Here is a 55,639-nt window from a genome sequence, read left to right as displayed (position 1 = left end):
GTGCCGACGACGGCGACGCGCTTGCCGCGCAGCGAGTGGTCGTGGTCCCAGCGGGCCGAGTGGAAGACGTGCCCGGGGAACTGGTCGAGGCCGGGGATGTCCGGGAGCCTGGGGTCGGACAGCGGCCCGGTGGCGGAGACGACCACGTCGGCGGTCCAGGTGCCGTTGGTCGTCTCGACGACCCAGCGCAGTTCCTCGTTGTCCCAGCGGGCCGACTCCACCTCGGCGTTGAACCGGATGTGCGGGCGGAGCCCGAAGGTGTCGGTCACCCACTCCAGGTACTCGCGGATGTGCGGCTGGCCGGAGAAGTTGCGCGGCCAGCGCGGGTTGGGCGCGAAGGAGAACGAGTACAGGTGGGACGGCACGTCGCAGGCGCAGCCCGGATACGTGTTGTCCCGCCACGCGCCGCCGACCGAGTCGGCTCTCTCCAGGACGACGAAATCCGTGATCCCCATGCGGCGCAACCGCACGGCGGCGCCGAGCCCGCCGAATCCCGCGCCGATCACCGCCACTCTCACATGCATGCCAGCCTCCAGAAACCGACCCGACCCGAAGCGGTAAATCGTGCCAGCGTTCACTGGCATGGTTGGAGGGTAGAGGAGAAGCCTACTCATGGGTAGGGGGTAGGCACTCCTAAACTGACCGGTGTGGGAATACAGGCAGAGGACTCGGGCAGATCCGCCGGCCGGCCGCGCGAGTACCGCGCCGCGGAGCTGGCCGAGGCGGCTGGGATCACCGTCCGGACCCTGCGCTTCTACCAGGAGCGCAAGCTCTTCTCGCCACCGCGCCGCGAGGGCCGGATCGCGTGGTACGACGAGCACCACCTGGCGCGCATCCGCACCATCACCGAACTGCTGGCGCGCGGCCACACCCTGGGCGGCATCGCCGAGCTGATCTCGGCGTTCTCGGCCGGCCGGGACGCGGGGCAGACCGCCGAGCTGCTGGGCCTGTCGGAGCCGCACCCCTGGGCGGAGGAGGAGCCGGTCCGGCTGACGCCCGAGGGCCTGGCGGCGTACTACGGCAACGAGGCGGACGCGGACAACCTGGCCGCCGCGCTGGACATCGGCTACATCGCGGTGGACGGCGACGAGATCGTGCACATCAGCCGCGACCTGCTGGAGTCGTCCTCGGGCATGGTCCGCGAGGGCATCCCGCTGTCGGCCGTGCTCGGGGTCGGCCGCGAGATGCGCGAGCACGTGGACGCGGCGGCGGAGGCGTTCACCGAGCTGATGCGGCGCCATGTGCTGCCGGAGGTGCTCGGGCCGGCCGCCGGGACGGACGAGCCGGTCTCCGACGAGGACATGAAACGGCTCGGCGAGGTCCTCGGGCGGCTGCGTCCGCTGGTGAAGAAGGCGGTGTACGCGGAGGTCTCGCTCGCCTTCGACCGGAAGCTGCGCGCGGAGCTGCACCTGACGGAGGCCCAGGCGGCGCGGCGGGCGGAGGCGGAGCCGGGGGCCTCCTGACCGGCCGCCGGTCCGACCCGGCCAGCCGTCCGTCCGTCCGGAAAGCCAGAGGGGTCAGGAGGCGTCCGCGCCGGGCTCCTCCTCCGGGGGGCGCCGCAGCCCCATGGACATCAGGCCGCGCAGACCGTCGCTCATCACCTGGACCTCCAGCGGGCCGAGCAGGGCGCGCTGGACCAGGAACCCCTGGGCGCAGGCCAGCAGCACCCGGGCCACGTGCGCGGGCGGCACGTCGGCACTCATCAGGCCGTTCTCCTGGTAGGACGCCACGACCTTGGCCCACGCGTCGGCCATGCCGATCAGGGCGCCGTGCAGGATGCCGGCGAGCCGGGGGTCGCGGAACGTCTCGGACCAGACCTGGATCACCAGGGCCGGCGGGAAGAGCAGGACGTCGTCCACGCGGCGCAGCGCCTCGGCGATGATCTCGTCCGGCCACGCCGGGCGCGGTCCGGCGAGGGCGTCGTCGAACGCGCCCCGGACGGCCGTCAGCACCTCGTTCGCCAGGGCGGCGATGATCGCCTCCTTGCCCGGGAAGTACCGGTAGACGGCGCCAGCGGACAGCCCCGTCTCCCGGAAGATGTCCTGCATCGACGTGCCGTGGAACCCGTCGCGGGAGAAGCAGCGAGCGGCGCCCTGGATGATCTGGCGCCTTCGGGCCTCGAGGTGTTCCTGGGAAACGCGTGCCATGAGGCGGAGCGTAAAACGAACGTTCTCTCTTGACAAGAGCCCGGTCGGAGGAGCACGGTGTCCTCAGCTAAAACGAACGATCCTTCTCTTTGGTCCCGTCTTTCTGGTCATCGCCGATCACCGGAGGTCATGTCCCGTCATGTCCATTCTTCGCCACTCGCCCGCCCGCACGGCGGAGCCGAAGCCCGCTCCGGCGCCCGAGTCCGGGGCTTCCGCGCCTCCGCGGGGGCGGCCCGCGGGGCTGCCGCCGGCCCGCGGCATGGCCATCGTGATCCTGGCGATCCCGGCGTTCGTGGCGTTCGCCCTGTGGGCCTTCGCCTGGCCGGCCGCCAGGAGCGCCCCCAACGACCTGCCGGTCGGCGTCGCGGGACCGGCCGCCGCCGCCGAGCAGGTCGCCGAAGGGCTGCGCGCGCAGGACGGCGCGTTCGACGTGCACCTGTACCCCGACGCGGCGGCGGCGCGGGAGGCGATCGAGGACCGCGACGTCTACGGCGTGTTCGTCGTCGGCGACTCCGGCACCGAGCTGCTGACCGCCCGTGCGGCGAGCGCGGCGGTGGCCGACCTGCTGACGCACGTCGCCGAGGACGCCGCGCCCGAGGGCGCCACCGTCCCCGTGACGGACGTGGTCCCGCCCTCGGCGGGCGACCCGCGCGGCTCGGTGTTCAACACGAGCATGCTGCCCATGGCCCTGGCCGGGATCGCCGTCGGCGCGGTGGTCACCCTGACCGGGCTGCGCGGCGGCCGGGCGGTGGGCGCCGTCCTGGGGGCCGCCGTCCTGGCCGGCGTCGGGGGCGCCCTCATCGGGCACACCTGGCTCGACGTCTTCGCCGGGTCGTGGTGGGAGGTGGCCGGGACCCTCGGGCTGGTCGCCCTGGCCGGCAGCGCCACGGTCGCCGGTCTCGCCGCCCTGATCGGCCCGCCCGGCATCGGGCTCGGCGCCCTGTTCGTGATGCTGCTGGGCAACCCCTGGTCGGGCGCGGGCTCCGCCCCCGAGATGCTGCCCGACCCGGTGGGCACGCTCGGCCAGTTCCTGCCGACCGGCGCCGGGGCGACGGCGCTGCGCTCGGTGGCGTACTTCGACGGGGCGGGCGCCGCCTCCGCGTTCACCGTCCTCGCGGCCTGGACCCTGCTGGGGCTCGGCGCCCTGGCCCTGGTCCCCGCCCTGCGCCGGCGCCGCGCGGCGGCGGGCTGATCAGAGGGGCTCAGAGGGGCTTGGTGTAGCAGCGGCTGCTGGCGGTGTGGCGGTAGAGGCCGAACTTCCCGTCCGCCGGGACGGGAAGGTAGCCGCTGCTCTCGTAGAGGGCTATCGCCTCCGGCTGCATGGTGCCGGTCTCCAGCACCATGCGGGTCCGGCCGGCCTCGCGGGCCGTCTCCTCCAGCCGGGCCAGAATCCGGCGGGCCAGCCCCTGACCGCGCGCCTCCCGCACCACGAACATCCGCTTCAGCTCGGCGTCGCCGTCCGCGTACCCCTCGCCCGTCGCGCTCTGGGCACGCCAGCCCCCGGTCGCCACCGGACGCCCCCGCCCGTCGTACGCCAGCAGATACAGCCCGCGCGGCGGCGCGAACATCGCCGGGTCGAGCGGCGTGACATCACCGTCGCCGTAGCGCTCCACGTACTCCGCCTGCACCAGATCGTTGAGCTTGACGGCATCCGGATGGTCGAAGGGCACGGTCACGAGCGTGGCGACGAGATCCATGCGCCCATCGTAGGAAAGGGTGGCAAACCGTTTTTCCCGGCACTCGATCCGCGCCGCGCGTCCCCGGCCCGGAGCGCGGAACCTAGCCCAGCGCGGCACACACGTCCGCGGAGCTGGGGCGGTCCGCCGGCCCGGGGCTGAGCATGGCTTCGATGATCTTGCCAAGTCGGCCGGGGATGGTGACGGGCCGGATCCGGCCCCGGGCGATGACCCGCCGCTGCTCCGCGCGCTCCGCGTCGGCCGGGAAGTCGATGGCCCGCAGGCCGGTCGCGCTGAGGAACAGGCCGGCGCCGAGCCCGAACACGTCGGATGCCGAGGTGGGCACCGCGGTCCCCGTCGTCAGCACGCTGCGCGACATCTCCGGGCTCTCGTAGTGGACGAGACAGCCGCGATGGGGGAAGTCGTAGATCGCCGGAACCTCGCCACCCCGGGCCAGTCCCAGGTCGATCAGCCGTGTTCCGTGCCGCCCGAGGAGGAAGTGCGCGGGCTGCACGTCCCCGTGCACCCATCCCTCGGCGTGGAGCCCGGCCAGCGCCCGGGCGCAACTCAGCGCGTCTGTTTCGAGATTCCGCCGTTCCTTGCCTGTCCTGTGAGGTTCCCAGAGGTCCCAGACACTTTTTCCGTCGTACCAGGGCTGGACACTCCAGGTCCCGCGTGCCCATTCCCCCCAGTACACGCCGTCTTGGCCGAGTTGCCGCAGGATCGTCGCCTCGCGGGCGGGGGCGAGCGCGGTGTACTGGTGCGTGGGGGCCGCGGGGTACCCCAGCTTCACCGCGTGGTCTCCTCGGTCACCGGTGACCTGCCACACGGTCGACCCACGCCGGTTGAGCACCAGGCGGCGAGACGTGGGGGCGAGCAAGGTCACCATCTCGCCGGTCAGTTCGTAGGGTCCGTCAGTCACGAGGGGTCCGTTTGTCCCGGGTCGGGCCGCCCCCGCTCCGGGAGACGGCCCCTGGCTCATGTGCCGTGCGAGCCTACTTGAGGTAGGGGCGGCCGTCGTCGCTGTCCCCCGGGGTCTTGCCCGGTTCGGTGGGCTCGTCGTCGTCCGGGTCGCCATTGCGGGCTGTGATCATCGCTTTACTCCTTTCGCCGGGTCCAGCGGATGACTGCCCGGCATCCAGGCGAGCGAAGCAACTCGCGTGCGTGAATGCCGGATTGCTTCGCCCTCAACGCCGTCAACACCGTCACGTTCCCCCTGCGCCGGGGGCACCCGGCTCGCGGTGCGGGTCCCGCGACGTCCGGTCCGTCTGGGCCCCGGGCGGCCGTCGTGGGAAAGGGTGGCAAACCGTTTTCCGCCCTGGGGTACGGTCGTGCGGTGCTGACCGTGACAAGTGTGAATGTCAACGGCCTTCGGGCCGCCGCCAGGAAGGGCTATCTGGAGTGGCTGGCCGGTTCTCCGGCCGATGTCGTGTGTCTTCAGGAGGTGCGGGCCGAGGCCGAGCAGCTTCCGGACGAGGTCCGCGTTCCGGCCGGACTGCACGCCGTGTACGCCCCGGCCGCCGCGCGGGGGCGGGCCGGGGGGGCGGTGCTGACCCGGCGGGCGCCGGAGGCGGTGCGCACCGGGTTCGGCGCGGCGGAGTTCGACGGCTCGGGCCGTTACCTGGAGGTGGACCTGCCCGGCGTGACCGTGGCCAGCCTCTACCTCCCGTCCGGCGAGGTCGGCACGGAGCGGCAGGCGGAGAAGGAACGGTTCATGGCCGCCTTCCTGCCCTACCTGCGGGACCTGCGCGGGCGTGCCGCCGCGGACGGCCGCGAGGTGCTGGTCTGCGGCGACTGGAACATCGCCCACCGCGAGGCCGACCTGAAGAACTGGCGCGCCAACCGCGCCGCGTCCGGGTTCCTCCCGGAGGAACGGGCCTGGATGACCCGGGTGTTCGACCCGGCGGACGGCGGCTACACCGATGTGGTCCGCGCCCTGCACCCGGCCGAGGAGTACGGCCCGTACACCTGGTGGTCCTACCGGGGCCGCGCGTTTGATGCCGACACGGGCTGGCGCATTGACTACCACGTGGCGACGCCCCGACTCGCGGAGCGCGCGCTGAAGACCGAGGTCGAACGGGCGCCCAGCCACGCCGAACGCTGGTCGGACCACGCCCCGGTGACGGTGGTCTACGACCTCTGACCGGGGGGCCGCGTTGTCGGACTCGCCCGCTAGGGTGCCCGCATGAGCGAGAACATCCACGCCCGCGGCACCTTCGAGATCGTCTCCTGGGAGCAGGCGCCGCTGGCGACCTCCGGCCCGGCCGAGGGCTTGCAGCTTCAGCGGGCGGAGATCAGCCGCACGTTCGCCGGGGACTTCACCGGGACCAGCGCGGCGGTCCTGCTGATGTGCCAGTCCGACGACGAGAACATGGGGTATGTCGGTTCGGACCACCTCACCGGCACCCTCGACGGCCGCGCCGGCAGCTTCGTCGTCCACCACGGCGGCGTGGTGGACGAAGGGACCCCGAGGGTCGTCCTCGGCTCCATCGTCCCCGGCTCCGGGCGCGGTGAACTGGCCGGCATCCGCGGCGACTTCGTGCTGACCCGCGAGGACAGCGGGCAGCACGTCTTCACCCTGGACTACACGCTGCCCGAGTCCGCGGGGAACCCGTAGGCGTCCGCGATCAGTTCGAAGCTGCGCAGCCGCGCCGCCGGGCTGTGCACGCTGGTGGTGATCATCAGCTCGTCGGCGCCGGTCCGCCGGACCAGGCCGTCCAGCCCGTCGCGGACCGCGTCGGGCGTGCCGTGGACGACGTCCGCGAGCCGCCCGTCCAGGATGTCCTTCTCCGCCGCGCCGAAGGTGTGGGCCTCGGCCTCCTCCGGGGTCGGGACCAGGCCGGGGCGGCCGGTGCGCAGGCGGACCAGCGCCAGGGCGCCGGTGAGGACCTGCCGGTACGCCTCCCGCGCGTCGTCGGCGGCGAGCGCCGAGACCCCGATCAGCGCGTAGGGGGCGTCGAGCACGGCGGACGGCCGGAAGGCGCGGCGGTACAGCTCCAGGGCCGGGACGGTGTGGGCCCCGGCGAAGTGGTGGGCGAAGGCGAACGGCAGACCGAGGCGGCCCGCCAGCTCCGCGCTGAAGCCGGACGAGCCCAGCAGCCACACCGGGGGCCGCGCGGGCGTCTGGACGCCGCCGGGCACGCTGCCCTGCACCGGGCCTGGCACCGCGTGGATGCCCGCGTAGGGGTGCCCGTCGGGAAAGTCGTCGTCGAGGAAGCGGACCAGCTCCGCCACCTGCTGGGGGAACTCGTCGGCGCCGTCCGACCGGCCCCGCCGCAGGGCCGCCGCCGTGGCGCCGTCCGTGCCGGGGGCGCGGCCGAGGCCCAGGTCCACCCGGCCGGGCGCGAGCGCCTCCAGCGTGCCGAACTGCTCGGCCACGACCAGCGGCGGATGGTTCGGCAGCATGACGCCGCCGGCCCCGAGCCGGATCCGCTCGGTCCGGCCCGCCAGGTGGCCGAGGATCACGGCGGGGGCCGAGCTGGCGACGCCGGGCATCGAGTGGTGCTCGGCGACCCAGAACCGGTGGTAGCCGCGCCGCTCGGCGAGGCGCGCGATCTCCGCCGCGGTGCGGAGCGCCTCGGTGGCCGTCAGGCCGCTGCCCACGGTCGCCAGGTCCAGCACGGACAACGGGACCGGCGCCGATCCCCGGCGCACTCCCCTGATCCCGTCGGTCTGCTCGCTCCCCCGGCCGCCTCCCTGTCCGCGCTCCCGCACCTGACTGCGTGGAGCACAACGAGGAGGCCCGCCGGATCATTCCGCCCGGCGGCGCCGCCCGGCGGTCAGGGCAGATAGCGCTCCACGGCGGACGCGCCCTCCTTCCCCAGCGGGCGGCGGGCCTCCTCGACGCGCTCGGGAGTCGGCTCACGGCCGCTGAGCCGGACCAGATCCTCGGGGTCGATCGGGCGGCCCCCGCCGCTGTGCAGCAGCCGGTCGGGGGTCGGGCGATCGGTGGAGCGCTGCTCGTCTGATTCAAACGATTCGGACATTGCGACACCTCCAGAACGCCAGCCTAGGCGCTGCCGGGCACCCGCGCGATCGGGCGCGGATCTCCCCGGCCGTGCCCCGGGCTACGCCGCCGGGCCACGGGCCCGCGCCAGCAGCACGTACCGCTCGTCGTCCACCGGGCCGCCCCACAGCTCCGGGTCCCCGGCGAGCGACTCGACCCGGACCTCCCGGGCCAGCGGCCCGACCGCCGCCGCCAGCTCCGCCGCGCCCACGCCCCCGTGCCACGGCAGGGTGTCCGGTCCCGCCGCGTACGGCTCCGCGCCGCCCGTCTGCCGCCAGCGGCCCTCGACCAGCACCAGCCGGCCGCCGGGCCGCAGCCGTATCACCCACTGCCGGAGCGCGGCCACCGGGTCCGGCAGCGTCCACAGCAGGTGCCGCGCCAGCACCACGTCGAACCGCTGCCCGCCCGTCGGCGGCTCCTCCGCCGCCCCGACGGCGAACTCCGCCACCACCCCGGCCCGCAGCGCCTTCCCGCGCGCCGCCGCCACCATCCGCGGCGACAGATCCACCCCCGTCACCCGGTGCCCCGCGCCGGCCAGCAGCACCGCCAACGACCCGGTGCCGCAGCCGGCGTCCAGCACCTCGGCGCCCGTGCCGGGCACCCACTCCGCCAGCCGCCGCGCCCACGCGGCCCGGACCGGCTCCGCCCGCAGCCCGTGGTCCGGCTCCTCGTCGAACGCCGCCGCGGCGGCGTCCCAGTACGCCGCGATGGCACTGCCGTGCTGTTCGCTCATGACGGCCATGCTCGCACCCGCCACTGACAGTCACCGCTGGTGCGGCCCGCCGGTACACCGCGGCGCCGCCCGAGGCACCGTCCGGTGGCTCAAACGGCGCTCGGCGCCCGTCGCGTCCCGTGCGTCAGGCGTGCGGCCCCGTCAGATGCCGCCGAGGCCCTCACGGCTCACCGCGCCGAGGAACGCCGTCCACGAGCCGGCCGGGAAGCCGAGGAGCGGCCCGGTGGGGTTCTTGGAGTCGCGCACGGCCAGCAGACGCGGCGCCGACGACCTCACCTCCACACAGGCCCCGTTCCCCCCCGAATGAGACGACTTCGTCCACACGTACGTGCTGACTTGCCCAACTGCCATGGTCGCTCCGGAACTTGTCGGTCGGGTGTGATTGCCGTGACCGTACTAGTCCGGATCGCCATATGATGTCCCGCTTCACTCGACCGGATGGACCGCCGTCCACTTCCCTTCCCACCACCGTCACAGCGGTGTATATTCCGCGATCTTCAACTTGTCAGGGGCCTGTCACATCCGGGTGCGGTACTCCTCGGCCAGGCCGATCATGAAGCGGCGCGTCGCCTCCGGGCTGAGCGCCTGCGCCCGCAGGTGCTCGTACATGACGCTGTAGTACTGGACGTCGTGGGGCTTCTCCAGATAGAGATCACTCGTCCCGCCCTCCAGGTAGATCACCGTGGAGTCGGTCGCCTCGGGGAACTCCAGAATCGCGTACTGCCCGTTCACGCCGGGGTGCGCCCCCGCCGAGAACGGCATCACCTGGAGCGTGACGTGCGGCAGTCGCGAGCACTCCACCAGCCGGTGAAGCTGCTCCACCATCGTGGGTATGCCGCCGACCGCGCGGCGCAGGGCCGCCTCGTCCACCACGGCCCACATCCGCAGGGGGTTCTTCTCGTCCCAGACGCGCTGCTGACGGCGCAGCCGCACCTGGACCCGGCTGTTGACCTCGTCGTGGCCCACCTCGGGCAGGGCGCCCGATATGACGGCCGCCGCGTACGCCTGGGTCTGGAGCAGCCCCGGAACGACCTGGGGCTCGTAGACACGTAACGAGGACGCGTCGGTCTCCAGGCCGATGTAGACGCTGTAACTGGGCGACAGCTCGGCGAAGGCGTGCCACCAGCCCTGCTGGCGGGACTCCCTGGCCATCTGCATCAGCGACTCGACGAGCCGGGAGTCCTCGACCTCGTACACACCGCACAGGTCCCGGACGTCCCGCGGGCTGATGCTGCGGCGGCCGTTCTCCAGCCTGCTGATCTTCGACTGCGAGACCAGCAGTCTGTCCGCGACCTCCTCCGCGGTCATGCCGCGTTCCTCACGGAGCCGCCTGAGCTCCTGGCCGAGCCTGCGTCGCCGGACAGTGGGATTGACGTTTCCCGCCACGGACTTGTGCACCTCCGTCGATCTGGAAAGACCGCTGCTGCTGTGAGCAGAGTGCCACTTGGCACGGGGCGCCCGCTGGGAATTCGTGCGAGAGAGCGGCTGATCACAAGCACGGGGTGCGGCGGCGGACCGTTTCCGGCCGTCACCACACCCCCTGCTCGCATGCGGCTCCCGGTTGGCTCAAAGTGCCGTCGTGTCCCTGTGCCGTACGCCTAGTGCGACAGCGAGGGACGGACCACGGCTCTCGTCACTCCTCTCCGCCGAGACGTTTCGGCGACTTGATGGGACTGTCCGACCACAGCCATGGCCGCGGGCACCGGCGTGTGTCCCGTCTTGCGCGTCGCGGTCTGCTGCTGCGGACGTCGCGCCGCCGCCGCCTGGCCGGCCACACCGTTCTGGACGTCCATCACGGCGTGGGCCACCAGGCCGCCCATCGGGTCGTGCCTGATCAGATCCCGCAGCCGGGAGCGGGAGGACCGCCCCTCGTTGCCGGGATACAGATGCTTGCCCAGGCCCACGGCGTGAGCCAGTGCCGCCAGCGCCGCGGTCCGCGCGTCCGGTGGCGTACCGGTACGGATCGCGGTGTCCAGCCGAGCCCGGATCTGCCTGCTGACCGCGGTGTCCGTCGCCTGGTACCGGGTCGTCGGCAGAACTCCGCACATCTGGTTGTCCACCGCGTGCACCATGCCGCAGCGTTCCAGATGCGAGAGATACGTCTGGCGGAGCCCGAGTCTGGGCCCGCCGATCCAGTGGACGGCCCGCACCGGGCTGCCGCGCCTGCGCAACAGCTCCAGAGCGGAGTCCAGCGTCGGATCTCCGGTCGGCCGTGGCAGCACCACGGCTATTCGGTCCCCATCTGGGGCTATCCGTCCCGCCAGTGCCAGCTCGACGAGCTGTGCCCCGGCAAGGCCGAGGTCGAGCGACTGTGGCTGCGCTGTGGTGCCCGTGGCCGGGTCCAGAGCGAGCAGCAGCAGCTCTTCCGGAATGGTTCTACGACTCCTGCCCATCCATGCCTCCCCGCGTGGATGAAAGACAGGGTGACGCCTCTCACATGTTCTGTCGAGAGCGCGTGGTGGATTTGGGAGGGAACCCGTAGATATGTCGTTGTCGTCCTTGTGCGTGGGCAGCAGGTTTTCGCTACCACCGGCATGGCGTACCGAGGTGCACAGGACCCGGCAAACTGGTAGGGCCAGCGGCCAGTTCTGGAACGAGGAACAGGGAGGTACGGGTGTCGGGCGAGTCCCCGGACATTTCGGATCGGGATCGGGAGCAGGAGTCATCGGAGAAGACGTCCGGGAGGCCCGGAAGGGTTCCCCGGGGCGCGGAGGTTCCCGGGGACACGGACACGGACACGGAAACGGCGGCCGGCGAGGACACGGAGGGCGCGGCGGAGGTGCCGGAGGAGGCTCCGCGGCCGATAGATCCCAGAACCATGGCGATGCGGCGCGTCCCGGAGCAGGGGGAGCGGGCTCCGGTTCCGGAGGCGAAGGCGGAAGCGGCTTCGAAGGCGGACGAGCCCGACGACGGGCCGGGGGACGATCACGCCACCAGCGTGCTGCGACTGCCCGAGACGGACGACAAGACCGGCGACCGCGAGACCACCTCCCTGCGCGTACCCGACGACGACGAACCCGAGGACGAACCCGAGGACCAGCCCGAGGACGGACCGGGGGACGAGCCCGAGGACGACCACGCGACCAGCGTCCTGCGACTGCCCGAGACGGACGACAAAACGGGCGACCGCAAGACCACCTCCCTGCGCGTACCCGACGACGACGAACCCGAGGACCAGCCGGAGGACGAACCCGAGGACGACCACGCCACCAGCGTCCTGCGGCTGCCGGAGGCCGAGCCCGAAGACGGCGACGGCGACCGGACCAGCGTCCTCCCGCTGCCGGCCGAGCCGGCGGAGGCGCCGGAACCGCCCGCCGCCGCCCCGCCCCGCCAAGAGACGTGTGCGTCGGGAACCGGCCGCTCCGCCGAAGCCCGCCGCCGAGCCGCCCGTTCCCGACGCACAGCGCGATCCGCTGGATCTGCTGGCCGAGTTGACCAACCGCCCGGCGCCGCCGCCGACTCCGCTGCGGACAGTCGCGCGCCGTGTGAAAATCTGGACGCCGCTGCTCGTCCTGCTGGCGATCGCGTTCGTCATCGCCCAGTCGCTGCGCCCGCTGCCCGAACCGACGCTGGAGATGACGGCGGCCCGGACCCACACCTTCGACGGGACGTCACCGACCGCGCCCTGGCCGGACCAGGGCCAGGCCGTGCTCGACGTCGAGGGGCTGGGGACGTTCGGCTCGTCCGGCGAGCAGGAGCCGGTGCCCATCGCGTCCGTGGCGAAGGTGATGACGGCCTACGTCGTCCTGGAGAACCACCCCATGGCCGAGGACGGCGACGGCGAGATGATCCCCGTCGACCAACAGGCCGAGGACGACGCGGCGCTGAGCAACGACGGCGAGTCGACCGTCGAGGTGGAGGCGGGGTCCTCGATCACCCAGCGGGAGGCCCTCCAGGCGATATTGATCGCTTCCGCGAACAACGTGGCCCGGCTGCTGGCCCGTTGGGACGCGGGCTCGGAGGAGGAGTTCGTCGCCGAGATGAACGAGACCGCCGCCGAGCTGGGCATGGAGAACACCACCTACACCGACCCCAGCGGCCTGAGCGACGACACGGTCTCCACCGCCGAGGACCAGGTGATCCTGGCCAAGGCGGCGATGGACGACCCGGTGTTCCGCGCGATCGTGGCCATGCCGAGCTACGAGGACAGCCTGGGCGCGACGCACACCAACTGGAACCACCTGGTCCCGGTGAACGGCGTCATCGGCATCAAGACCGGCACCACCACGGCCGCGGGCGGCAATTTGCTGTTCGCCGCCGAGCAGGAGATCGGCGGTACCCGGCAGCTCATCGTCGGCGCCGTGCTGGCGCAGCCGCCGCACCCGTCCGACAACTCCATCCTCACCGGGGCGTTGACGGCCGGGGACACGCTGATCCGGTTCGCGCAGGAGGAGTTGCGCGCGGAGACCGTGCTGAACGAGGGAGACGTCGTCGGGTATGTGGACGACGGACTCGGCGGGCGGACACCGGTCGTGGCCGCCGAGGACGTGCAGGCGGTCGGCTGGGCCGGTCTTGAGGTCGAACTGGAGCTGTCGGCGGGCGAGGAGGGCGTTCCCGGCTCGGGCGACGCGGGCACCCGGGTCGGCGTGCTCACCGTGGGTGGCGGTCCGGACCGGGTGACCGTGCCGGTCGCGGCGGGCGGGGGGCTCGGGCGAACCGGGTTCTCCGAACGCCCCCCGCCGGTGGGGGGGTGCCCGGCCGCTATCACGTACAAGCTTAAGCTTTCTGTAAAAACTTCTCATAGTTTTTTTTTTTCTCGAGCAGAATCCGCAATACGAGTTTTCTGCCTTCCTCGTGGCCTCGGAGTGGTGTATAAGAGACGGGCGCTTCACGGCGATCCTCGACAAGGCGGAGAACTACCGCCCGCCCCACTACTGACCGGCCCGCCCCTCTGCTGACGCCGGCCACTGGCCTCCGGTGCCCCCGCCGGTCCTTCCGGGGAGCGGAACGCGGCGATCCGTCCTAGTCTCGACGCGTCGGTCCGTTCTCCCGCAGGGTGGCGATCCCATGGCACCTCCGCACGGCCGTCACGACCCGAGCACGGCCCGGTTCCCCGAGGGGTTCGTGTGGGGGACGGCGACCTCCAGCTATCAGATCGAGGGCGCCGTGCGCGCGGACGGCCGACTGCCCTCGATCTGGGACACCTTCACGCACACCCCGGGCCGCGTCCACCGTAACCAGACCGGTGACCTGGCCGACGACCACTACCACCGCTACCCCGAGGACGTGTCCCTGCTGGCCGACCTCGGGGTGACGCACTACCGCTTCTCCCTCGCCTGGCCGCGTCTCCAGCCCGAGGGGTACGGGCCGCTGAACGGCGCCGGCCTGGACTTCTACAGCCGCCTGCTGGACAGCCTGCTCGACCACGGCATCAGCCCCTGGGTGACGCTCTACCACTGGGACCTGCCCCAGACCCTGGAGGACTCCGGCGGCTGGCCGCGCCGCGAGACGGCCGAGCACTTCGCGGCGTACGCGGCGCTCGTCCACCAGCGGCTGGGCGACCGGGTGGAGCACTGGACGACGCTGAACGAGCCGTGGTGCTCCGCGTTCCTCGGTTACGCGGCCGGGGTTCACGCGCCCGGCAGGACCGACGGCGCGGCGGCGCTGCGCGCGGCCCACCATCTGCTCCTGGGGCACGGCCTGGCCGTCCGGGCGCTGCGGGAGCAGGGTGCGGGCGCGATCGGCGTGACGCTGAACCTGGCGCCGGTGGAGGCGGCTTCGCCGGAGCGCGCGGCCGACCGGGACGCGGCCCGCCGGGTGGACGGGCTGGTGAACCGGTTCTTCCTGGACCCACTGCTGCGCGGCGCGTATCCGGCCGACGTGCTGGCGGACGTGGCGGACGTGACCGGGACGGAGCATGTGCGCGACGGTGATCTGGCGCTGATCGGCGCCCCGTTGGACTTCCTCGGCGTCAACTACTACACGCCTCTGGTGGTGCGGCGGCGCGACGCCCCGACGCCGGGCGGGCCGACGCCGTGGGGGGGCGCGGCGGACGTGGAAACGGTCAAACGAGGTCTGCCCGAGACGGCGATGGGCTGGGAGATCGCGCCGGACGGCCTGTACCGGACGCTGACGCGGGTGTGGCGCGAGTACGGGCCGCCGCCGTTGTACGTGACGGAGAACGGCGCGGCGTTCGACGACCGCGTCACCCCGGAGGGGCGGGTGTGCGACGAGGAGCGGCGTGGGTTCCTGGAGAGCCATATCGCCGCCGCGCACCGGGCGTTGGCGGCAGGGGCGGATGTGCGCGGCTTCTTCGTGTGGTCGCTGCTGGACAACTTCGAGTGGGCGGAGGGCTATGCCAAGCGGTTCGGCCTGGTCCACGTGGACTTCGAGACGCAGCGGCGGACGATGAAGGACAGCGGACGCTGGTTCGCGGAGATCACCCGGGCCAACGCCCTGTAGCCGCGCGGGCCTTCACCCGGCTGTGGCGGAGGGCCAGGCGGCCAGGGCGAGTTCGGCGACGCGGGTCAGTTCGGCCTGGGTGGCGCCGTCCCTGGCCTGCTGGGACATGCCCTGGATCACCGTCGCGAAGTACCGGGCGGGGGCGTGGGGGTCGGTGTCGGCGGGGAGTTCGCCCGTCGCGCGGGCGGTGCGCAGGCGGTCCTCGAAACGTGCCAGGTTCCGGTTGCGCAGGTCGCGCAGGAAGGCCAGGATTCCGGCGTCCTGCGGGGTGACGTTGGTGGCGGCCGAGATGGTGAGGCAGCCCGCCGGGTGCGCGGGGTCCGCGTAGACGAGGGCGGCCTCGTGGAGAACGCGGGAGAACGCGCCGCGCGCGGTGGGCTCCTCGGCGAACGCGATGTCCAGGAAGGCGCCCGGCGGCGTGCGGCCGTACGCGGCCACCGCTTCCTCGAAGAGGCTCTTCTTGTCGCCGAAGGCCGCGTAGAGGCTGGCGGGCCGCACACCCATCGCCCGGGTCAACTCGCCGATGGACGTGGCCTCGTAGCCGCGCTCCCAGAACAACCGGATGGCCTGGACGAGCGCGGCGTCCCGGTCGAATCCGCGCGGGCGGCCACGCCCGGTGGCGCCATCCCCTGCGGCGGTGCTGTTCATGCCCACCATTCTAGAGCGTTCGCTCAAAAAGCGTGCTACGGTCTTTCTTGAACGATCGCTCAAGAAATCGGAAGGCGGGTCGGGACCATGGCCGGAGCAGGGACGACGGACAGGACGGCGGACAGGACGACGGACACGACGGCGGGCAGGCTCGGGGGCAAGGTCGCCCTGGTCACCGGCGGCAGCCGGGGCATCGGCCGGGCCATCGCGGAGCGGCTGGGCCGGGAGGGCGCGATCGTGGCCGTCGCCTACGCCCGGGACGACGCGGCGGCGGCCGGGGTCGTCGAGCGGATCGGGGCGAACGGCGGCCGGGCGTTCGCGATCCGCGCGGAGCTGGGCAGCCATGGCGACGCGGCGGCGCTGTGGGCCGCGTTCGACCGGCACCGGCCGGACGGTGCCGTGGACATCATCGTCAACAACGCCGCGATAGCCCGCAGTTCGGATCTGGCGACATTGACCGAGGAGGAGTTCGACCAGGTCTTCGCGGTGAACGTGCGCGCGCCGTTCTTCCTCGTCCGCGAGGCGCTGGGGCGGCTGCGCGACGGTGGCCGGATCATCAACGTCTCCAGCGGCGTCACCCGGATCGCGCACCCCGAGATCATCGCCTACAGCTCCACCAAGGGCGCGCTGGACACCTTCACGCTCAACCTCGCCAAGCAGCTCGGCCCGCGCGGCATCACGGTGAACTCGGTGGCCCCCGGCATCATCGACACGGACGTCAACGCCGAGTGGCTGCGCACCGATCCGGAAGCGGCGGCCTGGGCCGTCTCGATCTCGGCGCTGGGCCGGGTCGGCCGGCCCGAGGATGTCGCGGACGTGGTCGCCTTCGTGGCGTCGGACGACGCCCGCTGGGTGACGGGCCGGGTGATCGACGTGACGGGCGGCTCCATGCTCTGACCCGCCGGGCGCCGTCAGTCCGGCAGGTCGCGGGCCGACGCCTCCGTCAACAGGCTGTGGAGAAACAGGAGGGACTCGTCCGGGGAGAGCGCCATGTCGCGGAGCAGGTCGAACGACAGCTTCAACTTCTCGACGTCCACCGGGTTTTCGTACAGGTCACCGTTCCTGCTGCTCTCGATGTACGCGATCGACGTGCCGTTCGGCATCCACAGGATGGTCAGGGAGCCGCCGAGCAGGTCGTGCAGGCCCGCCGACAGCGGGAGGCCCTGGATCGTGGTCCGGGGCTGGGTCGCCTGCTCGGCCAGGTGGGCGAGTTGACGGCGCCAGGCCGCCGGGTCCGTGGTCGGCCGGCGCAGCACCGACTCGTCCAGGATGGCGCGGTAGTACGGCGGGTCGTCCTGGCGCAGGATGTCCTGGCGGCTGATCCGGACCGAGACCTTCTCCTCCAGCTCGTGCTCGTCCTCCGGGCGGCCGGACGCCAGGAGTTCGCGGGCGTACTCCTCGGTCTGGAGGAGACCGGGCACGGTGCTGGGGTTGTACTCGTAGCGGACGTTGGCCTGGCCCTCCAGCTCCATGAACCGCTTGTACTTGTCCGCGAACGCGTCCTGCCGGGCCAGAGTCCACAGGAGCTGGAGCAGGTTGCCCGTGCCGTACACCTCGTCCAGCGCCTTGACCGTCGGCAGGTCGCCCAGCCGGGCGCCGGTCTCCAGCTTGTGCAGATAGCTGCGGTCGAACCGCACCTGCTCCGCCAGTTGGGCCAGGGACCAGCCGGCCTCCTCGCGCAGCCGGGCCAGTTCGCGCATCAGCATCTTCCTGGCATTCGGCCTGCGGTCGGGGTCGGACTTGCGTACGGCCATCGACAACTCCTTTGTGGGCGCTGCGGTACGGGACACGCGGGAACACTGGCCAACGTCCGAGCGCCTTCGGATGCTGGTAACCGCCCCCTTACGCAGAGCCTAGAGAGGTCACGCCGGATGACGGCCAGCAGCCAGGAGCCGCACAGTCAGGAGATCGAAATCGGCGCCCTGGCGCGGGACATCGATCTCGACCGGGTGATGTCTGTGTACGGTAGACGGCGGCGGGCCTGCGGTAGATGAGACTGGGCCTCTTCGTGGGCAGCGTCGGGTGTGTATAGGAGACGGGTTACCGGCTCAGGCCGATCAAGGGCGGCCCGGCGTGGGAGGCGGGACCGGAGACGGTCCAGCCGCTGAAGGCGAGCGACCTGCTGCGGGAGAAGGTGCGCCAGGCCAACCGCCGCAGCGCCGGCGGCCTGTTGTGACCACCGGCCGTCGTGGCGCTCCCGTGGGTCAGGCGCAGGTGTCGAGCAGCGCGCCGAGCTGGTCGCGTTCGGCCTCGGTGACGGTCAGTTCGTAGGTGTGCTTCACGGAGGTCCAGGCCAGCGCGTAGGTGCAGTGGAACGCCTCGGCCGGGGGCAGCCATTCGTCCGGGGACTGGTCGCCCTTGTCGCTGTTGACGCGGTCGTTGACCGCGAGGAGCTGCGGGTGGTCGAGGTCGTTGGCGAACGCCTCGCGCTCGTCCTCGGTCCAGGCGTCGGCGCCCGAGCGCCAGGCGTTGGCCAGGGGGACCATGTGGTCGATGTCGATGTCGGCCGGGTCCGTGTACTCCTGCTCCTCGTAGGGGCTGAACCAGGTGCCGGACTCGGGCTGGCAGCCGTCGTCCACCTCGACGTTCTCGCCGTCGCGCTGGAGCACGAGCTGCCGGACGGTGCAGCCGTCCACCTCGGCCCAGTGCGGGAATTCGTCCCGCGAGTACCCGGTCATCGGGCGCGGGTCGGCGACGGTGAGGGCGGCGAGCTGGTCGCGGGCCTCGTCGGGGGTGGGCAGGCCGGGGAGCGTGGATCCCGACTCCGGGTCCGGCTCGGTTCCCGGGTCCGAGCCGGGCGGCGACTCCCCCGTCCCGTCCGGGACTTCGGAGTCGCCGGTCTCCACCGGCGGGTCCGCCACCGTGGACTCCGCGTCACAACTCCCCAGCAGCAGAACCGTCGTTGCCGTCGCGACCGTGGCCGCCATCATCCGAGCGGGAACACCGCGCATGCGCTCCGCCCCTCCTAACGCACCGTAGTACCAGCAGGTGAGACCGTAACCTTTTGGATGCCCGGAGGATTAGCACAACGAACACTCAGCACAGGAAGGGTGCGACCAAATGAAGCGCGCACGGTGGCCGTTCGTTGCGGCAGTGACAGTCGGGATCTCGGCGTTCGCGGGCGGTGTGGCCCAGGCGGACGAGCACTACGCCGGAGAGACCACCATCGGGCCGAGGTTCGGGCTGATCCAGACCGGCCAGATCGACGACCCGCTGGAGGACGTGCTGGAGCACGCCTCGATCCTGGGCGGTGACACGGTCCAGTACGACTGACACAGCCGGACACCGGCAGCCGCCCGGGCCCGCCCTCCAGGCCGGCCCGGCGGTGTCGCCTCACCCGGACGCCGCGCCGGGTGGCGGGAGGGCGCGGGGGCGCCAACCCTGGGCGTACGAGGGAGGTGCGTACGCCGTGGGTATCGGTAGCGGTGTCGGTGCGGACCGGTTCGGCGTGGTGCCGCTCGACGGCGAACCGGCCAGGGACCCGACGCTGGCCGGTGGCAAGGCCGCCGGTCTGGCCCGCGCCCGCGCGGCCGGCCTCCCCGTGCTGCCCGGCTTCGTGATCACGCCCCGGACGGCGGACGGCCCCCACGACGACGCCGGTGAGGCGGCGCTGCGGCGGGCGTGGCGGGAGCTGGCCGCGGACGGCGGGCCGCTGGCCGTACGGTCCTCCTCCGCCGTCGAGGACGCGGCGAACTCCTCCATGGCGGGCCGGTTCGCGACGGTGCTCGACGTGCGCGGCTGGGCGGAGTTCACCGCCGCCGTGCGCACGGTCCTGGCCTCGGCGGCGCACGGCGGCGCCGATCCGGCCGGTATGGCGGTGCTGGTGCAGCCGATGGCGCGGCCGGTGGTGGGCGGCGTGATGTTCGGCGCCGACCCGGTCTCCGGGCGGCGCGACCGGATGCTGGTCAGCGCGGTGCGCGGCGGGCCGGGACGGCTGGTCGACGGGTCGGCGCAGGGCGTCCGCTACCGGCTCACCCGGCTGGGCCGCCTGGTGTCCGTGGAGCCGCCCGAGCCGCACCGGCACCGCCGCCGGGTGCTGAACCGGCGGCGACTGGCCCGGCTGGTGCAGTTGGCGCGGCGGACCGAACGGGCGCTGGGCGCGCCCCAGGACATCGAGTTCGGCTTCGACGGCGACGACCGGCTGTGGCTGTTCCAGGCCAGGCCCATCACGGCGATGGCCGTCCGGGCGCCGCGCGGCGCCCGGCTGCTGGGCCCCGGGCCGGTGGCCGAGACGTTCCCCCGGGTGCTCCAGCCGCTGGAGGAGGATCTGTGGGTGGCGCCGATGGCGCACGGGCTGACGCTCGCGCTGGACATCGCGGGCACCGCGCCGCGCCGCACGCTGCGGGCGTGTCCCCCGGTGACGACGGTCGGCGGGCGGGTCGCGGCGGATCTGCGGCTGCTCGGCGCGATCCCGTCGGCGCATCCGGTGCTCGACTTCGTGAACCCCGTCCCCGGTGCCCGCCGCGCGTCGGCGGCCTGGCGGATCGGGCGGCTGCGGACGGCGCTGCCGCTGCTCGCGCTGGACCTGCTGGCCGACGTGGACCGGGAGCTGGCCGAGCTGCCCGCGCCGGGGGCGATGCTCAGCGGGCAGATGCGGGCGGCGCTGGCGTGGGGCCGTTCCGTGCGGGCGGCCCTGCACGCGCAGGAGTCCCTGGCCGGGGCGCTGCTCGGGCCGGGACCCGGCGCGACGGCCGCCGGCGAGGCACTCGCCGTGCTGGCCGAGGTACGGGCGCTGGCGGGCGGCGCGGTGCCCGGCGACGAGGAGCTGATCGCCCGGCACCCCGTGCTGCTGACGCTGCTGCCGCCGTCGCTGGCCCGGCCCGGCCGGCTGCCGGAGCCGACCGGCTGGACCGGCGCGCCGCGCGGCGTCGCGGCGCTGCCGGTGCGGGAGGGGCTGCGGCTGCGTGTGCGGTGGGTGCAGGAGATGCAGGCGCGGCTGGTGCGGGAGTTCGCGGCCCGGCTGACGGCGGCCGGCCGGACGGGCGCGCCGGGGCGGCTGTCCGTGCTGCGCTGGCACGAGCTGACGGCGGCGCTGGACGACGGCGGTCTGCCGCCGGACCCGCCGCCGGGCCGGGAGCCGCGCCCGCCCGCGCCGGAGCTGCCCGCCGCGTTCCGGCTCGGGGCGGACGGACGGCCGGTGCCGGAACGGCTCGGGCGCGGCACGCCGGAGGGCGGCGGGCAGGCGGCGGGCGGCGGCTTCGGCACCGGGACGGCGTGGCACGGAACGGGCGACCGGCCGCCGGGCGCGGTGCTGGTCGTGCGGTCCCTCGACCCGGCGCTGGCGCCGGGGCTGCCGGGCCTGGCCGGGCTGGTCGCCGAGACCGGCAGCGTGCTGTCGCACCGGGCGGTGCTGGCCCGCGGGTACCGGGTGCCGGCCGTGGTGGGCGTGGCGGGCGCGCTGGGCCGTTTCCCGCCCGGCGCCGAGGTCGCGGTCGACGGCACCACGGGCGCGGTGACCTGAAGCGATGCGGGCCGCGACCTGCCTCGGCTATCTCCTCGGCGCCGTGTCGGCGGGGGGCGCGGCGCTGTACATGGTCGTCTACCTCTACCGGGGGGAGTGGCAGCGCGCGCTGATGTGCGGGGGGCTGCTGCTGGTGCTGGAGGTGCTGCTGGTGGGTTCGGTGCTGCTGTCCCGGATGGGGCGGCTGCGCCAGGAGGTGACCGACGCGGACGCCCGGACGGAGGCGGTACTGCGGCGGCTGGAGCAGTCCCGGGGCCCCGACCCGGCCGGGCACCGTTTCCGCTGGCTGGACGGCGGCGGGAACGGGAGCGGCGGGCGGACGTTCGTCTTCGTACCGGTGCTGATGGCGGCGGGCGCGGCGCTGGCCGGGGTGGCGCTGCTGGGGCAGAAGCTCGCCGCCGCGACGGCCAGGCCCGGCGCGGAACGGCGGCTGGCGGGCCGGCTGGCACGCCTGACCGCGCCGCCGGGCGGGGTCAGGGGGAACGGACCGGCCTCGCTCGGCGACATCCCGCCCGTGCCGCCCGCCCGGCCCCGGCGGGCGGTGGCGGTGGCCGTGCTGGTGGCGGCCGGGGCGGTGGGCGCCTGGCTGGTGGTGGACGCGTTGTCGGACGCCACGCAGACCCGGCCCTCGGCCGCGCCGGACGCGGCGGCGAGCGCGATCGTGTTCCGGGTGGAGCTGCGCGACGGCGGCGACGACGGGGGCGGTGGGGGCGGCGTGGAGCAGGCTGCCCGCGCGCTGTGGGAGGAGTGCCGCCGTTCCACGTCGGTGCCGCTGGACCACGCGCCGCTGACCGCGCTGGAGGCCGGTGTCTTCGCGGGCGTGGCGCGGCCCGCGCTGAGCGCGCACGATCTGCACCGGCTGCGCGGCTGCCTGAGCGACGCGCGGGCGGACCGGGTGCGGGCCGAGGTGCTGGGCGCCGGGCAGGCCGGGACGGACGGGTGAGCCGCTGTCGATCATGCGATGACCAGTTGGATTGGACACATCACTCGACGTCGTGCTGGGCTGCCGGGTTAGCGTGTCCGTTCCGTTCGTCCCCTGATGCCCCGGTGGTGATCTTGTGCCCGTTCTGTCCGCCGCGCCCTCCCCGACCCCGGTGGCGGCCCCCGCGCTCCCCGAGCGCCCGCGGCCGACTCCCCGGCTCGTGGCCCGCCGGGCGGGCAAGGCGGTGGCCGTCTGCGCCCTCGGCTACCTCGCGCTGTGGCTGGTCACCGTCCTCGGCACGCTCGGCGTGTCGTTCCTGGCCCAGCAGCAGTACTCGTCCGGCGAGCGCGTCGGCGGGGTCAACCACTTCCTCCAGGTGGACGACAAGCTGTGGCGCGGCTCGGCCCCCGGCCCGGAAGGGTACGAGGAGCTGGCCGAACGCGGCGTGCGCACCGTGATCGACCTGCGCGCCGAGGATCTGTCCGAGCACCAGCTCTCGCTGCCGGGCGAGGCGGGGCTCGACCTGATCAGCATGCCGATCCGGGACGGGCAGACGCCGACCGGCGAGCAGGTCGACCAGTTCCTGGCGGCGGTCGAGTCCGCCCCGGGCCCGGTCTTCGTGCACTGCGGCGCGGGTGTCGGCCGCACCGGCGCGGTCACGGCCGCGTACCTCGTCGCGACGGAGCAGGCGGACGCGGGCGAGGCGACGCTGCGGAACCGGGCCGGGGGCCCGCCGTCGCTGGAGCAGATCTACTACGCCCTGCCCGCCGACCCCGGCGAAGCGGACCAGCCGCCGCTCGCCGTGCAGGCCGTCAGCCGTCTGATGGACGCGCCCCGCCGGATCAACGCCTCGCTGTCGATCTTCTGACCGGCCCGGCCGCGCCGGGCGGCCGATGCCGCCCGGACGGCCCCGTTTCGCCCGGCCGGTCCCTACCCCGGCCGTGCCGGGGCGGGCGGCGCGGCGGGCGGCGTGGCGGGGATTGTCACCGCTCCGGCTCTCCAGCGACGCCGCGCGGGGGACGAACCCTGGGGCATGCCCGCCCACTTTCACGCCTACCACTGGCAGGGAGAACGCCGCCTGTTCGACCAGGAGGCCGACCGGCGGCCCGGGACGCCGCCCTCGCCCGGCTTCCTCACCAATCCCTGCACGCCGCTGCGGATCAACCACTGGCTGCTGCGCCCCGCCACCGCGATCACCAGGACCTGCGCGGACGCGGCGGAGGCGGCGGCGTGGTTCCGCCGCGAGTCGGAACGGGCCGCCCCCGCGTTCGCCGTGGAAGACGACCGCGCGACGCTCCCCTCCCGCGTCGAGGCCGCCGCCGCGCGCCTGGCCCGGGGCGAGGACGTCCACGCCGGGTGGTACCTGCGCGGCACGGGGTTCCTGACCCTCGACACGATCGGCTGCTCCCCCAACCGGGCCGACCCCGGCCTGCCCTGCCCGCTGGGCCGCGCCCACCCCTGACGGGGCGGGCGCGGGCACCGGCCGGCCGGAACGCCGGGCGGGGCTACTCCTCCTCCAGCCGCGCGAGCCACTCGTGGACGACGAGCGCCGTGGTCTCGGCGTGCTCGTTCATCATCGTCTGGTGGTTGCCGGTCGTCTCCAGCGTCTCGTGCTCTATCTCCCACGCGGTCGTCCAGCGGCGGCCCGCGCCGGCCGTCTCGTCGGCGGACTGCTGCGGCATCCGTTCGTTCGCCCGGATCAGCGCGACCGGCGCGCCGACCGTCTCGGGCTGCCAGCCCTCGAACAGCTCCAGGTACGCGCCCTGCGCCGTCACCTGCGCCTCGGTCATCAGCGCGAACGCCTGGTCGTTGACCGCGATACCGCGCAACTGGCCCTCGATGTGCTCCTCGGGGATCTCGTCCTTGGGGAACCAGGTGTCCAGCAGCACCACGCCCTCCGGCGCCAGGCCGCGCGCCTCCAGCCGGGCGGCGATGGCGTGCGCCAGCCAGCCGCCCGACGAGTACCCGGCGAGCGCCACCGGCCGGCCGGCGAACTCCCTGGCCACGGCGTCGGCGTGCATGTCCACCACCAGATCGCCGGTGGCGGGCAGCAGCTCGCCGTCGCCGAAGCCGGGGTGCGGCAGCGCGTACACGTCGCGCAGCCCGTGCAGGTGGAGGGCGAGCCGGGCGAAGTTGTGCGGGCCGGAGGGGGCGACCATCGACGGCAGGCAGACGAGGGTCGGCGCGGCCGGGCCGGAGGCCAGCTTCACCGGTTCGGCCGGCTTGCCGAACTCGGCGGGCGTGCGGAAAACCGGCCGCAGCTTGGCGGCGGCCTGGAGGACGCCGATGCCCTCGGTGAACTTGCCCATCGCGCACGCCTGCCGGTACAGGTCGCGCACCCCGGCCGGGCCGGTGGCGGCCCGCTCGGGCGCCGCGGTCTCCTGCCCGGCGGGGGCGCCGGTGGTGGCCGGGCGGCGGGCGGCGAGCACCGTGCCGAGGTGGCGGGCCAGCTCGGCGGCGGTCGGGTGCTCGAAGACGACGGGCGTGGCGAGCGTCATGCCGATGGCGGCGACGAGGCGGCGGCGCAGCTCCACGGAGGCGAGGGAGTCGAAGCCGAGTTCGAGGAAGCGGCGCTCGGGGTCCACGTCCCCCGGCGAGGCGTGCCCGAGGACGGCGGCGGCCTCGGCGCGGACCAGTTCGAGCAGCGCGCGGGCGCGGTCGGCCTCCGGCAGCGCCGCGTAGTCCACGGCGCCGGGGGCGGGCTCGTCGGCCGGCTCGCCGGAGGGCCCGGTCCCGGCGGCCTCCGGGCGGCGCAGCGCGTCGAAGAACCGGCCGGGGCGGGCGGAGGTGAGCAGCGGCAGGAAACGGTCCCAGTCGACGTCCGCGACGGTGACGGCCGTCTCGCCGGAGGCGACGGCCCCGGTCAGGGCGGTCACGGCCGCGTCGGGCGCCAGCGGGATCAGGCCGCGGCGCTCCAGGTGGTCGCGGAGCGCGGGCTCGGCGCCCATCCCGGCCTCGGCCCAGGGACCGAAGGCGACGGCGGTGGCGGCCAGGCCGCGCGCGCGGCGGTGGGAGGCGAGGGCGTCGAGGTAGGCGTTGCCCGCGCTGTAGGCGGTCTGGCCGCCGCTGCCCCAGGTCGCGGAGATGGAGGAGAGCAGGACGAACGCCTCCAGCTCGGTGCCGCCCAGATTGTCAAGCAGCGCGTCCAGGTGCGCCGCGCCGGCGACCTTGCCCGCCACCACCTCGGCGAACTCGCCCAGCTCCAGGTCGGCCAGCGGCGCGATCCGGCCGCTGACACCCGCCGCGTGCACCACGGCGGTCAACGGTTCGTCGCCGTCCGACAGCGCGACCAGCAGGCCGGTGAGCTGCCCGGGGTCCGCGATGTCGCACGCCTCGACGGTGGCCTCGGCGCCGAGCGCGGCCAGCTCCTCGACCAGCTCCCGCGCGCCGGGCGCGGCCGGGCCGCGGCGGCTGGTGAGCACGAGGCGGCGCGCGCCGTCGCGGGCGAGGCGGCGCGCGGCCCGCGCGCCGAGGGCGCCGGTGCCGCCGGTGATCAGCACGGTGCCGCGCGGGCGCCACGGCCCGGCGGGCCCGGCGGGCGCGGGGCCGGCCTCGACCAGGCGCGGCCCGAGCAGCCCGCCGGCGCGGGCCGCGAGCTGGTCCTCGCCGCCGGGCGCGGGGAGGGCGGCGCCGAACCAGGCGAGGGTCTGGTCGTCCAGGTCGGCCGGGATGTCCACCAGGCCGCCCCAGGCGCCGGGCCGTTCCAGGGCGAGGGCCCGGCCCAGGCCCCACACCATGGCCTGGGCGGGGTCGGCCACCGGGTCGTCGGCGCCGGTGGCGACCGCCCCGCGGGTGGCGCACCACAGCGGCGCGGTCAGGTCGAGGTCGCCGAGGGCCTGGGCCAGGACACAGGTCAGCGCGAGGCCGTCGTTGAGCGCGGGGTGGTCGCGGTGCGGGGTGGTGTCGAGGGCGAGGAGCGACAGGACGCCGCCCACGGCACGGCCCTCGGCGGTGACGTGCTTCTCCAGCAGCTCGCGGAGGCGGGCGCGGGCGGCCCGGGCGGCGTCGCCGGTCAGCGGCAGGGGGACGACCTCGCCGCCGAGACGTTCCACGATCCAGGAGACGCGGGAGACCAGCTCGTCGTCGGCTCCGGCGGGCGGCGTCAGCAGCGGCCAGACGCCGGTCAGGACGGGGGTGGCGGTGGCGCCCGCGGTGAGGGCGGCGGTGGCGGTGTGGCCGGCGGGCAGCGGCTGCCACGTGGTGCGGTAACGGCCGCTGCCGGAGCCCGCGGCGCGGCGCGCGGCCGGGGCCGAGGCGGCCCGGGGGCCGGGGAGCTGCTCGATCCAGTACCGCCTGCGCTGGAAGGCGTAGGTGGGCAGCTCGGTGTGGGTGGCGCCCCGGTCCTCGTAGACGGCGGGCCAGTCGACGGGCAGGCCCCGCACGTTCAGCTCGGCCAGCGCGGTGAGCAGGGTGACGGCCTCGGGGCGGCCCGCGCGGGAGGCGGCGGCGAGGACGAGGTCCCCGGCGTCGGCCGCGGCGGCGGCCTCCTCCGGCAGGCAGGCGGGGGCGAGCGCGGGGAGGACGGCGTCGGGCCCGATCTCCAGGAACGCGGTGGCGCCCTCGGCGTGCAGGCGGCGCGTGCCGGCGAGGAAACGGACCGGCTCGCGCACGTGGCGGGCCCAGTAGGCGGGCGAGGTCAGCTCGGCGTCGGTGGCGAGGCGGCCGGTGACGTTGGAGACGATCGGCAGGGCCGGGGGGTGGAGCGTGACGCGCTCGGCGACCGTGCGGAACGCGTCGAGCATGTCGTCCATGTGAGGCGAGTGGAAGGCGTGGCTGACGGTGAGCCGTTTGGTCTTCCGGCCGTGCGCGGCCCACTCGGCGGCGATCCGCTCGGCGGCGTCGGCGTCCCCGGCGATCACGGTGGCGGCCGGGCCGTTGACTGCGGCGACGGCGACCCGGCCGGCGGATCCGGCGAGCGAGGCGAGGACTTCCTCCTCGGTGGCCTGGAGCGCGATCATCGCCCCACCGGGGCGGCAGGACTGCATCAACCGGCCCCGGGCGGCGACCAGTTCGCAGGCGTCGTCCAGGGTGAGCACCCCGGCTACGTGGGCGGCGGTCAACTCGCCGATGGAGTGCCCGATGAGGACGCCGGGGGTGACGCCCCAGGACTCCAGGAGCCGGAACAGCGCGGTCTCGAACGCGAACAGCGCGCACTGCGTGTACGCGGTGCGGTCCAGCTCGGCCGCGTCCGGGGTGCCGGGCGGTGCGAACATCACGTCGCGCAGCGGGCGTTCGAGGTGGGGCCGGAAACGGGCGCAGATCTCGTCCAGCGCCCGGGCGAACGCGGGGTAGGCCGCGTACAGTTCGCGTCCCATGCCGGGGCGCTGGCTGCCCTGCCCGGTGAACAGGAAGGCCGTTCTGCTCTGTTCGATCAGCGGCCGGACCGCGCCGCGCACCACGCCGGGGGCGGTCCCGCCCTCGGCCAGCGCGGCGAGCGCCCGGGTCAACTGGGCGCGCCCGTCCTGTCGTTCGTCCCCGTGCGCGCCGGAGGCCGCGCCCGTACGGCCGCTGACGACGGCGACGGCGCGGTGCTCGAAACGGGTGCGCCCGGCGAGTGAGAAGCCCGTGTCGAGGGGCGTCAGGTCCGGGTGCTCCGCGAGGTGCGCGCCGAGCCGGGCGGCCTGGGCGCGGAGCGCGCCCTCGGTGCGGGCGGTCAGCACGACGGGCAGCGGCGCGGGCTCGGTGCGCGGCTCCTCGGCCGGTGCCTCCTCGATCAGCGCGTGGGCGTTGGTGCCGCTGACGCCGAACGCGGAGACCGCCGCGCGGCGCGGCCGTCCGTCGCCGCGCCAGGGGGTGTCCTCGGTGAGCAGGACGACGTCGCCGGCCGACCAGTCCACGTACGGGGACGCGTCGGTGACGTGCAGGGTCCTGGGCAGCACGCCGTGCCGCATGGCCTGCACCATCTTGATGACCCCGGCGACGCCCGCGGCGGCCTGGGTGTGGCCGATGTTGGACTTCAGCGAGCCGAGGTAGAGGGGCCGGCCGGCGGGCCGGTCCTGGCCGTAGGTGGCGATCAGGGCCTGGGCCTCGATGGGGTCGCCGAGGGCGGTGCCGGTGCCGTGGGCCTCGACGGCGTCCACGTCGGCGGGGCGCAGCCCGGCGTTGGCCAGGGCCTGCCGGATCAGGCGCTGCTGGGAGGGGCCGTTGGGCGCGGTCAGGCCGTTGCTCGCGCCGTCCTGGTTGATGGCGGTGCCGCGCAGCACGGCCAGGACGCGGTGGCCCCGGCGGCGGGCGGTGGAGAGCCGTTCCAGCAGGACCATCCCGGCGCCCTCGGCCCAGCCGGTGCCGTCGGCGTCGGCGGAGAACGCCTTGCACCGCCCGTCGGGGGCGAGGCCGCGCTTGCGGCTGAACTCCAGCAGCATGCCGGGCGTGGACATCACGGTCACGCCGCCGGCCAGCGCGAGGTCGCACTCGCCCGAGCGCAGCGCCTGCCCGGCCAGGTGCATGGCGACCAGGGACGAGGAGCACTGGGTGTCGACGGTGAGGGCGGGCCCCTCGAAGCCGAACGTGTACGCGACGCGTCCGGCGACGACGCCGAGCGCGTTGCCGGTGAGGAGCTGGCCCTGAGCCTCGCTCGGCGCCTCGTGCCAGGCGGGGCCGTAGTCCTGGAGGGAGACGCCGGTGAAGACGCCGGTGCGGCTGCCGCGCAGCGAGTGCGGGTCGATGCCGGCGCGCTCCAGCGCCTCCCAGGAGACCTCCAGCATCAGCCGCTGCTGCGGGTCGAGTGCGGTGGCCTCGCGCGGGCCGATGCCGAAGAAGCCGGGGTCGAACTGGTCGATGTCGGGCAGGAACCCGCCGTGCCGCGTGTAGGCGGTGCCGACCCGGTCCGGGTCCGGGTCGTAGAGCGCGTCGAGGTCCCAGCCGCGTCCTTCGGGCAGGCCGCCGATGGCGTCGCGGCCGTCGCGGACCAGCTCCCACAGCGCCTCGGGCGAGTCGGCGCCGCCGGGCAGCCGGCAGGCCATGCCGACGATCGCGATCGGGTCGCCGGCGCCGTCGCCGAACCCCTGCGCCTCGGGCGCGATGGTGTCGCCGCCGAGGCCGAGCACCTCGGTGCGCAGATAGGCGGCGACGGCCTCGGGGGTGGGCTGGTCGAAGAAGAGGGTGGCCGGCAGACGGACCCCGGTGGCGGCGGACAGCTCGGCGCGCAGCCGGTCGGCCAGGTGCCGGTAGATGCCCAGCCGGCGCCAGGGCGCCCGTTTCTCCACCGATCCCGCGCCGCCGTCCTGACCGGTGACGGAGACGACATGACCGGTTATCAGATCGAGAAGTGCCTCGTGCTGCGCGGGGACGGGCAGGGCCGTGAGCCTGCTCCGCCACACTTCGCACACGTCTTCGCGCACAGCCCCGGTCCGCCGCCGCTCGAATTCCCCGGAGTCGCTTGTCATTGCACCCAATTCCCTGGTGTTTGCCGACGAAATGACGAAGAACTCAACTCGATCAGAGTTGGCCCTCTTTCGGTCCGAGACGGACACATGTGACACACCGACCCGATGGCAACCCGATGACCTGCGACGATGCAGCGGCTGAGCTGACGGCCAGCGGTCTTCGCAGCCTAGGCCCAGGTGGTTCCCATTGTCGAGTTAAAACAGCGTGAATGTTACTCCGGAGGAGGTCGCGCGCCACTTGTGAGACTTGTTCAAAGAATTCCCGGATTCGGACACCGGACGTGAAGCAATCGCGCCCGGCGTGGACCGCGGCGGGTACGACAAGTTCACTCAGAGGGATTAATTGTGCCCACCCGGTTCGAGGGGCGGCGCGGTGACGGCGCAGTGGTGGGAGCACTGCGGGGCCGGGATCTCCTCCCGCGCCTCGGCCGGTGTCAGCGTGCGCGGAACCGTGCACCACGCGATCATCGCGCCCAGCGCCATCAGCCCCGCGCAGATCAGCACGGCCCTGCCGAACGCCGCGTCCACCGCGCCCGCCGAGCGGTACTCGTCCGTGGTCAGCCCGATCGCCAGCGGCAGCGCCGCCACGGCCACCAACTGGGCGACGCGCGCGGCGGCGTTGTTCACGCCGCTGGCCACGCCCGCCCGCCGGGTCGCCAGGGACGCCAGCACGGTCGCGGTCAGCGGCGCCACGAACAGGCTCATGCCGAGACCCTGCACGACGACGGCGGGGAAGACGGCCGCCCAGTAGGAGCCACCCGGGTGAACCCGGCGCAGGAGCAGCAGCCCGGCGGCGGCGACCAGCGGGCCCACCGTCATGGGCACGCGCGGCCCGATCCGCTGGGCCAGCTCGCCCGCCGGTCCGGAGAGCGCGATCAGCAGGACCGTGATGGGGAGCGTGGCGACGCCCGCGGTGAGCGCGTCGTAGCCGAGGCCGTTCTGCAACTGTGTCGGCAGCAGGAAGAACACGCCGCCGATCGCCGCGTAGAGGCACAGGGTCACCAGATTGGCCGCGGTGAACAGCCGCGACCGGAACACCTCCAGCGGCAGCATCGGCCGCGGCGTGCGCCGCTCCCACCCGACGAAGGCCACGGCCAGCACCGCCCCGCCCGCCAGCGCCCACAGCGCGGGCGCGTTGATCAGCGCGTACGTGACGCCGCCCAGCGCCAGGGCCGCCAGCGCCGCGCCCGTGATGTCGAACCGGCCGGTCGCCTGCCAGTCGCGGCTCTCCGGCACCTCGCGGGCGAGCAGCAGGATCGCCACGGCGAACGGCACGTTGAGGTAGAAGATCCAGCGCCAGCCGGGGCCGTCCACCAGCCAGCCGCCGAGGAACGGGCCGAGCGCCGTCGCCACACCGCCGAGCCCGGACCACAGGCCGACGGCCCTGGCCCGTTCCTCCTGCCGGAAGGAGGACTGGATGAGCGCCAGGGAGCCCGGGGTCAGCAGCGCGCCGCCCACGCCCTGGAGCGCGCGGGCGGCGATCAGGACCGGGGAGGTGGGCGCCACCCCGCACAGCACCGACGCCACGGTGAACCAGACGACGCCCCAGACGAAGACGCGCCGCCGCCCGAAGCGGTCCCCGAGGCCGCCGCCGAGCAGGATCAGCCCGGCGAGGGTCAGCATGTAGGCGTTGAGGGTCCACTGGAGGTCCGACAGCGGAACGTCGAGGTCGGCGCCGATGCGCGGCAGCGCGACGGTGATGACGGTGCCGTCCAGCATGGCCATGCCGGAGCCGAGGATGGCGCAGGCCAGCACCCGCCGCCCGGCGGGCGAGGCGGTGCGCAGGTGCCCGGAGTCGTCACCGTCGTCGGGGCGGGGGGCGTCGTCGAAGGGGCACGCGTCGTCGCGGGCCATGGGGATTCCTCACGGGCGGTGGGGGTGGTGCTGCCTGCCGGTCCCGGCCATGATCGCGCGCCCGGCCCGGACGCGCGGCATGTCCACACACGTCCGTGCTCGCCTGCTCTTCTCCCCCCGGTCGGTCACGGGACGCCGGAACGTCGCCAGGACCGGGCATCCTCGCGCCATGCGACGGCTGCCGCTGCGCCAAACCCTCTGCCTGCTCCCCCTCCTCGCCGTGGCCGTCTGGGCCGGCCAACACCACACACTGCTGACCTCGGGCACCCACCAGGTGCTCGCGGCGAACGGCTACTGGCTGCTCGCCGCGGTCGGCACGACCGTGCTGGGCTGGGTCGCCGTGTCCTTCGCCCGCCAGGGCACGGTTCACGAACGGCTCCCCGCCAAGCGCCTGTTCGTCACCCAGTTCGCCGCCGGGGCCGCCAACCACCTGCTGCCGTCCGGGATCGGCGCCAGCGCGGTGAACATCCGCTTCATGGCCCGCTGCGGCATCCCGCCCGCCCGCTACTCCGCCGCGCTCGCCCTGTACTTCCTCGCCGAGGGCGTCTCCCGCGTCGCGCTGCTGGCCGCGCTGCTCCTCGCGTTCCCGGAGGCGCTGCGGCTCCAGGCCCTGCTGCCCGAACGGATCGGGCTCGGGCTGATCGCCACGGTGGGCCTGGCCGCGGCCGTCGCGGCGGTCGTCGCCGTCTGCGCGATCGGCCCGCTGCGCCGCGCGGTCGGCGGCTTCCTGCGCACCGCGCTCACCGACATCCGCTCCCTGCACGCCCGCCCGCGCCGCGTACTGGCCCTGTGGGGCGGGTCGTTGACCTTCCCCGTGCTCCAGGCCGCCGGGCTGGTCGCCGTCGCCTGCTCCCTCGGCCTGTCCGTGCCCGTCGCGCACATCGTGCTCGCCTACATGGCGGCCTCGGTGGTCGCCGCGATGGTGCCCAGCCCCGGCGGCATCGGCTCGGTGGACGCCGCGCTCGTCCTGGCGCTCGTCGCCACCGGCGCCCCGGCCGCCACGGCGACCTCCACCGTCCTCGCCTACCGGCTGATCACCGTCTGGCTGCCCCTGCTTCCCGGCGCGCTGGTCCTCGGCGCGCTGGTCCGGCGCCGGGTGGTGTGACCGCCGGGGGCGCCCGGTGCCCGTTCCTCCCGCAGCAGTCCGGTCATGGTCTCGGCGGCGGAAACGGCCGCGTCGCCGCAGCAGTTGTTGAACAGGACGTGCACCTCCCCGGCGCCGGCCGCCAGATGCCGCACGCGCGGCACCCAGGCGGCGAGTTCGTCCGCGTCGTACCGGTGCCGGAACCGTTCCTCCTTGGTGCCCGTCCCCCATGCCGGGTTGCGCCCGTGGAACCGCACCACCGACACGTCGGGGCACGTGACTTCGGCGACCGGCGGCATCGAGGCGGGCAGCCCGTCCGCCGTGTCCACCGCGACCAGGGCCAGGCCCCGGGCCCGCAGGAACTCCAGGGTGGCCGCGAGGTGTCGGGGCGCGAACCAGTCCGGGTGGCGGAACTCGACGGTCACCCGCAGGTCTTCGGGCACCCGGCGGCGGCAGTCGTCCAGCCACGCCCGCGCCCGCTCCCCCGGCATGAACCACGGCGGGAACTGGAGGAGGACGGCGCCGAGCCGCCCCGCCGCCCGCAGCGGCGCTATCCCGTCGAGGAACGCCCGCCACACCTCCGTCCGTACCGCGTCCGGCACTTCGGCCGCGCGCAGCGACCGTTGCGGCGGACCGACCGGGCGCAGCCCCGGCGGCAGCGCCCCCGCACGCGTGGGATGGCCGGTCAGCAGCGAGAACGCCTTCACGTCGAACACGAAGCCGTCCGGGGTGCGTTCGACCCACAAGCCGCTGTTGCGCGCGCTGGGCAGCGCGTAATACGTGGCGTCGACCTCGACGACGGGGAAGCGTGAGGCGTAGTGCCGCAACCGCCCTTCGGCGGTACGGGTCCCCGGCGGGTACCACCCGCTGGCCAGCAGCGCCCGGTCCGTCCACGAACATGTGCCGATCAGGATGTCACCCATGGGGGCACGAGTGCCCCGGCCGGGCCGGGCCGAACGGCCCGCTCGCACACTTTCGGGGTAATCCGTGCGTGTAGACGCGAGTTGGGGGGACCGCGAGGGTATCGCCGCTATGACGTCAGGCGTCGTGGGGAGGTGCGCGGTGGCCGGTCCGCCATCCGTCCGGTGGCTGCGGGCCCACCTGGGGCGGCGCGGGACGTTCCTGCTCATCGTCGGCACGGGCCAACTGGTCTGGGGGCTCCAGTTCCTGCTCGACCCCGTGCCCAACGCCCAGGGCCTGTCCCTGCTGACGAGCACGGCGCCGCTGCACGCCTGGTGCTGGCTGTGGATGGTGGCGGGCGCGGCGGCCGTGGTCTCCTCGCTCGTCAAGGTCGGCCGCGACTGGGCCGGTTTCGCCGCCTCCCTCGCGCCGCCCATCGTGTGGCTGGGCGCCTACCTGACCGCCGCGCTCTCCGGGGACTACTCCCGGGGCCTCTGGGTCGCCGGGTACTACGGGACGATCCACGTCGGCGTACTGCTGTGGGCCAGCGCCACCCCGGAGTTCTCCGTCCCGCACCCACCGGCCCCACGCGACGGCGAGGAGAGATGAGCGAACTCTGGACGACGGTGGCCGCGGTCGGCGGCCCGGTGGGGGCGATCGCCGGCGGGTGGTACGCGGCCCGCGCCACGCGCGTGGCGGCCTCCATCACGGCCGAGGCCCAGCGCCAGGCGGCGGAAACAGCGGCCGGCCCCGAAGAACGCCTGGCCGACCTCGCGGTCATCCAGGCCAGCGTGACCCGACTCGACGCGGAGAACGCCCAGTTGAGACAGCGCCTCACCGGTATGGAGACCCTGGTCCGCGCCTTCGGCCGCTATGTCGCCCACCTCACGGCCCAGATGCGCGCCCACGGCCTCGACCCGGCCGAACCCCCCGACCGCGTCGAGGAGTACAACCGCACCGGGGTCTGAGCGGTACCGCGACGCCCCGGAGGGGACGCCGCACGACGCGTGCGCGTCCATGCGACGTCCGCCCCGGCCGTGCCGCTTCCCGGCGGGACCTCGGTGCCGCCTCAGTGCCGCCCGTGCGCGGTGTCCGAGGCCCCGCCGAAGAGCCGGGCGACCGCGCGGAAGGGCAGGGTGACGACAGTGGCGATCGCGCCACCGATCGCGCGGAGAATGTCTGCGATTGCTCTGAACATGGCAGACTCCTTAAGAATGGTCGGCATTCGTACCTTTCCGGGTTCCGCGTGCCACCGCCGTCAAACCCGCCTCACCCGATCGGCCCCTCACAGCCCGACGCCCGCGCTGTCCAGCGCCCGGCGGATCAGCGCCGGGTCGGCCCACAGATCGTCGAGCAGCGCCACCGGCTCACCCTGGTCCTGCAAACCGCTGGACAGCACCATGCGGTGCCGCCACCCGGCCAGGGACGCCAGCCCGTAGAACTCGGGGCGGACGGCGTCCGGATGCGCGATCTCCACGACGACCCCGCCCTCCGGCGCCCCGAGCAGATGCGCCAGCCCGGCCCCGTGCACCGCGACGATCACCTCGGCCGCCCCCATCGCGGCCTGCTGCTCCGCGAACGTCAGCTCCTCCAGCACGATCCGCTCGAAGCCGCAGGGCGCCAACTCGGCGGCGATCTCCTCCTCGTTGAGCAGCCTGCGCCACCGTGCCCCGCTCCGGCACACCAGCAGCCGCCGCGTCCGGGCCCCGAACGCGGCGACCGGCAGCATGGCCCGCAGACAACGCCGCGCCCACGGCGCGGTGTACGGCGCGAACCCCGTCCGGCTCGGCACCACGAGCCGCCGCGCCCACACCTGCCCGTGCTCGTTGAGCGAGATCACCCGCTCCGGCCCGATCCCGGCCGCCGCCAGCATCTCCCGCTGCCAGCCGTGCTGATGGGCGCTGACCAGCCAGTAGTCCACGGAAACGCCACTGTCGCGCACGAGTTGGACGCGCGGCAGCGTATCCGCCACGAAGTGACTGAAGTTGTGCGCCGCCGCCCGCGCCGCGACGACACCCACCACGGCGTCGACCTCCAGCCGGGGCATCTGCCCGGCCCCCCAGATCGGATGCTCCTCCAGCGACCGCCCGGCCACCCGCGTCAGATCCTCGACCAGACACCCGTCAGCGGTGACGACGGCCCCCTCGGTACCCCACACCGAGGCCCCGTCCAGCACCTGTCTCTATACACCGGCTCCCACCACCACACCCACCTCTCTCCGTCGGGCGCGACAGGATGTGTATAAGAGACCCACACACAACGGGCCCCACCTCACCCGCGACAACCCGCACGACACACTCCCGTCCCCGAACCATCCCGAAAGCCCAGCGTAACGGCCGCGCTACACATCGCGATAACGACGAGAAGGCGTGACGCGCCTCCCCCACCACCCAGCACGAGCGGTGTCTCAGCGGCGCTCATTCTGCTCAGAAATGCTATGCTCCTCACATGAGTCCTCAGCATGCCGTCCTCCTCGACAGCGCGACCCACGCGGACATCGCACTTCTCGCCCGCGCATGGGATGTATCGGAGGGCGAGGCGGTACGCCGCCTGATCAAGCACTTCCAGCGGTCCCCCGCAGCGGCCTCCCCTACCGCCGCTTCCGCTCCCGGAGAGGCCAGAACGGTCGCGGTCCACGCCATTTACAACGGGCACCGAGTGTCCGGGCTTTACGATCCGGCCACCGAGAGCCTGACGATCACCGCCGGGCCGGCCACCGGCCACTACAAGTCGCCCAGCGGAGCGGCGAGCGCCGTCCTCCAGGCCCTCAAGCCCCACGTGAAGCCCAACCGGAATGGCTGGAGCTTCTGGACGGTCGACGAGAGCGGAGAACTACTGCAAACCCTCCGCCACTCCTCAACTTGAGAATCCCGAGGATCTTGAGGTACGGTGCCCGGACACTTCATCCGTCCGACTCGTGCGGGACAGCAGCGCGGCATAGCGGAAGGGCAGGCAATGAACGGAGCGATCGCCCCGGGTCTCATCGCCGTGACGAGCCTGCCGGCGACACTCGCCGGCGCACCGTGCTGGGCCGTCCTCTGCGCCACTCTCGGCAGCCTCGTCATGCCGCTCGCGGAGTACGTCCGCGCTCTGCGCGGGGATCAGGACGGGCGGAGGCTGGATGCCCTGTTCATCGCTTCCGTGGAGGGCCTGGCCGAGCCGGAGCGGAGGACGCGCATGATCATTCAGTACCGGCAGGCGCGGGACACGACACCCCCGCGCGACCCCGCGGCGGATACACCGCAAGCAGCGTGTTGACCTCCGCCGCCAAGAGACAGGCCCGGATGCACGGAAGGCCCTTCCGCCTGGTACGGCGGAAGGGCCTCGTGGCCTGTGGTTCGCTGTGCCCCAGGCAGGATTCGAACCTGCGACACCCGCTTTAGGAGAGCGGTGCTCTATCCCCTGAGCTACTGAGGCGGGGCGTGTCTGGCTCAGTGTAGCGGGTGGTCTTCGGGCCGTTGCGGTGATGGGGGCGGGGATCAGGAGGGGGTCCGTGTCTTTTTGACATACGCCGCTGTCGCAGGATAGGCGGGAGGGGGTACACATGCAGCATCGCAGGTGCACCTGTCACCCTCGGGCGTATTCACACCAGTCATTCCGGTTAAGGCTTGCAGCTTCTGTTTTTTTTTCAAGCAGAAGACGGCATACGAGATTTCTGCCTGTCTCGTGGGCTCGGAGTGTGTATAAGAGACAGCTCCAGGGGTTCCTGGCGGAACTTGACCGAGATCTCGGTGCACAGGTCCTCGCCGCGGGTGAAGTCCACCGTCATGTCCAGGGTGGGGATCTTGACCGTGTGGGTGACGCGGGCGCGCAGGTGCATCTCCATGCGTTCCGCTTCCGCGTTCCACACCGCGCGGTGGTCGAAGGCGCCGGGGTCGAAGTCGGCGTCGAGTTCGCGGTTGAGGACGCGGAGCAGGTTCTTGTTGAAGGCGGCGGTCACGCCCTGGGCGTCGTCGTAGGCGCGGATCAGGGTCTTGGGGTCCTTGACCAGGTCGACGCCGAGCAGCAGCGCGTCGTCCTCGCGGGTCAGGGTGGCGCGGGTGCGGGCGAGGAACGCGGCGCGCTGGTCGGTGTCGAGGTTGCCGAGGGTGGAGCCGAGGAACGCGACCAGCCGCGGGCCGGCGTCGGGGAGTTGGAGGTCCGTGCCGAAGTCGGCGACCGTCGCCTCCACGCGCAGGTCGGGGTAGTCGCGGCACAGCGACTCGGCGGCGTTCTCCAGGGCGGTTTCGCTGACGTCGAGCGGCGCGTACAGCTTCAACGTGCCCCCGGCGGTGAGGGCGTCGATGAGCAGGCGGGTCTTCTCGGAGGAGCCGGAGCCGAGTTCGATCAGCGTGCGGGCGCCGGTGTGCCGGGCGATCTCCTCGGCGTGGGCGCGCAGCACCATCCGTTCGGCGCGGGCGGGGTAGTACTCGGGCAGGCGCGTGATGCGGTCGAACAGCACGCTGCCGTGGGCGTCGTAGAACCACTTGGGCGACAGCTTCTTGGGTTCGGCGGTCAGGCCCTCGGCCACGTCGGCGCGGAGGGTGCGGGCGAAGTGGTCGGCGGGGAGGCGGGTGTCGATGGCGGTGCGGTTCGGGATGGGGGCGCCTTTCCTGGGGGGTCGCTTCACAGAGGTTCGATCTCTGTCGTTCGTTCGGTGGCCAACAGCAGGGAGGGGTCGGGGACTTCCCGCCAGCCGTCGTCGTCGGAGGTGGGTGCGGTGGCGACGGTGATCGCGTCGTGCGCGGGGAGGTACCAGAGGGTGCCGTTGTGGCGGGTGGCGGCGATGGCGTGGCCGTCGGTGAGGAGGAGGTTGAGGCGGGCGGTGGGCCGGGCCCCGGCCGTCTGGCGGACCAGGTCGGCCAGCGCCTCGCCCGCCGGGGCGCCGTCGGTCAGGCGCCGGACGGCCATGATCCACAGGAGCGCGGTGTCGCAACGGGCCTCCGCGTCGAGGAGTTCGGCGGCGGACAGCGGCTCGCCCATGTCCTCGGGCAGCAACTCCCAGTCGTCCACGCGCCCGTTGTGGCTGAACAGCCAGTGGCCGAGGGTGTAGGGCGCGACGGCGGACTCCTCGTAGCTGTTGCCCGGGGTGGCGGAACGGACCGCCGCCAGGACCGCGCCGCTTCGGATGGTGGCGGCCAGGCCAGGCAGGTTGGCGTCGGCCCAGATCGGCAGGGAGCGACGGTAACGCACGGGCGGGGCGCCGTCGTTCGCGGGGTACCAGCCGATCCCGAAGCCGTCGGCGTTGACGGTCGGGGTCCACGCCTGCTCGTAGAGGCTGTGCGGCGTGCCGCTGATCAGCTCGGCGAGTGGGCGCGGTGGGCCGATGTACGCGAGGTGGCAGCACATCAGTCGTTGTCCTCCGCCGTCCGGCAGGTGCGGAAGCCGGCGAAGATCTGGCGGCGGATGGGGTGGTCCCAGTTGCGGAACGTGCCCCGGCAGGCGACCGGGTCGGTGGCGAACGAGCCGCCGCGCAGCACCTTGTAGGAGGGGCCGAAGAACACCTCGCTGTATTCCCGGTACGGATGGGCCATGAACCCCGGGTACGGCTGGAAGTCGCTGGCGGTCCACTCCCATACGTCGCCGAGGAGTTGGTGGACGCCGAGGGGTGACGCCCCGGCGGGGCAACTGCCGACGGGCGCGGGCTGGAGGTGGAAGCGGCCGAGGTTGGCGTGTTCGGGGCCGGGCGGGGTGTCGCCCCAGGAGTGGCGGCGGGATTCGCCGGTGGCCGGGTCGTGGCGGGCGGCCTTCTCCCACTCGGCCTCGGTCGGCAGCCGCCGCCCGGCCCAGCGGGCGTACGCGTCGGCCTCCAACCAGCACACGTGCAGCACCGGTTCGTCCGGCGGCCCCTCCTCGACGTGCCCGAACCGCCGTCGCAGCCACACCGATCCGCCGTCGCGGAACCAGAAGCGGGGTGCGGTGAGCCGGGCGCGCTCGCGGTGGAGCCGGCCGTCCGGTGTCCACCAGCGGGGGTCGTCGTAGCCGCCGTCCTCGATGAACTCCTGGTAGGCGGCGTTGGTGACCGGCACGGTGTCCAGCCAGAACGCGGGAACGTCCACCGTGTGCGCGGGCCGTTCGTTGTCCAGCGCCCAGGGGTCGGTCGAGGTGCCCATGGAGAACGGGCCGCCCGGTACGAGGACTTCACGCGGCAGCCGTGAGACGTCCACGGCGGCGGGCGGCGGTTCCGGGGCGTTCAGCACCGGTGGGCCCGAGCGCAGTTGGTGGGTGGCGAGCATCGTCTCGCCGTGCTGCTGCTCGTGCTGGGCGACCATGCCGAAGAGGAAGCCGTCGCCGGGTGGGATCGCCGCCAGCACGTCGAGTGCCTGGTCGCGGACGTCCGCGAGGTAACGCCGGGTCTGCGCCGGGTCCAGCAGTGGCAGCGCCGGGCGGTCGGCGCGCGGATGCCGGAACGCGTCGTAGAGCGGGTCGAGGTCGGGCCGCACGCCCGGGCGGCTGCCCGCGCGGCGGACCAGCCAGATGTCCTCCTGGTTGGCTATGTGCGCGAGGTCCCAGACCAGCGGTGACATCAACGGGGAGTGCTGGGCGGTCAGTTCGGCGTCGCTGAGGCAGTCGGCGAGGGCGAGCGTGCGGCGGCGGGCGGTGGACAGGGCTATGCGGGCCCGCTCACGGGGGCTGGGCGCGGTGATCACGTCGGGGACGAGGGTGTCCTCGGTCATCGCCTCACTCCTTGGTGGCCGTGGTGGAAGCGGTCGAGCAGGTCGTCGGCGGGACAACGGCCGCGCGCGGTGTACCGGTCGGCGAAGTCGCCGACCGCGCGCCGCAGTCCGGCGCAGGCCGGGTCCCGGGCGAGGGCGGTCTCGGCGGCGGCGAGGCACGCGCGGGCCGCCGCGGCCAGCGCGGGATCGGCGGGGCCCGCGCGGGCGGCGCGCAGCCACAGGTCGGGACGGGGGAACGGGCCGCGGGGCGCGGTCAGGGGTTCGGTCGCGTCGAACGCGGCGTCGGCGGCGGCCGGATCGTCCATGAGGGTGGCGGCGACGGCCAGCGGGACGGTCCAGCCATCGGCGCCGGGCTGGGCGTCGATCATGCGCAACTCCAGCCAGCCGTGCGGCCGTACGGGCGGGAACAGGGTGGTCAGGTGGTAGTCGAGGTCGGCGGGGAGCGGCGGGCGTTCGCGGGGCGGGTCCCCGGCCGCGTCGCGCAGCCAGGAGCGGAACGTCCAGCCGGGCGGCGCGGTCCAGGCGGCGGGCGCGGGACGGCGTACGCAGAGCAACGGCGCGTCGAGGGCGTAACGGGCCCAGGCGTAACGTGGGTCGTCGCCCTCGGGCGGCCGGGTGCGGGCGGGGTCGGCACGGGCCCACAGCGCCTGCCGCGTTGACGCCCAGCCGGTCGGACGGCCGCGCCACAGCGGAGAGTTGGCGAACGTCGCGGTGAGCACGGGCCCGAGGCGGTGGGCCAGCAGCCAGCGGTACCGGTGACCGCCGGGCCCGTCGCCGTCGGTGCCCGCGTCCAGGCAGACCTGGACGGACGCGGTGGCGCACATCACGGCCCGGCCGCAGGGTCCGTAACGGTCGAAGTGGGCCGCCATGGCGCGGTAGCGCGGCTGTTGGGCGAGGAGCGGCGGGGCGCGGTACGGATCGAGGCCGTACCCGGCGAGGGTGAGACCGGCGGTGGCGAGGGCGTCGGCGATGACGGCGAGGCCCGCGGCCGTGGCGGCCGCGCACCGGGCGAGGGAGGGCGCGGGGCGGCTGCTCAGCTCGATCTGGCCGCCGGGCTCGCGGGTGATCCGGCCGCCGCCGGGCAGCGGGCCGGGCCGGGCCGCCATCTCCAGCGCCGCGTCCACGGCCGCCGCCGGGACGGGCCGGGCGGGGGGCCCGCCGCCGTTCCCGGCGTGGTGGACGAGCCATTCCAGTTCGACGCCGGTGAGCGCGGGCGGGCCGGTGGTGAAACCGGCGCGCGCGACGTGCTCCTCCGCCGCCCGCTCGCCGGGCGTGCCGTCCCACTCGTCCGGCTTCCGGGCTATGACCGCGTTCACCGCCATCGCCGCCACCCCCCTCCTCACGGATCCCTGCCCCGGTACATCCGGGTCGCCCGGTTTGTCCGGGCCGATGGGTTCACCGTAAGGCGGTCGGTGGCGGCGCGCTCCGGCTATGCCGCCAGTCGGCGCACGGCCAGCCCGGCGTAGAGCGCGGCGCCGTCGGGCAGCACCGCCTCGTCGAACGCGGCCAGCGGGGAGTGGTTCGCGGGCGCGGTGTCGGGGTCGGCGCCGGGCGGGGTGGCGCCGAGGAAGAGCATCGCGCCGGGCACCGCGTCGATCACCCGGGAGAAGTCCTCCGAGCCGAGGATCGGGTTCTCCATGGGCGCGTACCGCTCCTCGCCGAGCAGCTCGCGCACCGCGTCGGCGGCGAACGCGGTCTCGGCGCCGTCGTTGACCGTGACGGGGTACTGGTCGACGAACTCGGCGTCCACGTCGAGCCCGTGGGCCGCCGCGATGCCCCGGCAGACCGCGACCGTGCCCTCGCGCAGCCGGGCGCGCGCCTCGGCGGTGAAGCTGCGGACGGTCGCGTGGAAGGTGGCGGTGTCCGGGATGATGTTCGACTGGGTTCCCGCGTGGAAGCTGCCGACGGTCAGGACGACCGGGTCGAAGACGTCGAACGAGCGCGACATCCACGTCTGGAGCGCGGTCACCATCTCGCACGCCGCCGGAATGGGGTCCTTGGCGCGGTGCGGGGCCGAGCCGTGGCCGCCCGCGCCCCGGACCGTCACCTCCAGCACGTTGGATGCGGCGAGCAGCGGCCCGCCGCGCGCCGTGAACAGGCCCGAGGGCCAGGTGTGCGACATCACGTGCAGGGCGTACGCGGCGACCGGGCGCTCCCCCGCCGCGTCGAGCACGCCCTCCGCGAGCATGTGCCCGGCGCCGTTCCACCCCTCCTCGCCGGGCTGGAACATGAACAGCACGTTCCCCGCCAACCGGTCGCGGTGCGCGGCGAGCAGCCGCGCGGCGCCGGCCAGCATCGCGGTGTGCAGGTCGTGGCCGCAGGCGTGCATCCGGTCGGCGGCGGCGGCGAACGGCAGGCCGGTGCGTTCGGCGACCGGCAGCGCGTCCATGTCGCCGCGCAGCAGCACGGTCGGGCCGGGGCTGGCGCCGCGCAGGACGGCGGTGACGGAGGTGAGGCCGCGGCCGGTGGTCAGCTCCAGCGGCAGCCCGTCGAGGGCGGCGAGGACGGCCTCCTGCGTGCGCGGCAGGTCGAGGCCCACCTCGGGAACGGCGTGGAGGCGCCGGCGCAGGAGCACGAGGTCGTCGGCGAGGGCGCGGGCGTCGTCGAGAAGGTTCATCGATGGAGTGATCCCTTCGCTCGGTGCGGGTCGCTCAGTACGGGCCCGGGTACCGGCCGTGGTGCCGGTCCGGGTCCGGGCGGGTGTCCGAGCCCCGCAGCGGGTCGGGGGCCGGATGGGTGTCGCGGATCACGGGCACGAGGATCGTGGCGTTGCCCTCCGGCTCGGTGGCGGCCTTGCCCGCGCTGTCGCTGACGCGGATCAGCAGCGCGACGAGCAGCCAGTTGGCGACGCTGGACGAGCCGCCCTGCGCGAGGAACGGCAGCGCCTTGCCGGTGAGCGGGATCAGCCCGGTCACGCCCCCGGCGACGATGAAGACCTGGATCGCGAGCACGATGGACAGCCCGGCGGCCAGCAGCTTCCCGAACGGGTCGGTGGCCGACAGGGCCGCGCTGAGGCCGCGCTGGATCAGCAGCACGTACAGCATGACCACGAGCGTCACCCCGGCCAGCCCCAGCTCCTCGCCGACGGTGGCGAGGATGAAGTCGCTGCGCCCGGCGAACCCGATCAGGTAGGAGTGGCCCTGGCCCAGGCCCGTTCCGGTGAGGTCGCCGGCGCCGAAGCTGAACAGCGCCTGCGCCGACTGGTCCGAGATGAGTCCCGGCGGGCGCTGGTCCTCGGGCAGGAAGATCGCCATCGGGTCGAGCCACGCCTGGACGCGGCCCTTGACGTGCGGCTGGGTGGAGGCGACGACGACGGTGCCGAGGGCCGCCATCAGGCCGCCGAGGACCACCCAGCTCGTGCGCTCGGTGGCGATGTAGAGCATGGCGATGAAGACGCAGAAGAAGAGGAGCGACGTGCCGAGGTCGCGTTCGTAGAACAGGACGACGAGGCTGACCGCCCACACCAGCAGCACCGGGCCCGCGTTCCGGCCCCGGGGCAGGGCCAGGCCGAGGACGCGGCGGCCGACGAGGGCGAGGGCGTCGCGGTTCGCCATCAGGTAGCTGGCGAAGAAGACGACGATCATGACCTTGACGAACTCGCCGGGCTGCACGGACAGCGGGCCGAGCGTGATCCACCGTTTGGCGCCGAACTGGTCGGCGCCGAAGAACGCCGGGGCCATCAGCAGCAGCATCGCCACCGCCATGCCGAGGTAGGTGTACCGCTGGAGCACGCGGTGGTGGCGGAGCACGAGGAGGGTGGCGACGAAGAGCCCGACACCGACGACGTTCCAGATCACCTGATCGGGGGCGGCGGGCGCGGACTGGTAGTCGTCCGGCGGATGGTGCTCGGCGTACGCGTAGTCCAGCCGGTCCAGCAGCACCAGGCCGATACCGGCGAGCAGCACGGTGACCGGCAGGATCAACGGGTCGGCGTGGCGGGCGAATCGGCGCACCGTGAGGTGGGCGGTCAGGGCGAGGGCGCCGAGGCCGGCGGTGTGGGCGAGGAGGCCGGAGGGGACCTCGTCGTACATGGCGAGCCCGGCGGCGGCGTGCCCGAACGCGGCGATGGCGACGGCGAAGACGATCAGGGCCAGCTCGGTGTTGCGGCGGTGCGCGATCCAGCGTCCGACCGCCGGCGGGAGCTGAGGACCGCCCTGCCTGCCCCTGATCACGTGTCCCGCCCCCTGTCCCGAACGCGCCGTCCGCGCTGCGGGCAACCCCGTCTTCTATACACACCTTACCCTGCCGCCCAAAGGGAATGAAGAGAACAGTGACGGCGACGCTACACTAAGTAGAAACAACCAAGCTTACGCCCGGAAGGGATCCGGGAGCCGCTTGTCGCGGGCCGCCCGGGGAAAGGGGCCGAATGGCGCGCGGGGGTCGGGGGTACCCGGAAGCAACTAACCGAGCGTCTTGTTCGTCTTCAGGGATGTGGGAGAGATGTGGAAGAGATGTCTCGCGTACGAGGCGCGCGACGCCGCCGTCCCGGACGCAACGGTGCAGGGTACTGCATCGCCGGGAAAAAGATGAGCGGGTTGGGAATTCTGTCCGGATTCCCGTCGTTGATTCGTTATGGACGCGGGAGGCAAGGGGGCAGCCCGGTCCGGGTCCCACGGGGACCAGTCGATCAGTTCGATCAGTTTTGATCACATCGAAGGGGAGTGCACGCATGGCAACCCGTGCCGTCGCCCGGCGTCCGGACACCGATGACAGTGTCGAAGCGACGGGCAGTGTCCGGTCCAGCGCGAGCAGCGATGCCACGGAGCGCGATCTGGTCGGGATGTACCTCGACGAGATAGCGCGGACCCCGCTGCTGGACGCGGCGAAGGAAGTCGAGCTGTCTCTCGCCATCGAGGCGGGGCTGTACGCGGAGCGCATTCTGTGGGGCGAGGAGGAGCCGGCCGAGGGCGGTGCCGCCGCGTCGGCCACCCGCGAGGAGCTCCAGGCGCTGGTCACCGCCGGCGAGCGGGCGAAGGACGTCTTCATCCGCTCGAACCTGCGGCTGGTCGTCGCCGTCGCCCGGAGGTACCCGCGCAGCGGCCTGCCGCTGCTGGACCTGATCCAGGAGGGCAACGCCGGCCTGGTCCGGGCCGTGGAGAAGTTCGACTACACCAAGGGCTTCAAGTTCTCGACGTACGCGACGTGGTGGATCCGCCAGGCCATCACCCGGTCCATAGCCGACCAGTCCCGCACCATCCGGCTGCCCGTCCACCTGGTGGAGGAGCTGGGCCGGATCCGGCGCGTCCAGCGCGAGTTCAACCGGGAGAACGGCCGGGACCCCGAGCCCGGCGAGATCGCGGGCGAGCTGGGTTCGAGCGCGGAGCGGATCCAGGACGTGCTGGACTGGGCGCGCGACCCGGTCAGTCTGAACATGGCGGTGGACGACGAGGGCGAGACGCAGTTCGGCGATCTGCTGGAGGACACCTCCGCCGAGTCGCCCGAGCAGTCGGTGCTGGTGATGATGCGCCGGGAGGGTCTGGAGGACCTGATCGGCCGCCTCGACCAGCGCACCGCCGCGATCATCCGCGCGCGGTACGGCATCGAGGACGGCCGCGAGCGCACGCTCACCGAGGTCGGCAAGCAGCACGGCCTGACCCGCGAGCGGATCCGGCAGATCGAGAAGCACGCGCTGCTGGAGCTGAAGCGGATGGCGAACGACTCCGGCTTCGACGCGGCGGCCTGACGGCCGGCCCGACGCGCCGACAAGCCGAGCCCCGGCGCCCGTTGACGGGCACCGGGGCTCGCCGCTGCCCGGAGCGCGGGGACCCGGCGCCGAGGTGGGGCGGCCGGGTGAAGGTTGTGACGCAGAACACAACGACCCGCGAAATAAGCGGGGATGGTCTTTCCGTTTTGATGACTGTCCACGCAAGCGGGGAGGGAGTCCCCGGTTGTTCATCCGGGCGTCGCGAGGCGTTCGGCACACCGACCGACAGGGGGAGCGGCATCGTGAGCACCAGTTCCACGACGGCCCGCCCACGGCTGCGCGCCGACGCCGTGCGCAACCGCGAGCGGATCCTCGCCGCTGCCCGCGAGGCACTCGTCGAGTACGGGGCGGACGCGCCCCTCGATGAAATCGCTCGACGGGCCGGGGTCGGGAATGCCACGCTGTACCGGCACTTTCCCGATCGCAAGTCCCTGCTGTTCCACGTCCTCCTCTACGTGAACCAGCGGATCATCGAGCGGGCCCGACAGGCACTGGAGACGGAGCATGATCCCTTCGAAGCGCTGCGCCGGATGGTTCTCGACAGCGCCGACGAGCGGGTGGGTGCCCTCTGTCCGATGCTCGGGTCCGACATCGATCCGGAAGATCCGCAGCTCGTAGCCAGCCGTGGGCACATGCAGAGGGTGACGCAGAAGCTGGTCGACCGGGCGCACGAGTCCGGCCAGCTCCGCCGGGACATCGGTGCCGGGGACCTGCTCGTCGCCATCGCCAGGCTGACCCTGCCGATGCCGGGCGTGCGTCACCAAGGTGACGTGCTGCTGTCCCGGCGTCACCTCCAGGTCTTCCTGGACGGCCTGCGGACCCCGGCCCGCAGTGAACTACCCGGTCGGGCGACCAGTCTGGAAGACCTCAAGACCGAGATCTGCCCGCTGTCGCCACCATCCGGAAGAGGGCGGCGCTGAGTTTTCCCGCCCACCCGAGTCTTACCCGGAGCGAACCCCAATCGCTTCCTTCTCCGCCCGACATGCAACGTGAGGTAGTTACACCCATGCCACCGGAAAACGCCGTGAGCGCGACTCACAGCACCCCTGACCCGAAGCGCTGGAAGGCGCTCACCTTCATCGCCATCGCGCAGTTGATGGTCGTCCTCGACGCCACCATCGTGAACATCGCGCTGCCCACGGCCCAGTCCGACCTCGGCATATCCGACGGCAACCGGCAGTGGGTCATCACGGCCTACGCCCTGGCCTTCGGTGGTCTCCTCCTCTTCGGTGGCCGCGTGGCCGACCTGTGGGGACGGCAGCGGGCCTTCGTGATCGGCCTGATCGGCTTCGCCCTCGCCTCCGCGCTCGGTGGTGCCGCGCAGAACGAGGCGATGATGTTCGCCTCCCGCGGTCTCCAGGGTGTCTTCGGCGCGCTGCTCGCGCCGGCCGCCCTGTCGCTGCTGACCGTCCTGTTCACGGACGTCAAGGAGCGGGCCAAGGCGTTCGGCGTCTACGGCGCCATCGCCGGTGCCGGTGCCGCCGTGGGTCTGCTGCTCGGCGGCGCCCTCACGGACTACCTGAACTGGCGCTGGACCTTCTTCGTCAACATCCCGTTCGCCGCCGTGGCCGCCGTGGGCGCCATCCTGGTGATCCGGGAGCCCGAGGAGGCCCGGAACCGCTCCACCCTGGACATCCCGGGCGTGCTGCTCGCCTCGCTGGGTCTGGTCGCTCTCGTCTACGGCTTCAGCCGCGCCGAGCAGAAGGACTGGACCGAGTCGGTCGTCGTGATCATGTTCATCGCGGCCGTCGTGCTGCTGGGCGCCTTCGCGGTGGTCGAGTCGCGGGTGAAGTCGCCGCTGATGCCACTGCGGGTGATCACCGACAGGAACCGCGGCGGATCGTACGCCTCGCTCGGGGTCGCGATCATCGCGATGTTCGGTCTCTTCCTCTTCCTGACGTACTACTTCCAGATCGTGCGCGGATACTCGCCGGTCAAGACCGGTCTGGCCTTCCTGCCGATGGTGGCGGGCATGATCACCGGCTCGACCCAGATCGGCACGCGGCTGGTCACCCGGGTCGCGCCGCGGAACCTGATGGTGCCGGGCTTCCTCGTCGGCGCGGTCGGCATGCTGATGCTGACCCAGCTCAGCGTGGACTCGTCCTACGTCGCGCTGATCCTGCCGGCGCAGGTGCTGCTCGGCCTCGGCATGGGCACCGCGTTCATGCCGGCGATGAGCGTGGCCACCGAGCGGGTCCGGCCGACCGACGCGGGTGTCGCCTCGGCGATGGTGAACGTGTCGCAGCAGGTCGGCGGCGCCATCGGCACCGCGCTGCTGAACACGATCGCGGCCGGCGCCACCACCTCGTACTTCACCTCGCACGCCGGGTCGCTGACCGGTCAGGAGCTCCAGTTCGAGTCGATGGTGCACGGCTACACCGTCGCCATCTGGTGGGGCTTCGGCGCCCTGCTGCTCTCGGCGGCCCTCGCCTACTTCCTCATCACCAGCAAGGGATCCCACGTCGGGCAGTCCCTCGCCGACGGTGAGGACGGCGACCTGGAGAAGGGCGCGGCGGTCCCGGCGTTCGCCCACTGACCACCGCCCCGGACGGCCGGCGCTCCGGCGCCGCGCCACCGCTTCCCGGCCCCCACGGCTCCACGCCGTGGGGGCCGGCGCGTTTCCCCACCGGGCCCACCGGGTCAGGACACGTCGCGCTCCCCGTACAGGTCGGAGTAGGACGGGAAGAGTCCGCCGGGCGCGTCCACGCTCCCGGCGGCGAGGACGGCCTTGACCACCGCGCGGGACAGCACGTCGGCGCCCGCCGCCAGCACCTCGTTGAACGCCACCGCCGCCTCGATCGGCGTGGCCCCCGCCGGGGCGGGCCGCCCGCCGGTGGACAGTGCGAACACGGTGTCGCCGTCCGTCATCAGGTGCACCGGCCTGACGGCGCGGGCCAGGCCGTCGTGGGCCGTTCCCGCCAGCTTCTGGGCCTGCGCCGGGGTGAGCGCGGCGTCGGTGGCGACGACGGCGATCGTGGTGTTCAGCGGGACCCGCTCCCCCGCCCCGAACCGCCGCACGGTCTCCCGCAGCGCGTCGGCCAGCCGCCCGGTGGCCTCGGAGTGCCGGGCCGGGTCGGGGACGCGCCGGGGCTCCGCCAGCAGCGCGCCGGTCCCCGGGTCGAGGGGCGAGCCGCTCGCGTTCACCGCCGCCACCGCCGCCACGGTCGCGCCGGTGGGCAGCACCAGGCTGGCGGTGCCGATCCCGCCCTTGAGCCCGCCGATCACCGCGCCGGCACCCGCCCCGACGTTCCCCTGGGGAACGGCCGACCCCGGCCCGCGCCGGGCCGCGTCCTCGGCCGCCGCCCGTCCCAGATCGGCTCCCGGCCGGGCCCGCCAGTTCCCCCCGCGGCCCAGGTCGAACAGGACGGCGGCCGGGACGATCGGCACCACCTGGGTCGGATCGGGGCCCGGCCGGAAGCCGCGCCCCTGGTCCTCCAGCCAGGCGACGACACCCCCGGCGGCGTCCAGCCCGAACGCGCTGCCGCCGCTCAGCGTGATCGCGTCGACGCGCTCCACCAGATTCCTCGGATCGAGCACGTCCGTCTCCCGGGTGCCAGGACCGCCGCCGCGCACGTCCACCGCGCCCACCGCGCCGCCGGGCGGCGTCAGCACCACGGTGGTCCCCGTCAGCCAGCCGTCCCCGATCCGCTGGGCGTGCCCGACGGACAGCCCGGCCACATCGGTCAGGGCGTCCAGCGGCCCGGGTATGGCGGTCGTCTCCTCGTTCATGCCCTCATCCGTATCACGCGCGCTCCTCCTGGGCTGCGGCGTCCAGCGGACGTTTATCGCTTGTCCATCGCCTCCGGCAAAGCTGCACGGCATGTCCGAACAACGCGGCCGGGGAAGCGAGTCCGGCGCCCCGGCCGATGTGCTCAGCCACGCGCAACTGCTGCGCCAGTCCGACCGGGCGGCCGAGGTCCTCTCCGGCCTCGGCGTCGGTGCCGGTGACACGGTGCCGGTGCTGCTGCCGATGTCCCTGGAGTCCGTGGTCGTGACGCTGGCCTGCCTCCGGCTGTCGGCGACCCGGCTCACGCTGCCCCTGGGCAGCCACCATGCCGTCATCCGCGACCGCGTCAACGACTCCCGCGCGACCGTGGTCCTCACGGCGGACGCCTGCCGGCTCGACGGCCAGGTGCACGCCGTCAAGTCCGGCCTGGACCGGGCGCTGGCGGGCTGCCCGGCCGTGCGCGACGTGCTGGTGATCGGCCAGCTTCCCCGGCCCGTGCCATGGGTGCCCGGCCGGGACCGGTGGTGGCACGAGACGCTCGGCCCGCCGCTGTCTCCGGACCGGCCGTACCCTGGGACCATGAGCGACACCGCGCGGCCCGGACCGTCCACGCCCGATCCCCTGGCCCGGCTGGTCTTCGACGACCCGCTGGAGCGCGGGTCGGCGGACGACGCCGACCACGGCTGGGGCGAGTCGCCGGCCGAGGGCAGCGGCGCCGGCGACCTGGCCCGCTTCCTCAGCGAGAAGCCGCCGCACCACCTCTGAGCCCGCGCGGCTACGCCGGGCCGCGCTCCGCGTCCCCGTCGCCGGAGCGCGGCGCGCCCACCGTCACCTGGGTGCCGGCCCGGCCGTCCCGGTCCGCGCGCTGGGCGATCAGCTCGTCGCGGATCTCGGCCAGGATGTCCAGCTCCGTCTTGGCCGGGGGCTGCGGCTCGATGGCGTCCTTGGCCCTGCGCCGCGCCAGGTAGCGGGTCATCGGCAGGATCATCAGGAAATACACCACGGCCGCGGTGATCAGGAAGGTGAGCGTGGCGCTCAGCACCGAACCCCAGTGGAGCAGGATGCCCTCGTCGGCCTCCCCCTCGGGGTTGTCCACGCAGGGGCCACGCAGGCAGGACGAGTAGGCGTCGAGGTTCTGGGTGCCGAAGGCTCCCACCACCGGGTTGATCATGCCCTGGACCACCGAATTCACGATGTTCGTGAAAGCGGTGCCGACCACGACCGCGACGGCCAGCTCCACCACGTTCCCCCGGGTCAGGAACTCCCTGAATCCGGCCAGTGTCTCCTTGGCCCCCGTCACGACGCCCTTGCTCTCCACGCTCACCGATCCGCCTCTCGCAGCCGCCGTCGCGGCACTCCCTGAGCGGTTCACGCTGCAACAGGGCGGGGCGCGCTGTCCAATCCGGTGACCACTTTCCGGTGGCGCCGCTCACCATCGGACGACCGCCAGGTCCGCGACGGCGGCGGCGCCCGCCAGCTCGGCGGCGGTGGCGGGCGCGACGGACAGCACCACCAGGGCACCGCCGCCCCCGTCCGGCCCGGCCGCGCCGGGCACCTCGGGCACCTCGGCCACCCGCGCCCGCCGGGCGACGACACGCGCCGGGGAAGCGCTCCCGCCGTCCGGCGGCGGGGCGGCGGCCAGCACGTCCACCCGGTCGCCCGGCCGCAGCAGCCGCACGGCCGCCGCGTCGGCGATCCGGACCGGCGCCTGCACCGACTCGTCCGGCGCGGCGCTCGCGGGCCCCTCCCGCACCCGGGTCGCGGTCGCCGCCCCGACCGGCTCGGCGGGCTCGCCGCCCCCGCCGGGCCCGGCGAGGGCCAGGGCGAGCGCGGCGGCGGCGAGCGCGACGGCCCGGCCCCGGCGCCGCCGCCGCGCGGGGCGGCGCAGCCGGAACCGCCCGCCGCGCGGGCACACCGGGGGGAAGGCGGGAACGGGCGGATGGGACGGCGGCCGGGACCGCTCGGCCCCCGTGGAAGCGACGTTCATGGCACCACCGTGCCCGCCCGTACGCAATCCCGCCGGGCCCTGTGGACAGCCCGGCGCCTGTGGAAACCGCCGCCCCCCGCCCGGGTGAAAGCCCCCCGCCGCCCCGCGGCACGGCGCCCCCGGCGTCACGGGAGGTCGACCCCCAGGTCCTGCCCCGCCAGCGCGGTCGCGCACAGGCAGTCCCGCTCCTCCGGCAGCCGGCTCACCACGTCGAACAGCACGGTCCGCAGCCGCCCGATGTTCTCCGCGAAGACCTCGAGCACCTCGGCGTGCGAGACGCCCTCGCCGGCCTCGGCGCCCGCGTCCAGGTCCGTGACCAGGGCCAGCGACGTGTAGCACAGCTCCAGCTCACGGGCGAGAACGGCCTCCGGGTGCCCGGTCATCCCGACCACGGACCAGCCCTGGGCGGCGTGCCACCGGGACTCGGCGCGGGTGGAGAAGCGCGGTCCCTCGATGACGACCATGGTGCCGCCGTCCACCGCGTCCCACTCCCGCTCCCGGGCGGTGGCCAGCGCGACGGCGCGTCCGGTCGGGCAGTACGGGTCGGCGAACGAGACGTGCACGACCTTGGGCTGCTGCCCGTCGGGCCGGGGCACGCCGTCGTAGAAGCTCTGATGCCTGCCCCGGGTGCGGTCCACGAGCTGATCGGGAACGACCAGCGTGCCCGGCCCGTACTCGGCGCGCAGCCCGCCGACCGCGCACGGCCCGAGGACCTGCCGCACCCCGAGGGAGCGCAGCGCCCACAGGTTGGCGCGGTAGTTGATGCGGTGCGGCGGCAGGTGGTGACCCCGGCCGTGCCGGGGGACGAAGGCGACCCGCCGTCCGCCCAGCTCGCCGAGGAACAGCGAATCGCTGGGCGGCCCGTAGGGCGTGTCGACAGTGATCTCGGTCACGTCGTCCAGGAACGCGTAGAACCCGGACCCTCCGAGCACGCCGATGTCGGCCCGGCCGGCGCCCCGGCCGCCCGTGCTCATGCGGCGGACGCGGCCTTGCCGGTGCTCGCCGACGATGAGGACGACGCCGGAGACGACGAGGACGAGGAGGAGGACGCCGAGGACGACGAAGCCGTGGACGGCGCCGACGTCGAGCCCGAGTCGCCCTTCTTCTCGCCCGCCTTGCCGGAGGCCGAGGCCGCCGGGCTGCTGGACGACGAGGTGTTCCGGCTGTCGTTGCGGTAGAAGCCGGAGCCCTTGAACACGATGCCGACCGCCGAGAACACCTTCTTCAGGCGGCCCTCGCAGTTGGGGCACACCGTCAGGGCATCGTCGGTGAACTTCTGCACCACTTCGAGGCCCTCGTGGCATGCGGTGCACTGGTACTGATACGTCGGCACGTCATCCTCCTGGCACTCAAGGTCATGGAGTGCTAACGACGGTCCATCGTGCAACATTCCGGGGCCCGAAGTCCACTGCCGGAGTCCGCGCACTGCGTCACGTGCGCCCGCTCCGGGTGCCCGGCCTGAGCCACTCGGCCAGTTTTCCGCCCCGCCCGATCGCGATCAGCCGCCGTTCCACCGCGTCCCGCACCTCGTCGGTCGTCACCACCAGCAGCTCGTCCCCGCGCCGCAGGACGGTCGTCGGCTCCGGGACGAAGCTGGCGTCCTCCCTGACCACGAGGGTGACGGCGGCCTGGGGCGGGAGCCGCAGCTCCCGCACCTCGACGCCGTGCATCCGCGACCCTTCCGGGATCGCCACGGACAGCAGGTAGCCGCGCAGCCGGTCGAGCGGCGCGGACTCGATGTCCACGTCGACGGCCTTCTCGCCGTCGCCCAGCCGCAGCCACCGCGCCAGCCACGGCAGGGTCGGGCCCTGTGCCAGCGTGAAGACGACGACGAGCATGAAGACGATGCTGAAGATCCGGTCGCTGTCCTCCGCGCCGGCCACCACCGGGATGATGGCCAGCACGATCGGCACCGCCCCGCGCAGCCCTGCCCACGACAGCAGCACGTGCTCCTGCCAGGGCCACCGGAACGGCAGCAGGCACAGCAGCACCGCCAGCGGCCTGGCCACCAGGGTGAGCGCGCCGCCCACGACCAGCGCCGGGCCCAGGTTGTCCCACAGGGCGTCCGGGTCGACCAGCAGCCCGAGCAGCACGAACAGGCCGATCTGCGCCAGCCACGCGACCGCGTCCGCGAAGCCGCGCGTCGCGGGCCGGTGCGGCAGCCGGGCGTTGCCGAGGACGACGGCCGCCACGTAGACGGCGAGGAAGCCGCTGCCGTGCAGCAGCGCGCCCCCGGCGTACGCCAGAACGGTCAGGGCCAGCACCGCGATCGGGTAGAGCCCGGAGGCGGGCAGCGCGACGTGCCGCAGCGCCATCCCGCCGAGCTTGCCGACGGCGAGCCCGACCGCCAGCCCGATGGCGAGTTCGAGCACCATCTCGCCGAGCAGCACGTGCCAGTGCTCCAGGGGGTGCCCGTGCGCCGAGAAGGCGACGACGAGGATGACCACGGGCGCGTCGTTGAACCCCGACTCCGCCTCCAGCACCCCGCTCAGCCGGCGCGGCAGCGGGACGCGGCGCAGCACGGAGAAGACGGCCGCCGCGTCCGTGGAGGAGAGCACCGCGCCGATGATGAGCGAGGACTGCCAGCTCAGCCCGACCAGGTAGTGGGCCGCCGTCGCGGTGACGCCGACGCTGACGGCGACGCCGGCGGTGGCCAGCACCGAGGCGGCCGGGACGGCCGGGCGGATCTCCCGCCAGCGGGTGCCGAGGCCGCCCTCGGCGAGAATGACCACGAGCGCCGCGTAGCCCAGCACCTGTGTCAGCTCCGCGTCGCTGAACTCGACACCCAGTCCGTCCCGGCCGAGCGCCATGCCGATGGCCAGGTACAGCAGCAGCGACGGCAGGCCGGTGCGCGAGGTCAGCCGGACGGCCGCGACCGCCACCAGGAGGACGAGGGCGCTGGCGAGCATCAGCTCGTTGAGGCGGTCGACAGTCAGGGACGGGTCCTCTCTCCGGAACGGATGCAGCGTACAGGCAGAGCAATTCGCGTCGTTTGCGGTGAATTTACCATCATATGAACGCTGCGGCCTGGGCGCGTGACTCCCCGTAGGCTCACCTCAGTGGCCGTATGTCTATGGTTGCTTCCAACTTCCAAGCTGCCCTGTGAAGGACGCAGATGCCCGCCAAGAAGACCAGGCGACGCGGTCGTCTGATCGTGATCTCGCTCGTTCTGCTGCTCGTGGCCGGTCTCGGCTACGGCGCCTACTGGAGCATCAGCACCGTGCGGGCCTCCTTCCCGCAGGTCTCCGGGGAGATCGCGGTCGCGGGCATGTCCGCCCCGGTCACGGTCCTGCGCGACGCGAACGGCATCCCGCAGCTCTACGCGGACGACGCGGAGGACCTCTTCCGCGCGCAGGGCTACGTGCACGCCCAGGACCGTTTCTGGGAGATGGACGTGCGCCGGCACATGACGTCCGGGCGGCTGTCGGAGATGTTCGGCGAGGACCAGGTCGAGACCGACGCGTTCCTGCGCACGCTGGGCTGGCACGACGTGGCCCAGGAGGAGTACGACGAACTGCTCTCCGAGGAGACCCGGGCCTACCTCCAGGCGTACACCGACGGCGTCAACGCCTACCTCGCCGAGCACAGCGGCGAGGAGCTGTCCGTCGAGTACGCCGCGCTCGGCTTCGTCAACGACTACGAGCCGGAGCCGTGGCACCCGGTGGACTCCGTGGCCTGGCTGAAGGCCATGGCCTGGGACCTGCGCGGCAACATGCAGGAGGAGATCGACCGTTCGCTGCTCGCCGAGCGGCTGGGCCCGGAGGAGATCGAGGAGCTGTACCCGCCGTACCCGTACGACCGCAACGCGCCCATCGTCCGGGAGAACGGCACCGGCACCGAACTCCCGCCCGGCCAGGACCTCACCGGCGAAACCGGCGGGACCGGTGAAGCGGGCGGGACCGGTGAAGCGGGCGAGATCGAGGGCGTGTTCAACGACGCCTCGACCCAACTCGCCGCCGTCGCCGAGAGCCTGGACGAGATCCCCGCCCTCCTCGGCACCAACGGCAGCGGCATCGGCTCCAACTCCTGGGTCGTCTCCGGCGACTTCACCACGACCGGCGAACCCCTGCTGGCCAACGACCCGCACCTGTCGCCCTCGTTGCCCGGCGTCTGGTACCAGATGGGCCTGCACTGCAACGAGGTCACCGCCGCGTGCCCGTTCGACGTCTCCGGCTTCACGTTCTCCGGCCTGCCCGGCGTCGTCGTCGGCCACAACCAGGACATCGCCTGGGGCCTGACCAACCTCGGCGCCGACGTCACCGACCTCCGGCTGGAGAAGCTGGACGACGGCAACTACCTGCGCGACGGCGAGCAAGTGCCCTACGAGACGCGGACGGAGACCATCAA

General features: G+C 73.5%; 50 protein-coding genes, 1 tRNA gene and 1 pseudogene (2 of these 52 only partly in view). 22 read left to right on the top strand and 30 right to left on the bottom strand.

Annotated elements, in window-relative coordinates; all coding sequences use genetic code 11:
• Positions 1-524, bottom strand: the 5' end (the start) of a protein-coding gene (locus BN2279_RS05750; protein WP_059007077.1) for a flavin-containing monooxygenase. The gene continues 943 nt to the left of window position 1, outside the view; the window shows 524 of its 1,467 coding nt (coding positions 1-524); the start codon lies at positions 522-524; its stop codon lies beyond the left edge, outside the window.
• A 123-nt stretch (positions 525-647) separates the two neighbouring features.
• On the opposite strand from BN2279_RS05750, the gene BN2279_RS05745 reads away from it, so the two are divergent.
• Entirely contained in the window at positions 648-1,463 is an 816-nt protein-coding gene (locus BN2279_RS05745) for a MerR family transcriptional regulator (RefSeq protein WP_234347487.1), read from the top strand.
• Positions 1,464-1,517: 54 nt separating this feature from the next.
• Here the strand turns inward: BN2279_RS05745 and BN2279_RS05740 are convergent, their stop codons facing one another.
• The gene (locus BN2279_RS05740) at positions 1,518-2,147 is read right to left on the bottom strand and encodes a TetR/AcrR family transcriptional regulator (protein WP_059007076.1); all 630 of its coding nucleotides are present in this window, start codon (positions 2,145-2,147) and stop codon (positions 1,518-1,520) included.
• A gap of 259 nt (positions 2,148-2,406) precedes the next feature.
• Here BN2279_RS05740 and BN2279_RS05735 point away from each other — a divergent pair, with 259 nt between their 5' ends.
• Complete coding sequence (locus tag BN2279_RS05735) at positions 2,407-3,339, top strand: hypothetical protein (RefSeq protein ID WP_059007074.1); 933 nt, start codon at positions 2,407-2,409, stop codon at positions 3,337-3,339.
• Positions 3,340-3,349: 10 nt separating this feature from the next.
• On the opposite strand, the gene BN2279_RS05730 is transcribed toward BN2279_RS05735, so the two are convergent.
• A complete protein-coding gene (locus BN2279_RS05730) occupies positions 3,350-3,844 on the bottom strand; it encodes a GNAT family N-acetyltransferase (RefSeq protein ID WP_059007072.1) in 495 nt (164 codons plus the stop codon).
• An 82-nt stretch (positions 3,845-3,926) separates the two neighbouring features.
• Entirely contained in the window at positions 3,927-4,745 is an 819-nt protein-coding gene (locus BN2279_RS05725; protein WP_324612818.1) for a protein kinase domain-containing protein, read from the bottom strand.
• Positions 4,746-5,159: 414 nt separating this feature from the next.
• Here BN2279_RS05725 and BN2279_RS05720 point away from each other — a divergent pair, with 414 nt between their 5' ends.
• Together BN2279_RS05720 and BN2279_RS05715 are read left to right on the top strand one after the other, a co-directional pair.
• Positions 5,160-5,966, top strand: a complete 807-nt coding sequence (locus BN2279_RS05720) for an exodeoxyribonuclease III (RefSeq protein ID WP_059007070.1) — start codon at positions 5,160-5,162, stop codon at positions 5,964-5,966.
• A 42-nt stretch (positions 5,967-6,008) separates the two neighbouring features.
• The gene (locus BN2279_RS05715; protein ID WP_059007068.1) at positions 6,009-6,440 is read left to right on the top strand and encodes a DUF3224 domain-containing protein; all 432 of its coding nucleotides are present in this window, start codon (positions 6,009-6,011) and stop codon (positions 6,438-6,440) included.
• Here the strand turns inward: BN2279_RS05715 and BN2279_RS05710 are convergent.
• The 6 genes from BN2279_RS05710 to BN2279_RS05685 all read right to left on the bottom strand — a co-directional run bounded on the left by BN2279_RS05710 (position 6,407) and on the right by BN2279_RS05685 (position 10,955).
• Positions 6,407-7,537 (bottom strand): LLM class flavin-dependent oxidoreductase, encoded by a 1,131-nt coding sequence (locus tag BN2279_RS05710; RefSeq protein ID WP_059007066.1) that lies wholly within the window; start codon positions 7,535-7,537, stop codon positions 6,407-6,409. The genes BN2279_RS05715 and BN2279_RS05710 overlap by 34 nt on opposite strands.
• Before the next feature lie 65 nt (positions 7,538-7,602).
• Complete coding sequence (locus BN2279_RS05705) at positions 7,603-7,809, bottom strand: hypothetical protein (protein ID WP_059007064.1); 207 nt, start codon at positions 7,807-7,809, stop codon at positions 7,603-7,605.
• An 81-nt stretch (positions 7,810-7,890) separates the two neighbouring features.
• Positions 7,891-8,562: a class I SAM-dependent methyltransferase gene (locus BN2279_RS05700; RefSeq protein WP_059007313.1), complete on the bottom strand. Its 672-nt coding sequence runs from the start codon at positions 8,560-8,562 to the stop codon at positions 7,891-7,893.
• Positions 8,563-8,703: 141 nt separating this feature from the next.
• Positions 8,704-8,913 carry a DUF397 domain-containing protein gene (locus BN2279_RS05695; protein ID WP_059007062.1) on the bottom strand — a complete coding sequence of 70 codons (210 nt, stop codon included), beginning with the start codon at positions 8,911-8,913 and terminating at the stop codon, positions 8,704-8,706.
• Positions 8,914-9,078: 165 nt separating this feature from the next.
• Positions 9,079-9,948 (bottom strand): helix-turn-helix domain-containing protein, encoded by an 870-nt coding sequence (locus tag BN2279_RS05690; RefSeq protein ID WP_059007311.1) that lies wholly within the window; start codon positions 9,946-9,948, stop codon positions 9,079-9,081.
• A gap of 212 nt (positions 9,949-10,160) precedes the next feature.
• The gene (locus tag BN2279_RS05685) at positions 10,161-10,955 is read right to left on the bottom strand and encodes a GOLPH3/VPS74 family protein (RefSeq protein ID WP_079031879.1); all 795 of its coding nucleotides are present in this window, start codon (positions 10,953-10,955) and stop codon (positions 10,161-10,163) included.
• A gap of 948 nt (positions 10,956-11,903) precedes the next feature.
• Between BN2279_RS05685 and BN2279_RS27240 the strand changes: the two genes are divergently transcribed.
• Entirely contained in the window at positions 11,904-13,460 is a 1,557-nt protein-coding gene (locus tag BN2279_RS27240; RefSeq protein ID WP_199827638.1) for a D-alanyl-D-alanine carboxypeptidase family protein, read from the top strand.
• 109 nt (positions 13,461-13,569) lie between these two features.
• Positions 13,570-14,964 (top strand): GH1 family beta-glucosidase, encoded by a 1,395-nt coding sequence (locus BN2279_RS05670; protein WP_059007059.1) that lies wholly within the window; start codon positions 13,570-13,572, stop codon positions 14,962-14,964.
• Positions 14,965-14,976: 12 nt separating this feature from the next.
• On the opposite strand, the gene BN2279_RS05665 is transcribed toward BN2279_RS05670, so the two are convergent.
• Positions 14,977-15,612, bottom strand: coding sequence for a TetR/AcrR family transcriptional regulator (locus BN2279_RS05665; protein WP_104530953.1), 636 nt, complete (start codon positions 15,610-15,612; stop codon positions 14,977-14,979).
• Between the two features lie 87 nt (positions 15,613-15,699).
• On the opposite strand from BN2279_RS05665, the gene BN2279_RS05660 reads away from it, so the two are divergent.
• Positions 15,700-16,509, top strand: coding sequence for an SDR family oxidoreductase (locus tag BN2279_RS05660; protein WP_079031877.1), 810 nt, complete (start codon positions 15,700-15,702; stop codon positions 16,507-16,509).
• Positions 16,510-16,523: 14 nt separating this feature from the next.
• Here BN2279_RS05660 and BN2279_RS05655 read toward each other — a convergent pair whose 3' ends face one another.
• Both BN2279_RS05655 and BN2279_RS05650 read right to left on the bottom strand, forming a co-directional pair.
• Positions 16,524-17,366, bottom strand: a complete 843-nt coding sequence (locus tag BN2279_RS05655; protein WP_104530943.1) for a helix-turn-helix domain-containing protein — start codon at positions 17,364-17,366, stop codon at positions 16,524-16,526.
• Positions 17,367-17,816: 450 nt separating this feature from the next.
• Positions 17,817-18,563 (bottom strand): HNH endonuclease family protein, encoded by a 747-nt coding sequence (locus BN2279_RS05650; RefSeq protein ID WP_079031876.1) that lies wholly within the window; start codon positions 18,561-18,563, stop codon positions 17,817-17,819.
• Between the two features lie 142 nt (positions 18,564-18,705).
• Between BN2279_RS05650 and BN2279_RS05645 the strand changes: the two genes are divergently transcribed.
• The 5 genes from BN2279_RS05645 to BN2279_RS05625 all read left to right on the top strand — a co-directional run bounded on the left by BN2279_RS05645 (position 18,706) and on the right by BN2279_RS05625 (position 23,457).
• The gene (locus tag BN2279_RS05645) at positions 18,706-18,885 is read left to right on the top strand and encodes a hypothetical protein (RefSeq protein ID WP_234347486.1); all 180 of its coding nucleotides are present in this window, start codon (positions 18,706-18,708) and stop codon (positions 18,883-18,885) included.
• Positions 18,886-19,021: 136 nt separating this feature from the next.
• The gene (locus BN2279_RS05640) at positions 19,022-21,073 is read left to right on the top strand and encodes a PEP/pyruvate-binding domain-containing protein (protein WP_079031875.1); all 2,052 of its coding nucleotides are present in this window, start codon (positions 19,022-19,024) and stop codon (positions 21,071-21,073) included.
• Positions 21,074-21,077: 4 nt separating this feature from the next.
• Positions 21,078-22,016 (top strand): hypothetical protein, encoded by a 939-nt coding sequence (locus tag BN2279_RS05635; protein ID WP_059007053.1) that lies wholly within the window; start codon positions 21,078-21,080, stop codon positions 22,014-22,016.
• Positions 22,017-22,131: 115 nt separating this feature from the next.
• Positions 22,132-22,863, top strand: a complete 732-nt coding sequence (locus tag BN2279_RS05630; protein WP_059007051.1) for a protein tyrosine phosphatase family protein — start codon at positions 22,132-22,134, stop codon at positions 22,861-22,863.
• Positions 22,864-23,028: 165 nt separating this feature from the next.
• Positions 23,029-23,457, top strand: coding sequence for a hypothetical protein (locus BN2279_RS05625; RefSeq protein WP_059007049.1), 429 nt, complete (start codon positions 23,029-23,031; stop codon positions 23,455-23,457).
• A gap of 43 nt (positions 23,458-23,500) precedes the next feature.
• On the opposite strand, the pseudogene BN2279_RS31150 reads toward BN2279_RS05625, so the two are convergent.
• Both BN2279_RS31150 and BN2279_RS05615 read right to left on the bottom strand, forming a co-directional pair.
• Positions 23,501-29,308 (bottom strand): annotated as a pseudogene (locus BN2279_RS31150) (SDR family NAD(P)-dependent oxidoreductase); the annotation flags it as partial.
• Between the two features lie 411 nt (positions 29,309-29,719).
• Entirely contained in the window at positions 29,720-31,234 is a 1,515-nt protein-coding gene (locus tag BN2279_RS05615) for an MFS transporter (protein WP_079031873.1), read from the bottom strand.
• Between the two features lie 169 nt (positions 31,235-31,403).
• Here BN2279_RS05615 and BN2279_RS05610 point away from each other — a divergent pair, with 169 nt between their 5' ends.
• On the top strand, positions 31,404-32,339 hold the full coding sequence (locus tag BN2279_RS05610; protein WP_059007047.1) for a lysylphosphatidylglycerol synthase transmembrane domain-containing protein: 936 nt from the start codon (positions 31,404-31,406) through the stop codon (positions 32,337-32,339).
• On the opposite strand, the gene BN2279_RS05605 is transcribed toward BN2279_RS05610, so the two are convergent.
• Positions 32,258-33,241, bottom strand: a complete 984-nt coding sequence (locus BN2279_RS05605; protein WP_079031872.1) for a DUF72 domain-containing protein — start codon at positions 33,239-33,241, stop codon at positions 32,258-32,260. The genes BN2279_RS05610 and BN2279_RS05605 overlap by 82 nt on opposite strands.
• A gap of 139 nt (positions 33,242-33,380) precedes the next feature.
• Here BN2279_RS05605 and BN2279_RS05600 point away from each other — a divergent pair, with 139 nt between their 5' ends.
• Positions 33,381-33,827, top strand: a complete 447-nt coding sequence (locus tag BN2279_RS05600; protein WP_234347485.1) for a hypothetical protein — start codon at positions 33,381-33,383, stop codon at positions 33,825-33,827.
• Complete coding sequence (locus BN2279_RS05595; protein ID WP_059007043.1) at positions 33,824-34,186, top strand: hypothetical protein; 363 nt, start codon at positions 33,824-33,826, stop codon at positions 34,184-34,186. Before BN2279_RS05600 ends, BN2279_RS05595 begins: the two co-directional genes overlap by 4 nt.
• 101 nt (positions 34,187-34,287) lie before the next feature.
• Here BN2279_RS05595 and BN2279_RS30930 read toward each other — a convergent pair whose 3' ends face one another.
• Positions 34,288-34,416 (bottom strand): LPFR motif small protein, encoded by a 129-nt coding sequence (locus BN2279_RS30930; RefSeq protein ID WP_267887112.1) that lies wholly within the window; start codon positions 34,414-34,416, stop codon positions 34,288-34,290.
• Positions 34,417-34,503: 87 nt separating this feature from the next.
• A complete protein-coding gene (locus tag BN2279_RS05590; RefSeq protein WP_059007041.1) occupies positions 34,504-35,394 on the bottom strand; it encodes a glycosyltransferase family 61 protein in 891 nt (296 codons plus the stop codon).
• Between the two features lie 272 nt (positions 35,395-35,666).
• Between BN2279_RS05590 and BN2279_RS05585 the strand changes: the two genes are divergently transcribed.
• Both BN2279_RS05585 and BN2279_RS05580 read left to right on the top strand, forming a co-directional pair.
• Positions 35,667-36,083 (top strand): hypothetical protein, encoded by a 417-nt coding sequence (locus BN2279_RS05585; protein ID WP_059007039.1) that lies wholly within the window; start codon positions 35,667-35,669, stop codon positions 36,081-36,083.
• A gap of 90 nt (positions 36,084-36,173) precedes the next feature.
• Entirely contained in the window at positions 36,174-36,476 is a 303-nt protein-coding gene (locus BN2279_RS05580; protein ID WP_059007037.1) for a hypothetical protein, read from the top strand.
• An 86-nt stretch (positions 36,477-36,562) separates the two neighbouring features.
• Here the strand turns inward: BN2279_RS05580 and BN2279_RS05575 are convergent.
• The 6 genes from BN2279_RS05575 to BN2279_RS05545 all read right to left on the bottom strand — a co-directional run bounded on the left by BN2279_RS05575 (position 36,563) and on the right by BN2279_RS05545 (position 44,043).
• A tRNA-Arg gene (locus BN2279_RS05575) sits at positions 36,563-36,635 on the bottom strand.
• 1,188 nt (positions 36,636-37,823) lie between these two features.
• Positions 37,824-38,546, bottom strand: coding sequence for an ergothioneine biosynthesis protein EgtC (egtC, locus tag BN2279_RS05565; RefSeq protein ID WP_059007033.1), 723 nt, complete (start codon positions 38,544-38,546; stop codon positions 37,824-37,826).
• Positions 38,546-39,874: an ergothioneine biosynthesis protein EgtB gene (gene egtB / locus BN2279_RS05560; RefSeq protein WP_059007031.1), complete on the bottom strand. Its 1,329-nt coding sequence runs from the start codon at positions 39,872-39,874 to the stop codon at positions 38,546-38,548. Before egtB ends, egtC begins: the two co-directional genes overlap by 1 nt.
• Positions 39,871-41,196: an ergothioneine biosynthesis glutamate--cysteine ligase EgtA gene (egtA, locus tag BN2279_RS05555; protein ID WP_059007299.1), complete on the bottom strand. Its 1,326-nt coding sequence runs from the start codon at positions 41,194-41,196 to the stop codon at positions 39,871-39,873. Before egtA ends, egtB begins: the two co-directional genes overlap by 4 nt.
• A gap of 107 nt (positions 41,197-41,303) precedes the next feature.
• Positions 41,304-42,491, bottom strand: coding sequence for a M20 metallopeptidase family protein (locus tag BN2279_RS05550; protein ID WP_059007029.1), 1,188 nt, complete (start codon positions 42,489-42,491; stop codon positions 41,304-41,306).
• Between the two features lie 34 nt (positions 42,492-42,525).
• Positions 42,526-44,043: an FtsW/RodA/SpoVE family cell cycle protein gene (locus tag BN2279_RS05545; RefSeq protein ID WP_059007297.1), complete on the bottom strand. Its 1,518-nt coding sequence runs from the start codon at positions 44,041-44,043 to the stop codon at positions 42,526-42,528.
• Positions 44,044-44,543: 500 nt separating this feature from the next.
• Between BN2279_RS05545 and BN2279_RS05540 the strand changes: the two genes are divergently transcribed.
• The 3 genes from BN2279_RS05540 (at position 44,544) to BN2279_RS05530 (ending at position 48,114) form a co-directional block, all read left to right on the top strand.
• Positions 44,544-45,557 carry a sigma-70 family RNA polymerase sigma factor gene (locus BN2279_RS05540; protein ID WP_059007027.1) on the top strand — a complete coding sequence of 338 codons (1,014 nt, stop codon included), beginning with the start codon at positions 44,544-44,546 and terminating at the stop codon, positions 45,555-45,557.
• 260 nt (positions 45,558-45,817) lie between these two features.
• Positions 45,818-46,498 carry a TetR/AcrR family transcriptional regulator gene (locus tag BN2279_RS05535; protein WP_059007295.1) on the top strand — a complete coding sequence of 227 codons (681 nt, stop codon included), beginning with the start codon at positions 45,818-45,820 and terminating at the stop codon, positions 46,496-46,498.
• A gap of 86 nt (positions 46,499-46,584) precedes the next feature.
• Complete coding sequence (locus BN2279_RS05530; protein WP_059007025.1) at positions 46,585-48,114, top strand: MFS transporter; 1,530 nt, start codon at positions 46,585-46,587, stop codon at positions 48,112-48,114.
• A 104-nt stretch (positions 48,115-48,218) separates the two neighbouring features.
• Here the strand turns inward: BN2279_RS05530 and BN2279_RS05525 are convergent, their stop codons facing one another.
• Positions 48,219-49,307 (bottom strand): P1 family peptidase, encoded by a 1,089-nt coding sequence (locus BN2279_RS05525; RefSeq protein ID WP_059007024.1) that lies wholly within the window; start codon positions 49,305-49,307, stop codon positions 48,219-48,221.
• Between the two features lie 91 nt (positions 49,308-49,398).
• Between BN2279_RS05525 and BN2279_RS27235 the strand changes: the two genes are divergently transcribed.
• Positions 49,399-50,070: an AMP-binding protein gene (locus BN2279_RS27235; protein WP_079031869.1), complete on the top strand. Its 672-nt coding sequence runs from the start codon at positions 49,399-49,401 to the stop codon at positions 50,068-50,070.
• Between the two features lie 10 nt (positions 50,071-50,080).
• Here the strand turns inward: BN2279_RS27235 and BN2279_RS05515 are convergent, their stop codons facing one another.
• The 5 genes from BN2279_RS05515 to BN2279_RS05495 all read right to left on the bottom strand — a co-directional run bounded on the left by BN2279_RS05515 (position 50,081) and on the right by BN2279_RS05495 (position 54,258).
• On the bottom strand, positions 50,081-50,629 hold the full coding sequence (locus BN2279_RS05515) for a large conductance mechanosensitive channel protein MscL (protein WP_234347482.1): 549 nt from the start codon (positions 50,627-50,629) through the stop codon (positions 50,081-50,083).
• Between the two features lie 105 nt (positions 50,630-50,734).
• Entirely contained in the window at positions 50,735-51,292 is a 558-nt protein-coding gene (locus tag BN2279_RS05510) for an RcpC/CpaB family pilus assembly protein (RefSeq protein WP_059007021.1), read from the bottom strand.
• A 125-nt stretch (positions 51,293-51,417) separates the two neighbouring features.
• On the bottom strand, positions 51,418-52,266 hold the full coding sequence (locus tag BN2279_RS05505; protein WP_059007019.1) for an S-methyl-5'-thioadenosine phosphorylase: 849 nt from the start codon (positions 52,264-52,266) through the stop codon (positions 51,418-51,420).
• A complete protein-coding gene (locus BN2279_RS27230) occupies positions 52,263-52,625 on the bottom strand; it encodes an FmdB family zinc ribbon protein (RefSeq protein WP_079031868.1) in 363 nt (120 codons plus the stop codon). Before BN2279_RS27230 ends, BN2279_RS05505 begins: the two co-directional genes overlap by 4 nt.
• Positions 52,626-52,722: 97 nt before the next feature.
• Positions 52,723-54,258 (bottom strand): potassium/proton antiporter, encoded by a 1,536-nt coding sequence (locus BN2279_RS05495; protein ID WP_407702196.1) that lies wholly within the window; start codon positions 54,256-54,258, stop codon positions 52,723-52,725.
• Positions 54,259-54,407: 149 nt separating this feature from the next.
• Between BN2279_RS05495 and BN2279_RS05490 the strand changes: the two genes are divergently transcribed.
• On the top strand, positions 54,408-55,639 hold the 5' portion of the coding sequence (locus tag BN2279_RS05490) for a penicillin acylase family protein (RefSeq protein ID WP_059007014.1). 1,495 nt of this gene lie beyond the right edge of the window; 1,232 of the gene's 2,727 nt are visible here — the first part of the coding sequence; it begins with the start codon at positions 54,408-54,410; its stop codon lies off the right edge, out of view.

The sequence above is a fragment of the Streptomyces specialis genome, assembly GCF_001493375.1.
In the GTDB taxonomy this organism is placed as follows: Bacteria; Actinomycetota; Actinomycetes; order Streptomycetales; family Streptomycetaceae; genus Streptomyces; species Streptomyces specialis.
The sequence above is the reverse complement of the archived record's forward strand: the minus strand, read 5'-3'. Positions and strand labels throughout refer to the sequence as shown.

What these genes read in the sequence shown, in the direction of transcription:
- BN2279_RS05615 (WP_079031873.1), bottom strand. Translation starts at nt 31,234, where the DNA reads ATGGCCCGCGACGACGCGTGCCCCTTCGACGACGCCCCCCGCCCCGAC.
- BN2279_RS27235 (WP_079031869.1), top strand. Translation starts at nt 49,399, where the DNA reads ATGTCCGAACAACGCGGCCGGGGAAGCGAGTCCGGCGCCCCGGCCGAT.
- egtB (WP_059007031.1), bottom strand. Translation starts at nt 39,874, where the DNA reads ATGACCGAGGACACCCTCGTCCCCGACGTGATCACCGCGCCCAGCCCC.
- BN2279_RS05580 (WP_059007037.1), top strand. Translation starts at nt 36,174, where the DNA reads ATGAACGGAGCGATCGCCCCGGGTCTCATCGCCGTGACGAGCCTGCCG.
- BN2279_RS30930 (WP_267887112.1), bottom strand. Translation starts at nt 34,416, where the DNA reads ATGTTCAGAGCAATCGCAGACATTCTCCGCGCGATCGGTGGCGCGATC.
- BN2279_RS05685 (WP_079031879.1), bottom strand. Translation starts at nt 10,955, where the DNA reads ATGGGCAGGAGTCGTAGAACCATTCCGGAAGAGCTGCTGCTGCTCGCT.
- BN2279_RS05605 (WP_079031872.1), bottom strand. Translation starts at nt 33,241, where the DNA reads ATGGGTGACATCCTGATCGGCACATGTTCGTGGACGGACCGGGCGCTG.
- BN2279_RS05660 (WP_079031877.1), top strand. Translation starts at nt 15,700, where the DNA reads ATGGCCGGAGCAGGGACGACGGACAGGACGGCGGACAGGACGACGGAC.
- egtA (WP_059007299.1), bottom strand. Translation starts at nt 41,196, where the DNA reads ATGGCGGTGAACGCGGTCATAGCCCGGAAGCCGGACGAGTGGGACGGC.
- BN2279_RS05665 (WP_104530953.1), bottom strand. Translation starts at nt 15,612, where the DNA reads ATGAACAGCACCGCCGCAGGGGATGGCGCCACCGGGCGTGGCCGCCCG.
- BN2279_RS05635 (WP_059007053.1), top strand. Translation starts at nt 21,078, where the DNA reads ATGCGGGCCGCGACCTGCCTCGGCTATCTCCTCGGCGCCGTGTCGGCG.
- egtC (WP_059007033.1), bottom strand. Translation starts at nt 38,546, where the DNA reads ATGTGCTGCCACCTCGCGTACATCGGCCCACCGCGCCCACTCGCCGAG.
- BN2279_RS05585 (WP_059007039.1), top strand. Translation starts at nt 35,667, where the DNA reads ATGAGTCCTCAGCATGCCGTCCTCCTCGACAGCGCGACCCACGCGGAC.
- BN2279_RS05700 (WP_059007313.1), bottom strand. Translation starts at nt 8,562, where the DNA reads ATGAGCGAACAGCACGGCAGTGCCATCGCGGCGTACTGGGACGCCGCC.
- BN2279_RS05610 (WP_059007047.1), top strand. Translation starts at nt 31,404, where the DNA reads ATGCGACGGCTGCCGCTGCGCCAAACCCTCTGCCTGCTCCCCCTCCTC.
- BN2279_RS05740 (WP_059007076.1), bottom strand. Translation starts at nt 2,147, where the DNA reads ATGGCACGCGTTTCCCAGGAACACCTCGAGGCCCGAAGGCGCCAGATC.
- BN2279_RS05655 (WP_104530943.1), bottom strand. Translation starts at nt 17,366, where the DNA reads ATGGCCGTACGCAAGTCCGACCCCGACCGCAGGCCGAATGCCAGGAAG.
- BN2279_RS05510 (WP_059007021.1), bottom strand. Translation starts at nt 51,292, where the DNA reads ATGAACGTCGCTTCCACGGGGGCCGAGCGGTCCCGGCCGCCGTCCCAT.
- BN2279_RS05715 (WP_059007068.1), top strand. Translation starts at nt 6,009, where the DNA reads ATGAGCGAGAACATCCACGCCCGCGGCACCTTCGAGATCGTCTCCTGG.
- BN2279_RS05525 (WP_059007024.1), bottom strand. Translation starts at nt 49,307, where the DNA reads ATGAACGAGGAGACGACCGCCATACCCGGGCCGCTGGACGCCCTGACC.
- BN2279_RS05505 (WP_059007019.1), bottom strand. Translation starts at nt 52,266, where the DNA reads ATGAGCACGGGCGGCCGGGGCGCCGGCCGGGCCGACATCGGCGTGCTC.
- BN2279_RS05735 (WP_059007074.1), top strand. Translation starts at nt 2,407, where the DNA reads ATGGCCATCGTGATCCTGGCGATCCCGGCGTTCGTGGCGTTCGCCCTG.
- BN2279_RS05625 (WP_059007049.1), top strand. Translation starts at nt 23,029, where the DNA reads ATGCCCGCCCACTTTCACGCCTACCACTGGCAGGGAGAACGCCGCCTG.
- BN2279_RS05730 (WP_059007072.1), bottom strand. Translation starts at nt 3,844, where the DNA reads ATGGATCTCGTCGCCACGCTCGTGACCGTGCCCTTCGACCATCCGGAT.
- BN2279_RS05695 (WP_059007062.1), bottom strand. Translation starts at nt 8,913, where the DNA reads ATGGCAGTTGGGCAAGTCAGCACGTACGTGTGGACGAAGTCGTCTCAT.
- BN2279_RS05540 (WP_059007027.1), top strand. Translation starts at nt 44,544, where the DNA reads ATGGCAACCCGTGCCGTCGCCCGGCGTCCGGACACCGATGACAGTGTC.
- BN2279_RS05595 (WP_059007043.1), top strand. Translation starts at nt 33,824, where the DNA reads ATGAGCGAACTCTGGACGACGGTGGCCGCGGTCGGCGGCCCGGTGGGG.
- BN2279_RS05550 (WP_059007029.1), bottom strand. Translation starts at nt 42,491, where the DNA reads ATGAACCTTCTCGACGACGCCCGCGCCCTCGCCGACGACCTCGTGCTC.
- BN2279_RS05650 (WP_079031876.1), bottom strand. Translation starts at nt 18,563, where the DNA reads ATGCGCGGTGTTCCCGCTCGGATGATGGCGGCCACGGTCGCGACGGCA.
- BN2279_RS05670 (WP_059007059.1), top strand. Translation starts at nt 13,570, where the DNA reads ATGGCACCTCCGCACGGCCGTCACGACCCGAGCACGGCCCGGTTCCCC.
- BN2279_RS05530 (WP_059007025.1), top strand. Translation starts at nt 46,585, where the DNA reads ATGCCACCGGAAAACGCCGTGAGCGCGACTCACAGCACCCCTGACCCG.
- BN2279_RS05705 (WP_059007064.1), bottom strand. Translation starts at nt 7,809, where the DNA reads ATGTCCGAATCGTTTGAATCAGACGAGCAGCGCTCCACCGATCGCCCG.